Genomic DNA, 52,864 nt, shown 5'->3' on the forward strand with positions numbered 1-52,864 from the left:
GACCCTGGGGCGTGATCATGCAGAAGTTCGGCGGATGGGTGGCTGAGGTGCGCAAACCCAAGCCGTGATCATGCAGAAGTTCGGTCGGTGGGTGCTTGAACTGCGGAAACGCAGCTCGTGATCATGCAGAAGTTCGCGAAGATGCCAGGTGGCCTGGCGTGATTCAGGGCGTGATCATGCAGGGTCCGGGCACTGCATGATCACGAACGATCAAAGGCCTGGTTACGGCGCATCCCGGCGAACTTCTGCATGATCACGATTGGTGACGGTGCAGGTGGCGGGGCATGTCTCCGAACTTCTGCATGATCACGGCTTGGGTTTGCGCACCTCAGCCACCCATCCGCCGAACTTCTGCATGATCACGGCTAAATTCCCGCTCCCTGGTCTCGCTCCTCGGGGGTCAGAGTTTGTGGAAGGTCCGGGCTTCTTCGGCGGCGGCGAGCACTCCGGCCAGCGGCGCCCCCGTCCCCGCGGTCACCGCCGCCGATATGGCGCCCTCCACGAACGGCACGTCGGCGATCACCACGGAACCCGGCTCCTCGACCAGCTTGGCCGTCAGCACCGAACTGCCGAGGTCGGGGATGAGGATGACCCCCGCACCCCGGTCCACACGTTCGATCGCGGCGCTCACCTTGTCCAGGCTTGTCCCGAGGCCGCCGTCGTCGGTGCCCCCGGCCGCCGCGACGGGCACCTCGGCCCCGCCGATCTGGCGGACGAGTTCCGCCACCTCCTCGGCGAGGCCCGCACTATGCGAGACCAGGACGATTCCGACCATCGCCTCCGGCTGGGCGTCCATCACGCCTGCCCCGCGGCCTCGCGCAGTGCGGCGAAGATCAGCACCGTGGAGGCGGCTCCCGGATCCTCGTGCCCGACGCTGCGAGGCCCGAGATAGCTCGCCCGCCCCTTGCGCGCCTCCAGCGGAACGGTGGCCCGCGCACCCTCCTGGGCCGCCGCCTCGGTGGCGGCCAGCGCGTCCGTCAGCTTCGTCCCGTCCTGTACGGCTCGGCCCAGCGCCCGGACGGCGGGAGCGAGCGCGTCCACCAGGGTCTTGTCGCCCTCTGCGGCGCCGCCGAGCTTCTGGATCCCGGCGAGGGCCGCCTCGAGACCGGCGGCCAGCGCCTCAGGCGTGATCTCGGCGGCGTCGCCCAGCGACCGGCCCATCTGCCGGAAGGCCGTGCCGTACAACGGGCCGGAGGCCCCTCCGACCTTGCGGATCAGCGCCGACCCGGCCGCCGTCAGCACGGCCCCGGGCGTCTGCGGAGGCGCGTCGGTCAGGGCCTGCCGTACCGCCGCGAAGCCCCGGTCCAGGTTGGCGCCGTGGTCGGCGTCGCCGATCGCGGCGTCGAGCTGGGTGAGGTGGTCCCGCTCGGCCTGTACGGCTGTCGCGATCGCGTTGATCCATGCGAGGAAGAAGGACGTGTCCAACAAGAACTCCTCAGAACTGTGCTCGTCGTCGGTCAGCGGCCCCAGCGCAGCCCCGGCGTCTCCACCGGAGCGTCCCACAGCCGGGTGAGCTCATCGGTCAGTCGGCAGACGCTGACCGAGAAGCCCTGCATGTCGAGGCTGGTGACGTAGTTGCCCACCAGGCTGCGTACGGCTCTGGCGCCCTTCTCCTCGAGGTAGGCGGCGACCTCGGCGTACACGATGTAGAGCTCCATCAGCGGGGTGCCGCCCATGCCGTTGAGGAGCACGAGGGTGTCGCCCGAGAGGGCCACGTCGTCGTCGATGGCGTCGAGGGCCAGCCGCGCGATCTCGCGGGCCTCGCGGTGGGAGGTGCGCGTACGGCCGGGCTCGCCGTGGATGCCGATGCCGAGCTCGATCTCGGTGTCGGGCAGCTCGAACGTCGGCCTGCCGGCGGCGGGGACCGTGCCTGCGGTCAGTGCGACGCCGAACGACCGGCTGCGCTCGTTGACCTCCTTGGCGACGCGGGCGACCTCGGCGAGGGGGGCGCCGGTCTCCGCGAGGGCGCCTGCGATCTTCTCCACGAAGAGGGTGGCCCCGGTGCCACGGCGGCCGGCGGTGTACAGGGAGTCCTGCACGGCGACGTCGTCGTTGACCAGCACGCTGGCCACCTCGATGCCCTCGTCGGCGCACAGCTCGGCGGCCATCTCGAAGTTGAGCACGTCGCCGGTGTAGTTCTTGACGATGTGGAGCACGCCGGCTCCGCCGTCCACACCCTTGGACGCCTCGATCATCTGGTCGGGGACGGGGGAGGTGAAAACCTCTCCGGGGCAGGCCGCGTCGAGCATGCCGTACCCGACGAAACCGCCGTGAAGCGGCTCGTGCCCCGATCCGCCGCCGGAGACGAGCCCGACCTTGCCCTGGTGGGGGGCGTCGGCGCGGTAGATCACCTTGTTCTCGACGTCCACCCGGAGGGAGGGGTGCGCGGCGGCGATGCCGCGCAGGGTGTCGGTGACCACCGCGTCGACGCTGTTGATGAGCTTCTTCATGACCACGCCGTCCTTGTCGCTCTCATGGCCCACTCCTGCCCGGCCAGCGATACGGCGAGCCACGGGGAGGGCTCTCGGCGCCGTGCGTGCCGGACCGAGCCGGTCCACGCCGGGACGCCGGTGCTGTCATATGAGGCCAGGCCTCCCGATGCTATGCCCAATGTCTTTTTATGCCAATAAGTCCGAATTCTTAATGTGGTCTGCATGCTGATGATGTTTCTTCCTGGCATATGACTCTTAAGAGAAGTCATGACTGCGCTGAAAGACAGCCGAGTGCGGTCTGATCTGGCGTACGGCACAGGGTGTGTAGGAGGATCTTTTCACCCTGATCGGATTGGAGACGGCATGTCGGTGTTGCACGAGCTCGTACAGGGCATCCGAAGCGGTGGAATCGAGGTGCTCGACCTCACCGCGCCGCTGAGCGGGACGACGCCGATCCTGCTGCTGCCCGAGCCCTTCGGGCAGACGGTGCCTTTCACGCTCCAGGAGATCAGCCGGTACGACGACCGCGGCCCGGCCTGGTACTGGAACAACTTCACGACCGGCGAGCACGTGGGCACACACTTCGACGCGCCGAACCACTGGGCGACGGCCAGGGACGGGGAGGACGTCTCCCAGGTCGCCGCCTCCAAGCTCATCGCCCCCGCCGTCGTGCTCGACTTCGTCGCCGAGGCCCGTCAGAACCCCGACTTCCTCCTGGAGATCGACCACGTCAAGCAGTGGGAGGAAGAGCACGGGCCGCTGCCGGACGGCGGCTGGCTGCTCTACCGGACCGGCTGGGACGCCAGGGCCCACGACCAGGCCGAGTTCCTGAACGCCGACGAGACCGGTCCCCACACGCCGGGCATCTCCGTCGAATGCGCGCGCTACCTGGCCGAGGAGACCCCCATCGCCGGCCTGGGCGTCGAGACCGTCGGCACCGACGCCGGCGCCGCGCACTCGTTCGACCCGGCCTTCCCCTGCCACTCGTTCCTGCTCGGCGCGGGCAAGTACGGCCTGACCCAGCTGCGCAACCTCGACAAGCTGCCGGCGACGGGGGCCGTCGTGGTCGCGGGCCCGCTGCCGATCGTCGGCGGCTCCGGCAGCCCGACGCGTGTGCTCGCCCTGGTCGAGAGATAGCAGCAGACCGCGACCGCAGACAGATGACAGCCGACAGATGAGCGGGGGACCCATGAACGTCGCCGAGGCCGTCGGAGCGGTGCTCGCCTCCCTTGGCGTGCGCACCGCCTTCGGCGTGGTCGGAAGCGGGAACTTCCATGTGACCAACGCCCTGACCGAGCACGGCGTCCGCTACGTCGCCGCGCGCCACGAGGGCGGCGCGGCGACCATGGCCGACGCCTACGCCCGGATGAGTGGCACGGTCGCCGTGCTCACCGTGCATCAGGGACCCGGCCTGACCAACGCGCTGACCGGCATAACGGAGGCGGCCAAGAGCCGTACGCCGTTGCTGGTCCTGGCCGCAGAGGCGACCTCGCCGCGGTCGAACTTCCGCATCGACCAGGCGGCGCTGGCGGCGGCCGTCGGAGCCCACGGGACCCGCGTCGGATCGGCGGAGACCGTGGTGGACGACACCGTCATGGCCTACCTCGCCGCCCTGCTGGGCCGGCGGACGGTGCTGCTCAACCTGCCTCTCGACGTTCAGGCCGAGGAACTGCCCGACGACGTCGTGCACGCCGTACAGGAACTGCGAGCCGGAGGTGGGAGCCGGCGTCAGGAGGCGGCGGGGCTGGTGCCCCCTCCGTGGGGGCTGACCTTCCCGGGCGCGGGGGAATCCGGCTCCGACGAGGCGGAGTCCTCATCGCCGGCGGAGAGGTCCGGCGCCTCCGGAGCCATGGCGGAACTGGCGGCCCTGCTGGCCGCGGCCGAGCGCCCGGTGTTCCTGGCCGGACGCGGCGCGCGGGGCTCCCGCAAGGAGCTCGAGGCTTTGGGAGAGCGCGTCGGAGCGCTGTTCGCCACGTCGGCGGTGGCCAAGGGGCACTTCCACGGCAGCCCCTGGGACCTCGACGTGAGCGGCGGCTTCGCCTCTCCGCTGACGGCCGAGCTCGTCGGCGCGGCGGACCTCGTCGTCGGATGGGGCTGTTCCTTCACGATGTGGACGACCCGGCACGGCACGTTGATCGGCCCGGACACCAAGGTCGTCCAGGTCGACATCGACGCCGACGCCATCGGCGTCAACCGCCCCGTCGACCTGGGCGTGGTCGGAGACGTGCGGGAGACCGCCCGCGCGGTCCGCGACCTGCTGCCCGGGGAGGCTTCCGGGCCGGAACACGGGTACCGCAGCCGCGAACTCGAGGCCAGGATCGCCCGTGAGGTCCGCTGGAGGGACGTTCCGTACCAGGACCTGAGCGGAGAGGGCAGGATCGACCCCCGGACGCTCTCGATCGAGCTGGACGACCTTCTGCCCGAGGAGAGGGTCGTGTCCGTCGACTCGGGCAACTTCATGGGCTACCCGACGATGTTCTTGTCGGTTCCCGACGGGAGCGGCTTCTGCTTCACCCAGGCGTTCCAGTCGGTCGGGCTCGGCCTGGCGACCGCCGTCGGGGCCGCGCTGGCCAGGCCCGACCGGCTGCCCGTCGCCGCGCTGGGCGACGGCGGCCTGCTGATGAGCGTGGGCGAGCTCGAGACGGTCGTACGGCTCGGCCTCCCGATGGTCGCGGTGGTGTACGACGACCAGGGGTACGGGGCCGAGGTGCACCACTTCGGGCCGGACGGGTTCCCGCTCGACACGGTCAGGTTCCCTCCGGCCGACATCGCGGAGATCGCCCGGGGCTTCGGCTGCGACGCGGTGACCGTGGGGGAGAGGGCCGACCTGGGGGACGTCGCCGAATGGCTCAAGGGCCCGAGGGACAAGCCGCTGGTGATCCACGCCAAGGTGACCGCCGACAAAGCGTCCTGGTGGCTCGAAGAGGCTTTCCGCGGCCACTGACCCGTGATCATGCAGAAGTTCGCGAGGAGGCCCCGTGAGCTGCCCACCCCCGGGTCGTGATCATGCAGAACTTCGTGTTCATGCACGATGACCAGGCGCGATGAGTTTCGTGATCATGCAGAAGTTCGTCCAAGCACCGCCCTGCCTGGCGAAACGCTCTTCGTGATCATGCACAAGCCTCAGGCCGGTCCGTGATTGCGCATCGACGGGCCGGGGCATCGGTGGTGCTTCTGCATGATCACGATTGACCTTTGCCCAGGTCGTACGGCACGGCGCCGAACTTCTGCATGATCACGACATGAATCACCGCACGTCAGTGGGCATGCCGGCGAACTTCTGCATGATCACGCCAAGGGGGTGGGCCAGGTCACGGCGCACGCGCTCGAACTTCTGCATGATCACCACCAAAAAAGGCACCACCAAAAAGGCACCACCAAAGAGGGGACTGATCACCTGCTCCATGGCCGTGACGTGATCGCTCCCTGAGGGAGGGATGCGTACTTTGGGGACATGGAGACCATGACTGACGCCGAGTGGCGTGACTTCGTGATGACGGGCACGCGTACGGGAAAGCTGGCGGTCACCCGGGCCGACGGGCGGCCGCACGTGACGCCCGTCTGGTTCGTCCTCGACGGCGACGACGTGGTGTTCACCACGTCGGAGACCGGCGTCAAAGGCAGGGCGCTCGCGCGCGACCCCCGGGCCGCGATGTCCGTCGACGACGACCGCCCGCCGTACTCCTTCGTGGTGATCGAGGGGGAGGTCACGCTGTCGTCGGACCTCGACGACCTGCTTTGCTGGGCGACCGTCCTCGGCGGCCGTTACATGGGCGCCGGCCGGGCCGAGGAGTTCGGCGAGCGTAACGGCGTGCCGGGTGAGCTGCTCGTACGGCTCCACGCCGACCGCGTGATCGCCCAAAGGGGGCTCGCCGTCTGACTCGCAGGCTTCTTCGCGTGATGGACCGCTCGTCGCGCCGGGCGCAATCCGATAACCGGAGGAGCTTCCCCTTATGTGCTGAGAAGGTGTAAGCATGTAATGGGAGGTTTTAATGAAGGTTGGACTGCAGATCCCCAATTTCACGTTCCCCGGTGGGCCGGCGACCCTCGGCGCCGACCTGGCGGCGATCGCGAAGACCGCTGACGACGCCGGATTCGACGCGATCGCCGTGATGGACCACTTCTTCCAGATCCGGTCGGTCGGGCCGTCCGAGAACGACATGCTGGAGGCGTACACCACCCTCGGTTATCTGGCCGCCCACACCAGCCGGGCCAAGCTGCTGACACTCGTCACCGGCGTGACCTATCGCCGGCCTGGACTGCTCGGGAAGATCATTTCAACGCTCGACGTGCTCTCCGGCGGCCGTGCCTGGCTCGGGATCGGCGCGGCGTGGAACGACGAGGAATCGCGCGGTTTGGGCTTCCCGTTCCCGCCGGCGGGTGAACGGCTCGAACGGCTCGAAGAGGCGGTCCAGATCGTCCTGCGGATGTGGGCGGATGGGGATGAACCGTACAAGGGCAAGCACTATCAGCTGGAGCGCCCGCTCAACGCCCCGCAGCCGCTGACCCGGCCGCACCCCCCGATCCTCATCGGCGGCGGCGGTGAGAAGAAGACCCTGAAGCTGGTCGCCCGCTACGCCCAGGCGTGCAACCTGTTCCCCGGCCCCGACCTGGCCAGGAAGCTCGACGTGCTCCGGGCGCACTGCGAGGCGGAGGGCCGCGACTACGACGACATCCAGAAGACCGTCTATTACATCTACGACATCGGCGAGAAGGGGGAGAACGCCCAGAAGATCGTCGACGACCTCGGCGGGTTCGCGGAAATGGGATTCAGCCTCGCCATCGGCATGGTGAAGGACGTCCACCGGATCGAGCCCCTCGAGACCATCGGCAACGAGGTCGTCCCCGCCGTCGCCGCTCTGTGACGTACGGCGTCGCGGAGGAGCGTCATGGTCCCTCAACGGGGCCGTGACGTTCCCGGACGGCGTCGATGAACTGGGCCACCAGGGGGCCGGCGTCGTCACGTCGCCGGCTCACCGCGACGACGGTCCGGGCGGAGTCCGGCTCGATGCGCCGGCACGCCACCCCCTTGAGCCGGATACGGCGGATGCCCGCCGGGGCGAGCGACACGCCGAGCCCCGCCTCGACGAGCGCGCAGACGGTCTGCCATTCCACCGCGCGCTGGCCGATCCGGGGCTCGTAGCCCGCCTCACGGCACATGTCGACGATTCGGTCGTGCAGCCCGGGCCCCGCGGCACGCGGCAGCAGCACGAACGTCTCGCCGGCCAGCGCACCCAAGGGGACGACGCGAAGCGTGGCGAGCGGATGCGCGGCGGGCAGGATCGCGACGAACTCCTCGGACAGGATCGGCTCGGACACCGTCCCCGGCTCGTCGGGCGCCGGGTCGCGGAGAAGCCCGACATCGATCACGTGGTCCTTCAGTGCGGCCGTCTGCGCCGCCGTCGTCATTTCGGTGATCTCCATGTCCACGTTGGGATGGCGCTCACGGTAGGAGCGCAGGAGCGCCGGGAGAACGGTCAGCGCGAGCGAGGCGGAGAAGCCGACGCGGATCCGCCCGGCCTCGCCGTCTCCCGCCCGCCTGGCCGCGTCGAGGCCGTGGGCGACCTCGTCGAGGGCCCGCCGCGCGGACGGAAGGAGTTCGTGCCCGGCCGAGGTGAGCGCGACCTGTCCGGGACCTCGGGTGAACAGCGGGTGCCCGACCTTCTGCTCCAGCCTGCGGATCTGCTGGCTCAGCGGCGGCTGCGCGATGCCGAGCCGTTCGGCGGCACGTCCGAAATGCAGTTCTTCCGCGAGTACGGCGAAGGCGTGCAGTTGCTGGAGCGCGAGCTCGGGACGGTTCATACGCGTAGAGATATCATGCGATGCATTTGAGCGTATTAGACGTATAACCGCAGATCGCCTACGGTTCCACCCATGGCGAAGCGGTACTCGATCATGAGTGGTTCGACGTTCGAGGAGCAGATCGGTTACGCGCGAGCGGTGGCCGACGGCGAATGGGTGCACGTTTCCGGGACCACCGGATTCGACTACGCGACGATGACGATCTCTGACGACGTGGTCGAACAGGCCGAGCAATGCCTGCGGAACATCGAGGCGGCGCTGGCCGAGGCCGGCTGCTCGCTCGCCGACGTCGTCCGCGTGCGCTATCTCCTGCCCGAGCGCGCGGATTTCGAGCCATGCTGGCCGGTTCTGCGCGCTCGCTTCGGCGAGGTACGGCCGGCCGCGACCATGATGGTGTGCGGCCTCGCCGACCCCCGCATGAAGATCGAGATCGAGGTCGACGCCCGCCGTCGCGTGGCCTGAGAGCCGCGACCGCCGGCCTCGGGCGGCTGCGGAACAGCCCGGGAAGCGTCCCGCATGGCCGTACGGCTGAGCACGCCCGGCCGGGAGGGTCAGCGCTCGCTGTCCATCGTCTTCAGGAACACCTCCGCGTAGCGTGTGCCCGAGGCCGAGCCCGCGGGCACGGCCTGCTCGATCGCGGTGAGGTCGGCCGGCGACAGCACCAGGTCGGCGGCGGCCAGCGACTCCGCCAGGCGGTCGCGGCGGCGGGCGCCGACGAGGGGCACGATGTCCTCACCCCGCGAGGCGACCCACGCGATGGCCACCTGGGCGACGGAGGCCTTCAATCCCTCCGCCACCTGCCGTAGCGCCTCGACCAGGGCGAGGTTCGCCGCCAGGTTGTCGCCCTGGAATCGGGGACTGATGCCGCGGAAGTCGCCCGCCGTGAGCTCGCGCTCCGCGCTCCAGTGCCCGGACAGCAGCCCCCGCGATAGCACGCCGTACGCGGTGACGCCGATGCCGAGTTCGCGCGCGGTCGGCAGGATCTCGGCCTCGATGCCGCGGGACAGGAGCGAGTATTCGAACTGCAGGTCGCTGATCGGGTGCACGTCGGCCGCCCGGCGCAGCGTCTGCGCGCCGACCTCCGACAACCCGATGTGGCGGACGTGGCCGGCCTGGACCATCTCGGCGATGGCGCCCACGGTGTCCTCGATGGGCACGTTCGGGTTCAGCCGGGCCGGCCGGTAGATGTCGACGTGATCGGTTCCCAGCCGTCGCAAGGTGAAGGCCAGCCGGTCTTTCACCGCGGAGGGGTCGACGTCGGTGGGGACGGGCTGAAAGGCGCCCGACGGATCACGGCGGGATCCGAACTTCACGCTGAGGACGACCTGGTCACGGTCGCGCGACCGCAGCGCGTCCCTGATGAGCATCTCGTTGTGGCCAGAACCGTAGAAGTCGGCGGTGTCGATCAATGTGACGCCGGCGTCCAGCGCCGCGTGGACGGTCGCGATGCTCTCGGCCTCGTCGGCCGGGCCGTACAGGTCGGACATCCCCATCGCACCGAGCCCGAGCGCCGAGACGGTGGGGCCGGTGGATCCGAGTGTGCGTGCGCGCATGGCTGTGCCTCCGTCATGTTTTCGCTGATATCGGAAAATTGATATCACTGATATTTACGACGATAACACGAGGCTGGTATCGTTGATACATGGGTGTGGATGACCGATCGGCGACCAGAGAGCGCATCGTGGCGGCGGCCGCCGGTCTTCTGGCGGAGGGAGGCCGCGAGGCCGTCTCGACCCGCGGCGTCAGCAATGCGGCACATGTACAACCGCCCGCCATCTACCGGATTTTCGGCGACATGCAGGGGTTGCTCGACGCGGTCGTGTCGTACGGCTTCCAGGCCTATCTCGACAAGAAGATCAATCGCCCGCATGCGGCCGACCCGGTCGACGACCTGCGTGAAGGCTGGGACGCGCACGTGGGATTCGGGGTGGCCAACCCCGAGTTCTACAAGCTCATGTACGGCCAGCCGGTGTCGGGCACCGAATCGGAGGCGGCGAAGAAAGCCGCCGAGATCTTGATCGGCCTGGTGGAAAGGGTGGCCAAGGCCGGGCGGCTGGCGGTCGGGGTGGAACGGGCGGCGCAGATGATTCACTCGGCCGGGTGCGGAGTCACGCTCACCCTGATCGGCACGCCTCCGGAAAGCCGCGATCCGGAATTGTCGGAGCGTACGCGGGAGGCGATCCTCGCCGCGGTGATCACGGAGGGGCCGCGGGCTTCCGGAGCAGGGCGGCCGAGCGCCGTCCATGCCGTAGCGCTGAAGGCGGTGCTGTCCGAGGCCGAGGACACGTTGAGCCCCGGAGAGCGGCACCTGCTGACCGAATGGCTCGACCGCATCTCCCACTCGTGGTGATCACCCCTCCTTGTGGTGATCATGCAGAAGTTCGGCGCCGGGCGTGCTGAGCGGTGCCCGTACTCGGCCGGGCCAACGCCTCACCCCGCGCGACCCTGGGCCGCGGGGTGGGGCGCTGGCCGGCGTGGTGCGCCGGCTACCGCTTCCCGACGGTGTAGGTCAGGTGGGTCACCCGGGATGATGCGTCCGTGCGGGTCTGGTCGAGGGCGAGGCGGGCCGGGTCCACGCGGTCGAACAGGCGGATGCCGGTGCCGAACAGCACGGGCGCGAGGGTGATCGAGAACTCGTCGATCAGGCCGCTGTCCAGGTACTCCTGGATCGTCTCGGCGCCGCCGGCGATGCGGACGTCGCGGTCGCCGGCGGCCTCGCGGGCCTGGTCCAGTGCGCTGGAGATGCCGTCGTTGACGAAGTGGAAGGTCGTGCCGCCCGGCCGCTCCCACGGGTCACGCTTGGTGTGGGTGACGACGAACACCGGGGTGTGGAACGGCGCCTCCTCCGGCCATGCCGGCTCGCCGGCGTCGAACATGCGCTTGCCCATGACACTCACGCCGGTGCGCTCGTACGTCGCCCGAGCGATGTCGTTGTCGAGTCCTTCCTCGCCGCCCTCGCCGAGCTTGAGGTTCTCCCGGAACCACCGCTGCGGGAACGCCCACGCCTGCAGCTCCGACCACTTCGTCATCCAGCGCTGGACCCTCGGGTCGTTCTGACCTTCGGGCGAGAAGACGTCCTCGACGGGCACGGCCTCCGGCGCCATGAAGCCGTCGAGCGACATCGTCACGCTGAAGAACACCTTCCCGGCCATCAGCCCTCCGTTCCCTTCGGCGTGGTCTCGTTCCAGGTGAGTTCGGCGACGTAGGCCGCCAGGTTGCGCAGGGTCTGCTCGCCGCCCTCGATCGCGTGGTACTTCTCCACCGCCTCGTCGCGGAGTTCCTTGGTGGGGAACATCGTGCGCATCACGATCCGGGTCTCGGCGCCGGCCGGCTCGAAGGCCAGGACCGACTCGAAGGCGTTGGGGTCGTCGCGGGACTCGCCGTGCAGCAGGGCGATCCGTTCCGGCGGGACGATCTCCCGCCAGGTGATCCACTCCTGGTAGTCGGTCCCGTCCGGCCCGTGCATCACGAAGTCCCAGGCCCCGCCGACGCGGAACTCGAAGGACCGCGTGGTGGTGGAGAACCCCTCCGGTCCCCACCACCGCGACAGGTGCCGGACCTGCGTGAACGCTTCGAACACCAGCTCCCGTGGGGCGCCGATGACCCGGGACATCACGATCTCGCGGTCCGCGGTCGCGTGTTCGGGCTCGCCGCCGCTACTGGTCGTCGCCATCCGGTGGTTCCTCTCGCCTTGCCTGTTTCAGGTCCTGGACGTACTCGTCCAGCCGGTCGAAGCTCCCGCTCCAGAACCGCTCGAAGCCGCCCAGCCACTCGTGCAGCGGCCGCAGCCCGCGGGCGTCCAGGCCGTACAACCGCTGCTTGCCCGCTCCGCGGACCCGCACCAGCCCGACCTCCCGGAGCACCCGCAGGTGCTTGGACGCCTGCGGCTGGCTCATCCCCAGGTCCTGCGCCAGTTCGGTCACGGGCCGCTCGCCGCCCCGCAGCAGCACCAGGATCTCCCGCCGCTGCGGCTCGGCGATCGCGTTGAACGCGTCCGAGGTCGTCGCCGCTCGTGCCATGGCGCCATCATATGCCTATATCGGAATGCGTCAACGGCTGTGTGACCAACGACCGGCTCGGGCTGGCCCGGCTTGCCGACCTGACCGTGACGAAGGTGCGGCAACGCGTGGCTCGTGAGCAGCTGGGCCACCGGGGCCGCAAAGACGACCTGGCCTGGGCTCACCGGATGCTGCTCCTGCGTGCCGGCGACCGGCTGTCTGCACGCGTCCTGCGGCGGCTCGATCACGTTGACGCCCCAGGCCGCGACGACCCCACCGGGGATATCGGCGCGGCCTGGGGCGTCAAGGAACGCCTGCGGCAGCATCAAGCGCACCGGCCGCGGCTACCGCAGCCCCGACCACTACCAGGCCCGTATCCTGCTCCGCAGTGCCCGCCGATCCCGGCGGCGTTCACCCTTGAATCAGCAGGCCACCACGTTCAACTGCGGATAGCCAGGAAAGCCCGCCGGCCTGGCATGAAGGAATACGTGATCATGCACGACGGGTTCGCCGCGGGTCGGCCCGCGAGACCCAGTCGTGCATGATCATGATTTGAGTAACACCAGGTCGGCGGTGATGCCGCCGAACTTCTGCATGATCACGATATGCGTCTTGGCTGGTCGGCCTGCATGTGACCGAACTTCTGCATGATCACGCCCCGGGGTTGGGGCAGCTCAGCGCACCCGTCCCCGAACTTCTGCATGATCACGCGCAAGAGGGGTTGTGCGGTCAGTAGCCCAAAGTGTCGAGGGGCGGCTGCTGCCAGCCGGACTGCGGGATGTCACCGCGGAAGGGCGGCGTGACGACCGGAGGGACGAAGGCCTCCTTGATGGTCCGGGCGTTGACCCACCGGATCAGGTTGAAGATCGACCCGGCCTTGTCGTTGGTGCCCGAGGCCCGCGCCCCGCCGAACGGCTGCTGTCCCACCACCGCGCCCGTCGGCTTGTCGTTGACGTAGAAGTTGCCGGCGGCGAACCGCAGGCGCTCGGTGGCGTCGGCGATGGCGAACCGGTCCTCCGCGATGATCGACCCGGTCAGCGCGTACGGCGAGACGCTCTCCATCTGGTCGAGCACGCTGTCGTACGACGCGTCGTCATAGACGTGGACCGCCAGGATGGGCCCGAAGTACTCCTTGACGAAGACCTCGTCGGAGGGGTCGGAACACTCCACAATGGTCGGCTTCACGAAATATCCGGTCGAGTCGTCGTACGACCCAGTCAGCACGTCGATCGACGCGGTCGCGCGAGCCCGGTCGATGGCGTCCTTGTGCTTGGCGAACGCCCGCGCGTCGATGACGGCGCCCATGAAGGTGGACACGTCGCCCGCGACGTCACCCACCGAGAGCGACTCGGTCGCCGAGACGAGGTCGTCGCGTATCCGCGACCAGACCGACCGCGGCACGTACGCCCGGGACGCCGCCGAGCACTTCTGGCCCTGGTATTCGAACGCACCCCTGATCAGGGCGGTGGCCAGCACGTCGGGGGAGGCCGACGGGTGGGCCATCACGAAGTCCTTGCCGCCGGTCTCGCCCACGAGCCGCGGGTACGACCGGTAGCCCGCGATGCGCTCACCGACGGTGCGCCACAGGTGCTGGAAGGTCGCGGTGGAGCCGGTGAAGTGGATTCCGGCCAGGTCGGGATGCGGCAGCGCGACCTCGGAGACCGCGGCGCCGTTGCCCGTCACCATGTTGATCACGCCGGGAGGCAGGCCGGCGGCCTCGAACAGCCGCATCAGGAAGTGCGCGGAGAACTGCTGCGTCGGCGACGGCTTCCAGACGACGACATTTCCCATCAATGCCGCAGAAGTCGGCAAATTTCCGGCGATCGATGTGAAATTGAACGGCGTGATGGCCAGGACGAACCCCTCGAGCGGGCGATACTCCATCCTGTTCCACACCCCCGGCGACGACAGCGGCTGCTCGGTCAGCAGCTGCCGCGCGTAGGACACGTTGAACCGCAGAAAGTCGATCAGCTCGCACGCCGCGTCGATCTCCGCCTGGTGCGCCGACTTCGACTGGCCGAGGATCGTCGACGCGTTCAGCGTGGCCCGCCACGGCCCGCTCAGCAGGTCGGCCGCGCGCAGGAAGATCGCGGCCCGGTCCTCGAACGGCATGGCCCGCCAGGCCGGGGCCGCCTGCGCCGCGGCCTCGATCGCCGCCCTGACGTCCGCTGCGGTGGCGTCCGCCGTACGGCCGAGCAACGAGGCGTGGTTGTGCGGCTGCACCACGTCGATCGGCGCGCCGCCGGCCATGCGCCGCTCGCCGCCGATCGTCATCGTGAGGTCGAGCCGGGCTCCCGCGAGCTCCTTCACCCGGGCTTCGAGCTCGGCGCGCTCGGCCCCGCCGGGCGCGTAGCCGCGCACCGGCTCGTTGGCCGGTACCGGAACACTGGTGATCGCATCCATGGCAGACCCCTCATCTCGCCGATCCGAAACAGGATCCGTAAGCCGGACCCGGGAAACCGGGCCCGCAAACCGGACCCGAGGACTATTTGCCGCGCAGGGAGCGCAGGAAGAATCCGACGTTGGCCGGGCGCTCGGCAAGGCGGCGCATGAAGTAGCCGTACCAGTCGTCGCCGTAGGGCACGTAGACCCGGATCCGGGAGCCCGCGCCGGCGAGGGCCTCCTGCTTGTCGGTCCTGATCCCGTACAGCATCTGGTACTCGTAGCTGTCCCGGTCACGGTCGTTGCGGTCGGCGAGCAGCTCGGTGATCGCGATCAGCCGGTCGTCGTGCGTGGCGACCATGGGGTAGCCGGTGCCCTCCATGAGGATCTTCAGGCACCGCACGTACGCCATGTCGACGTGAGCCTTCTTCTGATAGGCCACGGTGGCGGGCTCACTGTAGGCGCCCTTGACCAGGCGGACCCGCGAACCGGCGAGGTCACGGCAGTCGCCCTCGCTGCGGAACAGGTAGGCCTGGATGGCGACACCGGTCTCGGGGAAGTCCTCCCGCAGCGCGCGGAGGATCTCCAGCGTCGAGTCGACCGTGGTGTGGTCTTCCATGTCGAGGGTGACCGTGGAGCCGCAGTCGCGGGCCGCCTCGCAGATGCGCCGGGCGTTGTCGAGGGCCATCGGGGCGTCGAGGGCCTGCCCGAGGGCCGACAGCTTCACCGACACCTCGGCGCGGCGGCCGAGCTCCAGCGGGCGCAGGGCGCCGAGCAGGGTCACGTACGCCTTCACCGCGTCGATCGTGGCCTGGGTGTCCCGGACCTCCTCGCCCAGATGGTCGATCGTCACGGCCAGCCCGGCGCCCGTCAGGCGGCGCGTGGCGGTGACGGCGTCATCGGGCGACTCGCCGGCGACGAAGCGCTCGACGACCTTGCGGGTGAGGGGGAATCCCGACACCGCGCGGCGCGCGAGCGGGCTCCGCGACCCGGCCAGAAGCAGGGAACCGAACATGCGCCCAGCGTAAATCCGCAGCTCATGGCGAAACCACCGACATCCGCCACAGCCTTTTCATACAGATGCACAACAATGGAGAGATGCAAGACATCGCCGACGAGATCGCCCGGATCCTCGACGCGTCGGTGACCCTGGAAGATCGTTCGTTCAACCTCCTGGCGTACGGCGCGCAAAGCGGGGACATCGACACGGTGCGTCAGGAGTCGATCCTTCGCAGGCGGGCCACCGACGAGGTGCGCGCCCATTTCGAGGCGTACGGAATCGCCACCGCGACGGGCCCCGTCCGCATCCCCGGCCTGCCCGGCATGCTCGGGCGCGTCTGCGTGCCGCTGCGGCACGCGGGAGTCACCTACGGCTACCTGTGGCTGCTCGACTCGGGCGCGCTGACCGACGAGCGGCTGGCGTCGGTCGCCCCGCTGGTGGAGCGGGCCGCCGCGCAGCTCGCCCACGAGGCACGCGGACGGCAGGCCCGCCTCAGGGACTTCTTCTCCGCAGACCCCGGCATCCGGGCCGCCGCGGGGGTCGAGGCCGAGGGCCCCGTGACGGCGATAGCCGTACGGACCACGTCCAGCCGGGCCGCGGCGCTGTGGAGCCTGCCGCGGGGCGTTCTCGCCGAACCCGCCGCCGACGAGGCGCTCCTCGCGGTGCTCGCCCCCGCGCCGCAGGCGGGGGAGGCGGCCCGCAGGCTGCATGACATGTACGGCACGGCCGCCGGGGTCGGCGGGCCGCGCGACGACCCGCAGGAGGCGTGGGAGAGCTGGCGGGAGGCCCTGGTCGCGCTGAAGGTGGCCGAGCACGTCGAACGGCACGCCCCCGTCGCGAGCTGGGCGGACCTCGGGGTCTACCGGCTGCTGGCCCGGTTGTCCCACCGCGAGCTCGCCGAGCTCGCCGCCGAGTCGGCCGCCCTGTCGGCGGGGGAGCTGGCCGAGACGGTCGAGGACTATCTCGACCACGGCGGCCACGTGCAGGAGACGGCCGAGCACCTCGGCATCCACCGCCAGACGTTGTACTACCGCCTCGGCAAGGCGGAGCGGCTGACCGGGTTCGACCTGGACGACGGCGAGAGCCGCCTGCTGCTCCATCTGTCCCTCAAGGCGGCCGCCCTGGTGGGCGGGCATCGCGGCGCCTGACGAGGTCACCCGCCCTCGGACCGGCGGATCTGCTCCGCCACGTCGGAGGGGGACAGGTTCGCGTTGAGGAAGGCCTGCGTCGTGGGCAGGCTCAGGTGCAGGTCGGCCGAGCTGCCGACCGACACCTCCCCGTGCGTCAGCTCGCAGTCGAGGAGATGGCCGCCGCGCGTGTGCTCGTCGTCGATGAAGTGCAGGTGGTAGCCGGCCACCGAGATGCTCTGCTCGTAGTCGGGTGTGCGGTAGCCGGCGAGGGTGCCGGTGACGCCGGTGAACTCGGTCACCGGCTCGCCCGCGGTCGCCTCGGTCAGCGGCGGATACGGCGGCGTCTGCGCCATCACGGTACGTGTGCGCACCCGGGAGAAGACGCCCGATATGCGGACGGCATGGATGAGGTTCGCGCTGGTGACGGCCTTGTCGATCATCCTGACCAGGTCGTCCCTGGTGGCCGGGGCGCCGATCCGCAGGGTGATGTCCGGGACGAACCGCGTGACCACGGCGAAGGGCGTGCGGTCGCCCGGCGCGGCGACACCGGCGGTGCCGTCGGCGCGCAGGTGATAGCAGACGCCGTCAAGGATGATCATCTCGCCGTCGAGGTGGTTGAACGTGCCCAGCCCGAAATCCCCGTGGGTGAGCAGGTCGGCGATCGTGACGTCGCCGTCGTAGACGCCCTCGAGCAGCGCGCTCATCGTCGAGGTCTGGTAGACGGTCCGCGCGAGCTCGGCGTCCTGGTGCACGCCGTGCTCCCCGCGGTGGTGGGAGAGCACGGTCCTGGCCCAGCGGAGGAAGCGCTCCCGAGCCGGGTCGTCGCTCACGGCCCCTCCTCACTCGAACGGGTCGCCGGGCAGCTGGGCGAACAGGTCGGTGTTTCGGGAACTCCTTTTCGAAGAACAGCCCGTGTGCGGGGGCGCCTGGTGGTTCAGGCGCAGGTCTTCTCGTAGACCCGGAGGAGCTCCATGCTGATGCGCTCGACCGAATAGCGGGAGCGTGCCCGGTCGGCCGCGGCGTAGCCGATGGCCGTGCGCAGCGTCGGGTCGCTCAGCAGCTGGCGGATCCGCCCGGCGAGCTCGGCCGGCTGGTCGGGGCGGATCAGGAAGCCGGTGACGCCGTCGACCACGGAGTCGAGGTGGGCGCCGGCCGCCGAGGCGATCACGGGGATCCCGCACGCCATGGCCTCCAGGGCCGCGGTGCCCGTCGGCACGCTGGACGGCAGCGACAGGATCAGGTCGGCGCTGCGCATGAGCTTCGGCATGGCCGTGTGGGGCACCATGCCGAGCAGTTCGACCCGCTCGGCCACCCCGCGCTCGCGGGCGTGGACGCGCAGCCGTTCGACGCTCAGGTCGTCGCCGCCCGCGATCACGAGCTCGGCCTCGGACACGGCGATGAGCGCGTCGACGGCGTTGGCCGCGCCGGCGTGGCCGACGTGGAGCAGGCGGGGCAGGTCGCCGCGCGGGAAGGCCGGGCCCTGGCGGCGGAACCGCTGCGTGTCCACTCCATGGGGGACGACCGAGATGTTGCGGCGGGGCACGCCCATCCGGATCAGTTCCGACTCCTCGTCGGCGCACGCGGCGATGACGGCGCGGGCGCGGCGGCCGATCGCGCACTCCAGCCGGCGGACCGTCGCGGGCGTGCCGCCCTCGGGATGGGCGTGGAAGGTCTGCGTCACCGGGACGCCGAGACCCTCCGATCCGGCGATCGCGGCGAGGCCGCTCGACCAGGAGTGGGCGTGGATGATGTCGGGGCGGGTCTTGCTCCACCGCCGCCGCAGGCCGTCGCTGAAGTCGGAGATGTAGGGGAGCAGGTCGCTTTCGGACAGCTCCACGTCGGGCCCGGCGGGCACGTGCTCGACACCGGCACCCTTGGCCTTGGAACGCGTGTAGACGGTGACCCGGTGTCCTCGCGCCAGCTCGCGCGCGATGGCGGGCGTGTCGGGAGTGAGCTCGTGGGCAGAGACGATCGCGATATCCATGGCACACCTCAAGGCAGAAAGGCGCTTGAAAATGTGTGCCTGCGTCTTAGGCACGATCTATTAAGCAGGTTTACCGTACCCCGACTCGCGCTAAACGCCTAATCCGGGAAAAATCACTGGCCCTCCTGCAGGCGCGGGCCCGCGACCTGCAGCCTGACCAGGCATTTCGCCCCCGCGGAGCGCATGTCGACGTGGTCGCAGAGCTGCCTGGCCACCCAGAGCCCGTCCCCGGGACGTTCGTCCGGGCCGGGCGGCAGGAAGCCGGCGAGAGGATCCATTGCGTACGGCGCGCCGGCCCGGCGCAGGTCGCAGACGAGGGCTCCGAAGCTCTCCCAGACGCTCGCCGTCAGCGGCGCGCCGAGATAACGGGCCGCCTCGTGCGCGGCGACGGCCAGCAAGGCGGCCCGCTCCTCGGAGAGGCCGCGTTGCCGGGCCTGCCCGCCCACGAACCGCCGCACGTCGCTGAGATCGGTGATGTCGCTGCCGGCCGCGCCGTACGGGACGGCGGGAAGGGGTTCGGCGTCGCACTCCCCGAGGAAGGCGAGGGGTTCGGCGTAGCCGGGGCAGGGGCGGCCGATCCTGCCGTCGGAGCCGACCAAGGGGTGGGTGCGCAGCGCGTTCCCGGCGACGCCCGCCCCGGCCGTGCGCGTGTCGTAGGGGCAGATCATCCAGATCCCGGTGCCGGCGAGCAGCAAATTGAGGGCCGACTCCATGCGCGTCCACGCCAGCACGTCACGGGTCGAGCGGCCCTGCCAGACCGGTTCGGCGAGCACGCGCACCCGCCCCCGGCCGCTGTTGCGCCGCCAGTACCGCACGAAGGCCGTGACGCGCTGGGCGGGCCTGCGCCCGAAATAGGCCGTCTCGGCGTGGTCGACCCGGCCGGCGTCGTCGCCGAGCGTCTCGCCGAGCAGCTCGAGGTTGCGCGAGGTGGTGGTCACCAGGACGGGCTCGCCGCCGGCCAGGCCGTCCAGCACGAACGGCACGGCCATGCCGAGGAACTCCTCGTCGGAGCCGTACAGGCACGCCTGATGGATCATCGGTTCCCCCCGGGGGCGTCTCCTTCGTACACGCGCAGCCCCGGGACCGCGTCCCAGCCGATCAGCCTGATCAGCTGCGCGACGTGCTCCGGCACGCGGCTGAGCACGAGCGACCTGCCGGCCTCCAGGGCCGACGCCGTGTCGACCAGTGCCCGCAGGCCGGACAGGTCGATGAAGGTGATTCTCGACATGTCCACGTGCACGTCGCCCCGCTCGCGCCGGACCGCCGACGCCAGCGCGCGGGTCAGCTCGCCGAGCCCGTGGCCGTCGATCTCCCCCTCCAGTTCGATGCCGGGCGGCTGAGCAACGCGCCGGATGCGCAGGAGCGCGCCGTCGAACTCCAGGGTCACGTCGGCCGCCCGGTGCATGCGCAGCAGCTCCGACAGCGCCGCCGGCGGGAACAGCCGCCGGTCGTACTGGCAGACGCCCATCGCCACGCCGGAGTCGAACAACGCCTGGATCTTGGTCTCGAAGTCCGTCAGGCTCTGCGTGCCCTCGCGTACGGCCCAGCTCATCTCGCCGGTGAAGCGCAGCGCCCGGTAGCCTTCGCCGACCGCCTGGCGGGCCGCCTCGGCGACGTGGGTGACGATCTCATCCGGGTCGGACGTGCCGAGCCTGACGACGTCCAGCCGCCCCGCGTGCGCCTCCGTGTCGACGCCCCACCCGCGCAGGAGCCCGGTCACCACGGCGGGATGGGTGACGTCGGTGAGGTAGAGCACCTTGTCGCGGCCGGTCAGCCCGTCCAAGACGAACGGCGCCAGCACGGGCTCGAGCTCCGCCTCGTCCGAGTACGCGACCGAGCGGTGGTCGCCTGGTTCCATGCTCACAGTGGACCACTCCACAGGCTCGGCCGCGCCGCAGGGGTCACCGGGCTTTCCGCAACACGAGCACGGTGATCTCGTCGGAGGGGTGGCCGCCGCGGAAGGAGACGAGGTCGTCCTCGATGGCCTTGACCACGGTGGCGGGAGGCTGGCCGACGCAGCGCGCGAGGACCTCGGTGAGGCGCCCCTCGCCGTAGGTCTCGCCGGCGTCGCTGAGGGAGCCGACCAGGCCGTCCGAATAGAGCACGAGGGTCTCTCCCGCGGCCAACGTCAGCGTCTCCGTCGCGGGTTCCGCACCCTCTTCGAAGCCGAGCGGAACCCCGCCGCCGGCGGAGAAGCGCACCCCTCCGCCGGTCTGCAGCAGGACCGCGGGATGGTGACCCGCCGAGGCAAGCCGCACCTTCCTGCCGCGGGCGAACCCCGCCGCCGCCATCACGAACAGCCCGGTGTTCTGCGCGACGAGCGCGTCGCTGACCTTGCGCAGCGCCTCGCCGGGGTCGTCCTCCCAGACGCTGAGCACACGCATGCCGTTGCGGACCAGTGCGGTGACGGCGGCCGCCTCCTCGCCCTTGCCCGCGGCGCTGCCGATGACGAAACCCCAGCCGTTCTTGACCGGGAACACGTCGTAGAACTCTCCGCCGATGGCACGCAGCCCCGACCCGGGGTGGTAGATCGCGGCGGTCTCGAACCCGGGCACCTCGGGCAGAGTGCGGGGGAGCACCCCCGTCTGCAGCGTGTCGGCCGCCTGCGCCCTGCGCTGGAAGCTGCGCTGGGCACGCAGGGCAAGACCGAGGTTGACGCCGATGTCCTCCACCAACCCCAGGTCGGCCAGCCCGAACGGCGGCCGGTGGCCGAGCCGTACGAGCGTGAGGACGCCCACGACCTCGTCGTCGGTGCGGATCGGCACGCTCAGCAGCGAACCCGCTCCCATGTCCCGCAGCACGCCCTCGCCCAGCAGCGTCTCGTCGGCCACCATCTCGTCCACGAGGCCGCTCTTGGTGGTGAGGATCCGGGAGACGATCGGCGCCGCGGCCGGGTCCATCTCCTCGACGGACCGCTGGAGGCGGCCGACCGGCTGGTCGGCGGGGCCGACGACGGCCGCCCGATGGGGGACGCCCTCCCTGATCACGTCGGCGATCACCCAGTCGGCCGTCTGGGCCGCGAGCAGCCGGGAGGCCCTGATGATCGCCACAGGCTCGCGCAGGCTCTCCTCTTCGAGCAGCAGCCGGGTGAGCCGCGACAGCAGTTCGTGCCTGCGCGCGGCGGCCATGATGACCGTCTCGTCCGGGTCGCCTGCCGCCTCCGGGACCTCCGGGAGCTGCACCTCGGTCGGCAGGATGACCGCGGCGACCATCTCCTGCGGCTCGCCCGGCATGCGCAGCACGCTGAGGACCAGCCGTACGGTGTGCGTCCTGCCCTGGTGGGCCAGGCGGGTGGCGAAAGCAGCGCTCTCCTCGTCGCGCAGGACCGAGGCCAGGTGCGAGCGGAATTTGGCGCGCCCGGCGACGTCGATCAGCAGCGGGAAGGCGCGCCCGGTCAGATAGCCTGCGGGGCTGCCGAGCAGGCGGGTGGTCTCGTTGTTGATCCGGCGGACCGTGCCTCCGGTGTCCATGACGATCACCGGGACGGGCAGCGAGCGGAAGATCTGGCGGAACAGCTTCTGTTCGCGCTGGTTGCCGCCGTCCCTGCGCCTGCGACTCCTGGCCAGCTCGCCGAGCGCCGCTCGGAGCAGCTCTTCGGCGCCCTCCAGCTCGCGTAGCGCGGCGCCGGGCCCGGGTTCGTCCCGGAGGACGGCGATGCGATCGGCGAGGCCGCTGAGCGAGCGCTCCAGCTCGGCGATATCGGCCAATGCTGCCCCCTCTCTTGAAATTAGACGCTACGCCAGAGACCCGATCTAATCGATGCGGCCTGGATTAACACAGAATCATTGGGAATGGTCTTTCTACCATGGAGACGACGTCCATCCTCGCGCGCGATCTCGCCACTTTGGGGCGCGTCACCGAGGGAGCTTCCTGTGAGAGCGTCCTGCGCGGCATCACCGAGGCGGTCGCCCGCGGCGTGCCCGGATGCGCGGGCTGTACGGCCGAGTTGTGGATGGAGGGGCGGGCGCTGCTCGCCGCCTCCCACAGCGAACTGATCACGCTGATCGACCGCGAGCGCGACCTGCGCGACGGGCCCTCAAGACTGGCTCTGTCGTCCGGGAGGGCCGTCTCCGTGCCCGACGTCATGAGCGAGCCCCGCTGGCCCCACTACGCGGCGACAGCCGTACGGCAGGGCGTGCGCTCGGTCCTGGTCCTGCCGATCGAGGTCGACGGCGCCGTGGTGATCATCGGCTTGTACGGCGTGCGGCCCGGCGTGCACACCGACGAGGGGGCGCTGACGGACCTGCTCAGGGAGCAGGTGACGGTGGCGCTGGCCAACATCTGGGAGTTCGACGACGTGCTCACCCAGGGCGCCCAGATGCAGGAGGCCATGGCGGGACGGTCGATCATCGACCAGGCGAAGGGCATCATCATGTCGGCCAGCGGATGCTCGGCCGAGGCGGCGTTCGACGAACTGCGGCGGGTCTCCCAGCACCACCAGGTGAAGGTGGCCGACCTGGCGCGCCTGCTCGTCACCGAGCACCAGCAGAAGCACGGGGGCGCCGCGCCGGCGCCGTGACGGCCGCAGCCCGGGCCGGCCGGCGTCAGGCGGCGAAGGCCGCGAGCGCCTCGTCGAGGGTGTCGAACAGCGGCAGCCGCTGCGACAGGCCCGTCACCCACATGACCTTGGAGGTCGGGTACTGCACGGACACGAGGGCGAAATGGCCGCCTGCCCCCGTCGAGCGCTGCCAGTGGTGCACGATCAGGCCGAGGGCGCGCGAGTCCATGAACGTGACCCCGCCCAGGTCGAGGATCATGTCAGGCCCGTGATCCTCCGCGGCGGCGTCCAGGAAATCGGAGAACTGCTCGCGCGTAGTGGCGTCGAGAATGCCATCGACGTGCACCACCACAATGGCTCCCGCCATGGTGGTTCGCAGGGACAACAAACCGTTGTTAGACACCTCGCGCCTCCTCTGCGGCAACATTACTGGTGCCGAGGGGGTGGTGAAACTCCCGAATTCTGGGCAATATAGTGCTTCAGAGGTCCAGCAGAGGGCCTCGTCTCGATACTTTAGCGAGGCGCGCCTTCTGCACGGGTGATCTCCCGGGCCGATGCCGCCCTCGCGGGACATACGAGGGGACCGCGCAGATGGCTGCCGATATCCGAGTAGCGACCATCAGCGATCAGACTGCTGAGGAACTCCTGGCCGAGCTGGCCTACGACGGACTGTCCGAAGACCGCCGTGCCCGCCTGCGGGAAGCCGTCGTCGAGATGCACCTGCCGATGGCACGCGAGATCGCCAGGAGATACGCCAACCGGGGCGAGCCGATGGAGGACCTTCTCCAGGCCGCCTACGTCGGGCTCATGAAAGCGATCAAGGGATTCGACCCCGACCTCGGGCACAGCTTCCGGGGCTACGCCATGGTCACCATGACGGGCGAGGTCAAGCGGCACTTCCGTGACCGCACCTGGGCCATCCGGGTTCCCCGCCTCTACCAGGAGCGGCGCTCCGAGCTGAACCGGCACGTCGCCGACATGACCCAGGAGCTCGGGCGCTTCCCGACCGTCGCCGAGCTCGCACAGAAGATGGGCCTCTCGGAAGAGGACATGCTGCTGACCATGGACGCCTCCGCGGCCTACAGCACGCTCTCCCTCGACGCCCCCATGGGAGCCGACGACGACGCGGCCGCGCTCGGCGACGTGCTCCCCGAGCAGAACGACACGCTGGACACCTTCGTGGACAGCGAGGCCGTCAAGCCCTTGATCGACCATCTCCCCGAGCGGGAGAAGAACATCCTCCTCCTGCGTTTCTACGGCAACCTGACCCAGGCCGAGATCGCCGCGGAGTTCGACATCTCCCAGATGCACGTTTCGAGAATCCTCAGAAAGACCCTTGACCAGCTCCGTTCCGGGCTCGTCGCGGGATGAGGGCGGTCGGTGATGTCCGGGATATCGCCGCCGACATGGCGATATCCCGGGGTATCTTCGTCCGTAACCCATGGCTCACCAGGTCGTACGGCTGAGCTCGGTCCGGTGGGAGGCGTTGCCGGGTGAATGAAGACGGCGTCCGTCCGGCCGCGGAGGTGACGGCCAAGGAGATCACGTTCTCCTTGGCCGACCTGCCCGAGGTCCGGGAGTTCGCCGCTGTCCAGGCCCGCGAGCGCGGCATGAGCGAAGAGGCCGTCGGCGACTTCCTCGTGGCGCTCAACGAGGTCGCGACCAACGCGGTGACCCACGGCTCGGCCAAGGCGCGGCTGCGGGTCCGGGCCGACGGCTCGGCCCTCGTGGTCGACGTGCACGACGACGGCCGCCACTGGCGCCCGGACGGCGAGCCCGGGCAGACCCCGCCCCCGGAGAACGCCACCAGCGGGATGGGCCTGTGGGTGGCTCGCCTGCTCAGCACCGACATAAAGGTTCGGACCGGGGCTGACGGGACGATCGTCTCGATGCGTTTCCCGATTTAGACCGGGTACGGGACCTCCATGACTGTCCCGCGAATTCTGATCGTCGGCGGCGGTTACGTCGGCATGTACGCCGCCCTGCGCCTCCAGCGCAGGCTCCGCCGCGAGCTCGCCCGGGGCCAGGTACGGATCACCGTGGCCGACTACGACTCCTACATGACCTATCAGCCGTTCCTGCCGGAGGCCGCCGCCGGCAACATCGAGCCGCGGCACGTGGTCGTCCCGCTCAGGAGGGTGCTCCGCCCCTGCGAGATCCTCAGCGGGCGCGTGCGCTCCGTCAGCCTCGCCGACCGCACCGCGGAGTTCCGCCCGCATGAGGGGCCCGACTACACGATCCACTATGACTACCTGGTCTTCGCGCCGGGCTCGGTGTCGCGCCTCCTGCCCATACCCGGGCTCACCGAGCACGGCATCGGCTTCAAGACGGTCGAAGAGGCCATCCACCTGCGCAACCACGTGCTCCTCAAGCTCGACGTCGCCGCCTCGACCACGGACGAGCGGGTGCGCCGCCGCGCGCTGACGTTCGTCTTCGTCGGCGGAGGATACGCGGGAGTCGAGGTGCTGGGTGAGCTCGAGGACATGGCCGCCGACGCCTGCCGGTCCTTCGAAGGGATCAGCAGAGGAGACATGCGGTGGGTCCTCGTCGAGGCCAGCGACCGCATCCTCCCCGAAGTCGGCCCGGACATGGCCAGGTGGACGGCCGACGAACTGCGCCGGCGCGGCATCGAGGTCCGCACCCGCACCCTGCTCCGATCGGCCGAGAACGGGCACATCGTGCTGAGTGACGGGCAGGAGTTCGACGCCGAGACCCTCGTGTGGACCGCCGGCGTCAAACCCCACCCGCTCTCCTGCTCGGGAGACCTGCCCCTCGACGAGAAAGGCCGGGTGAAGGTCACCGCCACGATGAGGATCCAGGGGACCGGCTTCGCCTTCAGCGCCGGCGACGTCGCCGCCGTCCCCGACCTCACCAGGCCGGGCGAGTTCTGCGCGCCCAGCGCCCAGCACGCCGTACGGCAGGCCGGCCGGCTGGCCGACAACGTCGTGGCGACCATGAAGGGCCGGCCGTGCGAGCCGTACGCGCACAGGAACGCGGGCTCGGTCGCCAGCCTGGGGCTCTACAAGGGAGTGGCGGAGGTCTACGGCTACCAGGTGCGCGGATTCCCCGCGTGGTTCATGCATCGCACCTACCACCTGATGCGCATGCCCACCTTCAACAAGAAGTCGCGCATTTTGATGGACTGGACGCTCGGGCTGCTGTTCCCGAGGGAGATCGTCTCGCTCGGCGCGTTCCAGCGGCCGCGGGCCGAGTTCGAGGCCGCCGCACGTACCTCCGCGCCGACGCGGCCGTAAGAGAGCAGGCTGCGATTCTGGTCAGCGGCGGGCACGCCGGTATCCGCGCCAGGAGCCCACGCCGGCCGTGCCTATGCCCGCCTGATGGAGCGCGAGCAGGCACAGGCCGAGCGCGATCAGCGCGGTCAGCCCGATTCCGATACTGGCGTTGAGAAGGTCGAGGAGAAAGGCGATTCCGAAGACGATCGCCGCGGCGATGGCGAGCATTGCAGTCTCACTTTCCGGTCAGTCGGGCGAGGAGGGTGTGATATTCGCGGAGGGCCAGCCGGAGGGTCTCGGTGTCGCCTCCGTCGCTGTTCTTCCACCGGTCCGCCAGGGATCGGCGGCGTGAGGCGAAGGCCGTCACGGCCTCTTCGACGAGAGCTTCGGCCTGCTCGACCGAACTGCGCGGATCGTCGACGAACTGCGCCTTGATCTCGTGCCAGCGCCGCTCGACGTCGGCGTCCAGCCGCGTTTCGCCGCCGGACGGCGTGGCGGTTTCCACGGCTCCGCCGGCGACCTTTTCGTCCGTGGGATAGAGGGAACGTTCCCCGGCTCGGCTCCCGTTCTCGTTCCGGCCTGCGGGGGCGCCGAGGGCACGCCCGGCGTCGGAGTCGTCCGCTTCGGCTTCGGCCGGCGTGGCCGTACGCGGGGAGCCGGTCGGATCGGGCGCCAGAACGTCGGCGCCGCTCTGCGAGGCCCCGTGTGCCTGTGTTTCCGGTGGGCCCGCGTTGTCGGCGCCGTGCCGGTCGACGTTCCCGGCGCCCATCACGTAGACGGGCCTGGGCTCCCGCCCGTCGTCCGCGGAGATGCGAGGATCCGTTCCCGTGGGGTCGGGCGTCTCGGAGATCGGGGCCTCAGCGGGGGAGTAGATCGGGCCGGGGCCGTCGTGTTCGTCACGCCGGTCCTTGAAGGGCTCCGCGGTCTCCGGAGCCGGTCGACCGGCTGAGCCGTACCGGTTCTCGTAGGGGTTGTGCATCACAGGTCAGCCTCCTCGGCAGCGGTGCGGCCGGCGTGACGGCCGTTTCCGGCGTCGACCAGCAGTTCCTGGAAGAGAGCGCGGTAGTGGACCATCGCCCGCCGGAGCTCCTCGGTCGAAGCCTCCTGGCGGGCGGCACGGCCGCTGATGTCGTGCGCCGCGCGATAGTGGTCCAAGGTCGCGGCATGGGCGACCGACAGGTCGCTCAGCCGCTGCTCGAAGTCGTCGGTCGGGTAGCCGCGCTCGGCCATGACGGACGTGACCAGGGCGTCGGCCTCCGTCACGGCGAAGCCGGGCGCGTCGACGAACCGTTCCTGAACCTCGGTCCACTTCTTGTCGTAGGCGTTCCGGGTCTCCGGATCGAGCGGCCTGATGTCGAGAGTGGCGTGACGCTCCTCGCGGGAGCGCAACTCCTGCTCGGCCTCTTTACGGCTGTCGCTCTCCTCGATCACCCGGTCATATTCCGGCCCGAACCGATCCCGCAGGTGACGGCGGCGATTCTGGGTCGGCACGAGATAGCCGACCGCCAGGAGCACCACCAGGACGGCTACGACGACGGCCACCCACGTAATGGCGGACATATGTGCCTCCAGGGTGATTGTTCGTTGTGCGAGTCCGACTGCCCTGGAAAGCGGCCTTCACGCATTGCGTAACGCGCGATTTGAGGGGTAGGGGCGGTCATCACCGTCTGAGGAGGTAATCATGGGCTTCGGAGCCAGCCTCGCTTTCCTGGCGATCGGCGCAGTGCTCGCCTTCGCCGTTAAATGGGACATCCCTGGCATCGACCTGCAGATGATCGGCTGGATCCTCATGGCCGTCGGCGCCGTCGGGGCACTGCTGACCGGCCTCTACACGCGCCGGCCGCACGCGGAGGACACGGTTGAGACCGTGGAGCCTGACGTGCTGTACACCGTGGACCCGCCCGCCTCGACCCAGGTGCACGTGCACGAGACCGAGGTACGGCCGAGCGGGCGGCAGGCGCACGTCCAGGACGAGACGACCCCCATCAAGCGCCTCGACTGACCTCGACCAGGGCTGGGTCTGGATCGCTTGGGGACCGATGACCTGCCCGGTGGATCGCATGTGCACGCGGGGCCGTACAAGGTCGTGGCCGGCCCGGGATGGTCGGCGCGGCTTCGGTGATCGGCTGCCTACTGATCGGCCTGATGTGGCAAGAGGGCCCGCTGCGCTTCCGCCAGAACCATGGCGATGTGGGAGGGCTCGCGGGCCGGAACCTCCTGGAAACCGTTCTCCTGGTCGTAGGTGATGTCGAGATCGCCGTCCACCAGCCGGCTCGCCCACCGGACGGCCGTGTTGATCTTTTCTTTCGGGACCGTACGGCCCTGCGCGACGGCCGACAGGTTACGAAGATTCGTGGCGGGGCCGCTCTGGGCGTGCTCCCGGCTCAGCCTCCAGGGGAGGGCCCGGCTGTGGTCGGTCATCGGCTTGGACAGCCCCGCCGCCCGTTTGGCCTGGAGGATTCCGGAATCGGTCACCCCGAAGTGCGCGGCGAGACGGGCGTTCGACCAGCCTTCCGCAGCCAGGCGGCGGAGCTCTTCTTGATCGATACGAGGCTTCCTACCCATGATCCAAAGCCTAGGCGTGCGGGCGTAAGCGTGTACGCACCTGCCTTCAAACTGCGCTAAGGTTGGTGACGCCCGGACGGGCAGCGGGACGTAGCGCAGCTTGGTAGCGCACTTGACTGGGGGTCAAGGGGTCGCAGGTTCAAATCCTGTCGTCCCGACTCTGTTTCGGCAGGTCGGAAGCCTGATCATCTTTGGGATGGTCAGGCTTTTTGCTTGTCTGACCGTCATCTGACCGTGAGCTGGAGCCTGCCGGACCGTTCTGACCGCTACCTATCAATGCTGGACGCGACCAGGCGATTCGCGCTCTGCGGTGCCCTCGAAGAGCACATGTTCAAATGAGCTTTCCGGGTCAGGCATCCCATATGCGAATCTACAGCGTAAAGGGCGACGCCGATCGCGCCGGGTGGAGAGCCGCCCGCGTCCGATCAGGCTGGATGGTTGAGGATCTTGCGGAGGATGCTGAGGTTGTAGGCCCGGAGAGTTTGTGCCGGTGCCTTGGGCGTGTAGTTGGTGTAGTCGAGGGCGAGTACGACTGGCCCTGGAGGATCAGTGTTGTGCTGACGGAGGTGCGTTCGCCGTTGACGTTCATGAGTTGCTCGATCTGGTGGCCGTGCCAGCCGAAGGCATCAGATTCATAGGTCTGAGGGGTGGAGATGCCGCCGATCCGCCTTGTCGCGTCCACGGGGTCGCTTGTGGATCCGTTGTAGCGGCATTGGGGGAGTTTGCGGTTGACCTGCCGCATGAGCGCGGAAGCGGTCGCTGAATCGGGCAGCACCCAGCCTTGCTGCGTCAGGCGTCCCTTGTAGGGGACGGTGATTTCGCGCCTAGCGGTGGCGTACTGCTTGTCGACGGGGGAGTGTTGATCGGGTTGAGCGGCACGCAGAGGTTCACCCTCGAGAGGGTGCCAGGGACGGTACGGGTCTCGCCGCCGGCGAGTTCAGCTTCGGCGGGATCGAGGAAGAGCGTAGTGACGTCGTCGCCGGTTTCGGATTGCGCCGAGTAGGCGACTGGGCTGGGCGTGGTGACTGAGGGAGTGTCGACACGGGCAGTCCCCTCGGTGCTAGCTCCGCACCCGGCTGCCATGAGACCGAACAGCCGCGAGATGACCCAGCGACTCATTCCAGCACTCCGCTCTCTGCGCACCGGAGCGACTCTGAGGCAAGGGGCTGAATGTTGCAGCTGAGACTCTGCAACATTGGATCTCTCTCGAGCGTTTCTTGCCAGACCTAGGACTTGCCACCTCGAGAGGGAGTCCCAGGCATGGTCTTACGCGCCCCTAGACCAGCGCGTCCAACTTGACCTCATCGTCGAAGCGGCCGGCGTGTTCCGCGAGGAAGCAGCCATCGACGAAGCCGAGGACGATGTGTGTGAACGGTGCCGCCGGCGGCGACGTCGACTACCTATTGCGTTGCTCGCGTTCAACATCGACGACCCGAGTTCACCCGCGGCTTCGACGCTGAGCAGATCTGGGAGCGGCTCGAACGCGACCGCTACGTGCACTAGCCTGCCGCCCACGCCAGCAACGCAGAGATGTTCATCCGCATGGCCGAGACGTTCCTCCTGCCGTTCCGCGCCAAGCACCTCGCCGACGACTGGATCTCCATCACGATCGGCATCCCTGCCGCTGGCACCTGACTCCGGCCGGCGGGCGATGTTCCGCGAACACCCCTCGTTGAAGGCCGACGTATCGGCGAGGTCATGAAGAACCGGCCCGACAAGACGTCGCTGATGCCGGCGGGAGTCGGCCGTCGAGTAGGTGCGCTGGCGTCGCGACCTGTACGCGGGTCCCTGTGGACCATTGACCGGAACACCTTGGAGACCCGATGAACCCTGACACCCAGTACAACGACAACACGCGGTGCCAAGCTCGGGCTGCGGCTGTTAGTCGGCCAGTGGAGTCCCGGCCGCCCTTCTTGACCCCTGCCAGACCGGCCGTAGATCATGGTTTATGAGCCTCATACCCCCGGTGTTGAGCCGCCTGGTAAGGCGATGGAGTACCGGCCGGTTCATCTTCTTCGTGGTCGGCGCCGGCCTTGCCTGCGTGGCCGTAGCTGCGGGCTCCTCCACCTACGCCGACGCGTACGACTTCGCAGACGCCTCGCGATGCGACACCCTGCCAGCCGACCGGCGGATGGACTGCATCACCACAGTGGCGGTGACCGTCGTCTCGCGCTCGATCTCCACGACCCCGGACCATCAGCCTCCGGTGAACCCGCTCCCGAACCCGCCTCCCCTCCCGCCGCCCCAGCCGCCCATCTTCAGGATGGCCGCAGTGGGCGTCGCCGCCGCTGCGGACGTCGATTACGAGGTGGTCGTCGAGGTCGTCGGGACGTCCCACCGCCGGTACACGGTCCCGGTGGACAAGCAGCTGTACGACGAGGCCTGGCCCGGCGCGCACGGGATGGCCGACATGTGGCGCGGTCACGTGCTGAGGCTGTCCATCGGCGGTTCCCGCAGCGTCGGAGCATGGATCCCGATGGGTTTCGCCTTCGCTTGCGCCGTCGGGTGGGTCGGGGCGGTGCTGATGGGCGGCTCGCTGCTGGTGTCCACGCGCCTTCCCTGGTCCGCGTTCGACCGCCTGGGCCTGATCGGGTTCCCCCTCATAGCGGCCGGATTCTTCGTCCCCTTCCTCCTTGCCGTCCCGTGGCGACCGGCGTGGCGGGTGGTGCCCGTCGTCATGGCGTGCCTCGCGGCAATTTTGATCGTCGCGGCCCTCTGGGCCAACCAGGCGGGCCTACGCCGCGGGCCGCGGAGGTAGCGCCGCCGACAGCGGACTTCGGGAGGCCCGGCGTATCCCGGGCGAGGGACCCAGAAGTAGGGGAACCGCCGCAAGCTACCACGCCGCACAGCAGACGATCGCGCTCGACGGCGACGTGGTGCTGTCGGCTGGTGGCGTGGACGACACCAGGTACGCGGCCCTCGGCCGGATCGGGCCGATCCCGGGCAGCGTGACGTTCACCGCCACCGGCGGCGTGATCACCTACTCGGCGGACCACACTTTGGATGTGGAGGTCCAGTTCTGGCTGGGCAAGGTAGCTGCGCTGACCGGGCTTCAGGCACCGCGCTACGACAACGGCGCCTCGGTGGTCGATGCCGGCTGCGCCAAGGGGGCAGGCGGCTGTGCGGACGGTGGTCCGTTCTGCACCACCGACCACGGCTGCTTCGGTCTGACCGGCATCATCAACGTCTCAGGCCTGCCGACCCAGCTGACCATAGACCCGACGAAGAGCAGCTACTCCTTCGCCGGGTACCAGCCCCGCGCCAACGCGCTCACCCTGTACGTTGACGATTCGGTCTTCGTACAGTCCCCGCCGAGCCGAATCAAGGCCGAGGCGACTCTGGCTGATCTACCTTCAGGAATCACCTTCACCCTTGGCCCGATCAAGCTGACCGGGACGCTGGACATCGCCTACCACTCGGACGTGCTGTCGGCCGGGAAGCTGGACGTGCACGCGCAGGCCGACCAGGTGCCGATCTTCGGCTCGACCAGCGCACTGGCTCACCTGGATCCGATCCCGGGCAGGCTCGCGATCAGCGGAACGGTCGGCTCGCCCACGTCCGTGACGGTCAAGGACTCTGCGGTGATCAACTCGCTGTCGCTCCGGGCCACCGGAACCTTCAACGGGGCCCCGGCGACCGGCCTGGTGGCCTTGCGCGACGTACCCACCGACATGACCGTCGAGGCGAACGGCTTCGGCACCACCCAGGGTGACAACATCCCGACGTTGCACTACGTCGCGAACGACGGCCTGGACACCTTGGATGCCGACGTCCAGGTCGAAGCGAACATGGTGAAGAACCTCAATCCGGGGATCATCGGCGCCGACGACCTCGAACTGCACATCACCAACCTCGGCCACCTGACCGAGGTCGGGTTCAACCCCACGACCCAGATCGCTGCGATCACCTCCACGCCGAAGACCGACGAGCTGAAGATGATCGGCAACCTGCACCTACGGGTGCCGAGGATTCAGCCCGACCCCGACATCACCTTCTTCAACTGGCTGGGCCGCGTGAAGGGGCGGTTCTACGGACATGCGGAGGTGAAGGACAGCTGGATCAGTAACATCACCTTCGACCTGACGGACGTGCGGACCGCGAACCTGCAACCCGGCAACATTCGAACCGACTCGCTGTTCGGCAGTCTGCCGCGCGAACTCGGTTACCTGTTCCTGGGCTTTGACGGATCGTTCGGCACCGCCGGCATCTCGATGGCCGGGGTCCACCTCGACCTGGATATCGATCTGTACCTCAGGATCGACAAGATCGTCGGGCCCGACTTCTTCCAGGAGCACTTGAACCTGACCCGCCTTTACGACAGCGTGTACTTCCATCGCTACGACGACCAGCACCAGAGCGTGGACAAGTTCACCTTGACGGACTGGGGCATCCCGATCGCCGACATCACGGTCACCGCCGTGCCCGGACTGGCGGAGGAGGTGCCAAACGTGGTCACTGTGCCCGGCGCCCGGCCCAGCTTGATCGCCATGCTGGACCCGGGCGGCGAGGTGGACGACTTCGTCTTCAACATTCTGGCGTACGCCGCCTGGCCGTACTCCGGCGATCACTCGCCGAAGCTCGACACCGGCAGTTCCGGAGGAGGAATCTGTTGACAGTCTCATCCGGCGGCCCGCCGGTGTTACGCCACCCGGGGGGCGCCGGCTTGATCGCCCTGCTGCTGGCTGTCGGGGGCAGCACAGTCAGCGGTTGCGGCACCAGGTGTACCGGGACCACGCTGCAGGTTCAGGCGGTCGAGGTCGGTGACACCCGTGCCCCGCTGACCGTCAGCGCTCGCTTGACCCGCGACGGGCGGCCCCTGGCAGGCGTCCAGGTGAAGCTGGCGGTGAACCTGGTCGGCGACGACAACGCGCATACCGACGCCCTGTTCTACGCCGACACCGATGCCGACGGGCGCGCGAGCGTCACCCGGCGGGAGGGAGTCGCCGGACTCTCCTTCCCCAGCCATCGGGTCACCGGGTACGCCGCGTACTTCCAACCTCTGAGCCCTCTAAACGGGGTCGCCTACTGCTGGTCCAGCGCGGGCGCGCCGATCACCTGCCGCACGGGGGACGCCGTCGGGACGTGCCCGCGCGATTGACCCGTCCCCGATGCCGGCCGCCTCCGATGAGGAGATGAACCACTTTCTGGGATGCGATTAGCCGAGGGCTTGGGCGATGTACATACCGCCGAGGACGACAGCCAGAGCTCCCAGCGTGAGTCGAAGAGTGGTCTCGGGGAGTCGGGGTTGTAGTCGGGCTCCGAGGTATCCACCGATGAGGCCGCCCAATCCGCAGAGCAGACCCAGTGGCCAATTGGGGCCGATGTCGTCGCCTGTGCCGAGTGCGAGCAGAGCGTAGGTGCCCGCGCCCACGATGGATGTGAAGAACGTTGAGGCCAGAGCGGCGGGTGCCACCTTGCTTACCGGAAGTCCTCGCCCAACCAGGATGGGACCAAGGATCGAGCCGCCGCCGATGCCGTAGACCCCGCCCACCACGCCTACGGCCAGGGCGAGGAGGGTGATGGAACGGCGAGACGGCTCCCGGGCGAGATGCTGACTTGGTGGACGCAGTGTTCGGACGAAAAGCCAGGAGCCCAAGGGGAGCAGGAGCAGCCCCACGATGAAGCGGAAGACTCCCGGTCCCGGGACAGCGAAGACTCGAATGACTGCCCCTATGACGACGCCGGGAAGGGTGCCCATCACCAGTTGCCGAGTCAGCGGGCCGGCTGCGTTTCCGTTTCGCCGGTAACGCAGCAGCGCACCGGGTCCGGCCACGACGTTGTACAGCAAGTTTGTGGGCGTAACCGCTGGGCTCGGCACACCAAGCACGCTGAACTGCACTGGCAGCAGGAATACCGCGCCCGACACCCCAACCGGGGCGGTCACCAAGGCAATCAGTAGGCCAGTCAGGCCACCCACCAAACCTGTCACCCAAGTCACCCAGCACAGTGTGTCGTGTCTGGGAGGTGCGCGTAGCGCCGGCAGTGCAGTGTCGAATTGCTGCATGACCAGCTGTTCCCGCCCTTGGCCGTACTCACGATGTGCGGTCAGGTCGGATCAACGTGATCAGCACTAGAAGGTTGGTCGACGTGGGTGCCGAGGGCAAGGGCAGCGGCCAACCCTGACATCGCGGCGAGCAGGATGAACAGGTTCGCGTAGCCACCCAAGGGGACGGCCAGGGCGGCACCGGCGAAGGGGGCGAGGGCGGAAGCACTGAGGGTGGGTGCGGCCAGCAGGCCGGACAGGCGCCCGTAGTGGGTGGCGCCCCAGCGGTCGGGTACGGCGGTGGCCTGAAGCAGGGTGAGGTTGCCGCGGACCATGCCCGCGATGATGGAGATCACCGTCAACAACGTGACGGGGCCGGGGATGACCGCCAGCGCCAATGTAGTGAGACCCCCGGCGGCGATGAGCACGACCGTCCGGGCAGTCACTCCGGTCCGTCGGGTAAGAACGACGTACAGGGACCGCCCGAGAGTTTGTCCTGCACCGCCCAAGCCGAGTGCCCAGGCTGCTGCAGTCGTGGAGACGCCACGTTCGGCGAACAGGGGAACCAAGGCGATTACGACGGCGTATTCCGCGAAACTCGACACGGTGAGGGCTGCGGCGAGCAGAACGAACGGTCCGGTGCGGGCGACCGATTCCTTGGTTGAGCCCCTCGATGCATGGGCGGCGGCGGGTGTCGGTGGGGCTGGAGGCCAGGGCGCCCGGAGCGCGAGCGCATGGGCTGGGATGGTGCTGGCGGCCAGGACTATGGCGAGCACCACGTAGGTGGTGCGCCATGACAGGTGCTCGTTCAGGGTCGCGGTGAACGGGGCGAAGACGGTGGAGGCGAGTCCGCCGGCGAGGGTGATGATCGTTATTGCGCGGACGCGGTCGTCTCCCCACCAGCGGGCGACGGCGGCGAATGCCGGTTGGTAGAGGGTGGCGGCCATCGATACCCCGGCGAGCAGCCATGCTGCGGTGAATGCGGCGAGGTTGGGCGCGCAGGCGGCGGCCAGCATGCTGGCGACCCCGAGGATGGAACCGGTGGTCATCACTGTGCGTGGGCCGCGGGCGTCGAGGATGCGCCCGATCGGGATTCCGGCGAACGCGGAAACCAGAAGGGCAGCCGAATAGGCCGCGGTGGTAGCGGTTGTAGGCCATCCGGTGTCGGCGGTGATGGCCGGGTTGAGGACGGGGAAGGCGTAGTAGATCACGCCCCAGCCGACGATCTGCGTGATGCACAGAGCGGGCAGGGCGGCGCGCGGCCGTGGCAGGACGTAGGGTCCCGTCGCGGCCGCGCGGTCGTCGAGGTTGGTCACAGGTCAGCAGCCGCCGGCGGAGACGGGAGCGCGGAGACCGATCTGCAGCGTGGCTGGGACGGCGCAGCAGCCCCCGACCGCAGCCTGGTCGCTGTCGGCCTGGTCGAACAGGCCAGCTCCGCCGCACACCCCGGTGTCGGGGAGAACGAGTTCTACGCGTTCGGCGGCTTCGTGGTCGCCCGCGATGGCGGCGGCGATGGACCGGGTCTGCTCGTATCCGGTCATGGCCAGGAACGTGGGCGCCCGGCCGTAGGCCTTCATGCCGACCAGATAGATGCCCCGCTCGGGGTGGGACAGTTCCTTGACGCCGTGCGGGTAGACGGTGCCGCAGGAGTGCACGTTCGGGTCGATCAGCGGGGCGAGCGCAACCGGTGCCTGCAAACGCTCGTCCAGGCCGAGACGGACCTCGGACAGGAAGGACAGGTCAGGTCGGAAACCGGTCAGCACGATCACCTCGTCGACAGGCTCGGTGCGGCGGCCGTCGTCGGCGACGAGCACCAGGCGCTCACCGTCCCGCTCGACCGCAGCGGTGCGGAAGCCGGTGACCGCGCTGGCGTGGCCGGCGTCGACGGCAGCCTTGGCGGCAAGTCCGAGAGCGCCACGGGCTGGAAGCTGGTCGGCCTCGCCACCGCCGTAGGTGTTGGCGCCGATTCCGCGCCGCAAGATCCATACCGCGTGGGTGCCGGGCTCCTGCTTGGCCAAGTCGGCGAGGGTCGCCAGTGCGGTGAAGGCGGAGGCGCCGGAGCCGACCACGGCGGTGCGCCGTCCGGCGTAGCGGGCACGCACGGACGGCTCGCGCAGGTCAGGGACCCGGTAGGAGATCCGGTCGGCCGCGGACTTCTCGCCGAGTGCTGGCAGGCCGTCTCCGCCGAGCGGGCTGGGAGTGGTCCAGGTGCCGGACGCGTCGATGACGGCGCGGGCGGTGATCCGTTCCTCGCCTCCCTCGGGGGTGGAGATGTGCACGGTGAAGGGCTGGTCGTCTCGGCCGGAATCGACCAGGCGGTCCCGCCCCGCCTTGGCTACGCCGGTGACGGTGGCGTTGTACCGGACCTTGTCGCCAAGGACGTCGGCAAGCGGCTGCAGGTACTGCGCGGCCCATTCACCGCCGGATGGGTACGACGCCGGATCGGGATGCACCCACCCAGTCGGGGCGAGCAACTTCTCAGCGGCAGGATCGACGACCTCGCTCCAGGTAGAGAACAGCCGCACATGTGACCACTCGCGTACGGCGGAGCCGGCTGCGGGGCCGGCCTCCAGCACGAGCGGGTCGAGGCCACGTTCGACCAGGTGGGCGGCGGCGGCCAGCCCGACAGGGCCGGCTCCGATCACGACCATGGGTAGCTCATCGGTGGCAGGCACGGTCACGACGGCTCCTTGTCATCACTGTCTGTGGGGTTGCGCGGCCAGCATGGCATCTGTTTCGATAAACGTCAATATAGACGTTTCTCGAAACAGGGAAGGGTTTGGTCATGGAGCATGCCGACGTCGTGGTGATTGGAGGCGGCCAGTCAGGGCTCGCCACGGCACATGCACTGCTGCGCCAAGGGCTCAAGCCAGTGATCCTGGAGGCATCCGGACGGGCGGCCGGATCGTGGCCGCGGTACTACGACAGCCTCACGCTGTTCTCGCCCGCCCGCTACAGCTCGCTGCCCGGCATGCCGTTCGGCGGGGATCCGGACCGCCACCCGCACCGTGACGAGGTCACCGACTACCTCACGACCTATGCCGCACGCTTGAACACCGAGATCCGCACCAACGCTCGCGTCGAGGAGGTACGCGGCGACGAGGGCGGCTTCAAGATCTTCGTGCAGGCCGGCAGCGAGTTGACGGCGCGAGTTGTGGTCGCGGCGAGCGGGACATTCGGCAACCCCTACTGGCCTGCTCTGCCAGGTCTGGACGGCTTCACCGGCACCGTGCTGCACGCGGCCGAGTACGCCAGCCCCGAACCGTTCTCCGGACAACGCATCGTCGTGGTGGGAGCGGGCAACTCAGCCGTGCAGATCGCCGCCGAACTTGCCGACATAGCCCAGGTGACGCTGGCCACCCGCACGCCGGTGCGTTTCGCCCGCCAGCACATCCTTGGCCGAGACCTGCACTTCTGGCTAAGGCGCACCGGCCTGGACACCGCCCCCCTTGGTCGCGTCCTACGTACGCCCCCGACCCAGCCGGTCCTGGATGACGGCCGCTACCGCGCGGCCCTGAACAGCGACAAGCCAGACCAGCAGACCCTCTTCACCGAGATCAGCGACAACAAGATCACCTGGCCAGACGGCACAACGGAGCAGGTCGACACGATCATCCTGGCCACCGGATACCGCCCCGACCTGCCCTATCTCGACGGCCTCGGCGCCCTCGACCAGCACGGACATCCTCTGCACCGTGACGGCGCATCCTTGACCCGTCCTGGTCTGGCGTATGTGGGATTGGAATGGCTGCGCAGCCTGTCGTCCAATTCCCTGCGGGGCGTGGGTCGTGATGCTGAGCGTGTCGCGCGCCGCATGGCAAACCACCTTGCCCGGTCATGACGGCGTCGCCAACCCTCACACGGTGGTTCGATATGTGTCAACATAGACGTATGTCGAACGCTCTCTCGTTGCCGGTGTTGGAGCCCGACGTCGTGGAGCCGTGCTGCCCGCCACTGACGGAACGCCCGCTCACCGCCGAGGAGTCCGAGCGGACAGCGGTCATGTTCAAGGCGCTCAGCGACCCCGTGCGCCTGCGTCTGTTCTCCTTGGTCGCCTCCCACCCCGGCGGTGAGGCATGCGTCTGCGACATCTCCGACGTCGGAGTGTCCGGGCCGACCGTCTCCTTCCACCTGAAGAAGCTCAAGCAGGCCGGTCTGCTTGCATCAGAGCGGCGCGGGACCTGGGTCTACTACCGTGTCGAGCCCAGCGTGCTGGCAGCGATGGGCGCCCTGCTGACGAGCCCCGTCCGGGCGTAACGTGCACTAAAGGGTCGTTGGCGTCAGCGGCGGCTCCTTAGGCTCGCCGTGCCATTCCCTCCCGTGCTGAGGCTGTGAATCTCTTGCGCCACGCAAGTGAGACGTAGACCAAGCCCACGAGCACTGGGACCTCGATCAGCGGGCCGACGACGCCGGACAGGGCTTGGCCGGAGGTCACGCCGAAAGTAGCGATGGCCACCGCGATCGCGAGTTCGAAGTTATTGCCGGCCGCAGTGAAGGCCAGTGTGGCGGTGCGGTCGTATGCCAGGCCGATCGCCTTGCCGAGTGCGAAGGTCCCGAACCACATCAGGCCGAAGTAGGCCAACAGCGGCAACGCGATCCGTGCCACGTCACCCGGCTCAGAGGTGATCATCTTTCCTTGCAGGGCAAAGAGAATCACGATCGTGAACAGCAGGCCGTACAACGCCCAAGGGGCGATCTTCGGCAAAAAGGCGCTCTCGTACCGCTGACGGCCAAGCCTGCGTTCGCCGAGCCGGCGGGTGAGGAATCCGGCCAGCAACGGGATGCCAAGGAAGATGACGACGTTGAGGGCGATCTTCCCGGCGGAGATGTCGAGGTGCTGGCCGTCGCCGAGGCCGAGCCATCCGGGCAGCAGGTCCAGGTAGAACCAACCAAGCAGACCGAAGGCCAGCACCTGAAAGACAGAGTTCAGCGCTACGAGGACGGCGGCGGCTTCACGGTCGCCGCAGGCGAGGTCGTTCCAGATGATCACCATGGCTATGCAGCGGGCAAGACCGACGATGATCAGTCCAGTGCGGTACTCCGGCAGATCCGGCAGGAAAATCCACGCGAGGGCGAACATCACGGCAGGGCCGATGAGCCAGTTGATCACTAGTGAGGAGCTCATCAACCTGCGATCACCAGTAACGGCGTCGAGCTTGTCGTAGCGCACTTTTGCCAGCACGGGGTACATCATGATCAGCAGGCCGAGGGCGATGGGCAGCGAGATGTCGCTGAGAGTAGGCGCCGCTGATTCAGTACCCTCCGGCCTCAGCGATCGCGCAACCACGCATGCGCCGCGAGTTGCGTCGCGTCATAGGGGCTGCCGAGCGGTGGGGTGTATGCCAGATCAAGGTCACCTATGTCCGCCACGCCGGCGCCGTAGTGGATCGCGGTGGCGTAGGTGTCGACGCGTTTGGCGATCTCAGCCTCGAGCCGTCCCACGAGTTGTGCGCCGAGGAGCCGACCGGTCGTGCGATCACCGGTGATGTTGATGTGCACCGGTGTCGCGCCCGGGTAGTACGCCTTGTGATCGTCATAGCTGCCGGTGACCGTGAGCGGCGCGTAACCGGCATCACGGGCTGCTCCGTCTTGCAGACCTGTCGCCGCGATAACGGTGTCGAACACCTTGACGACCTGGGTGGAGCAGACACCGGAGAAGGTCGCGTCACCGCCGACAGCGTTCTCTCCGGCAACACGCCCCTGCTTGTGCGCGGTCGTACCCAGCGGAAGGTAGGCCGGGGAGGGGAGCAGTCGGTGATGAGTGTGAACACAGTCGCCTGCGGCGTACACATCCGGAATGCTCGTCCGCATGCGGGGATCGACGACGATGGCCCCGCGGATGCCGAGTTGAGCGCCGGCGGCAGCCGCTAGCGAGGCCTCGGGACGAACGCCCGTCACCACGAGCACCACATCCGCACGCCGCGTGGAACCGTCAGAGCACGACAGGAGCACACCGGCGGGGCCGTCGTCATCGCGGGCGATCGAGCTGACCGTCATGCCGGTCAGCACTTCGACTCCGTGTCCGGCCAGCTCAGCTTCGACCCGCTTGGCCAGCTCAGGGTCCAGCGTGTTCGGCAGGACCTGAGGGAACTGCTCAAACACGGTGACGTGGATGCCCCTTGCGGATAAGGCTTCGGCCATCTCCACGCCGATGTAGCCCGCTCCGATGATCGCCGCAGCGGCTGGATGGCGCTTGTCCAGGTCATCGGTGAGGGAGAAGGTGTCGTCCATGGAGTGCAGAACATGCACACCATCAGTGGCACCCAACTGGTCGAGGCCCCGGATAGGTGGCCGGGCAGGGACGGCGCCGGTGGCGATGATCAGCTTGTCGTAGCCGATTTGCCGGAGGTCGCCGTCGCTTCCGTGCGTTTGAACGATGTGGGCGGTCGAGTCGATGGAGACGGCAGTCTCGCTCAGCCGCAACCGCATACCCGTGGCCTCAATGTCCGCCCGCGTTCGATGTGCGAGGGACCGCCAATCGGGAACGTCTCCGGAGATGTGGTACGGAATGCCGCAGATGGAATAGTTCGGGTATTCGTCGGCCACGACCACCGTGACGTCCACGTCAGGAGCCAATTCCCGCGCGCGAAGGGCGGCCGTGATGCCGGCGTCACTTCCCCCGATGATCACCAGATCCATTGCGGTCAGTTCCCAGCCAGTTCCGCGATCAGCTTCTGCACGCGGTCCTGGATCTCGTCGCGGATGGGCCGCACTGCGTCGATGCCCTGGCCGGCCGGGTCGTCAAGAGCCCAGTCCTCGTAGCGCTTGCCCGGAAAGACCGGGCAGGCGTCGCCACAGCCCATGGTGATCACGACATCGGATGCCTCGACGGCCTCAGTTGTGAGGATCTTCGGGCTCTCCGCGGTGATGTCGATCCCGACCTCTTTCATCGCCTCGACGGCGACCGGGTTTACGGTCTCGGCTGGGGCCGAGCCCGCGGATCGGACTTCGATGCGGTCGCCGGCCAGATGTGAAAGCCATCCGGCGGCCATTTGAGAACGTCCCGCGTTGTGAACACAGACGAACAGGACGCTGGGCTTGTCGGTCATGGAAGTCCTTCCAGTGGTGCGTATGTTCAGTGCGCGGTGGAGAGGGTGAGCTCGTACAGCAGTCCACGCACATGGGTGTCGACCTGGTCGCGGATCGCACGGACCTCGTCGAGCGCCTGGCCGTGCGGGTCAGGCAGGGTCCAGTCCAGGTAACGCTTGCCGGGATGGATGGGGCAGGCGTCGCCGCAGCCCATCGTGACGATGACATCGGCAGCACGGATGACGTCGTCCGTCAGCGGCTTGGGGAACTCCGCGGAGGCGTCCAAGCCGATTTCGGCCAGCGCCTCCACCACGGTCGGTTCGATGTCTGAGGCAGGCTCCGAGCCGGCCGTCCGGATGTGGACCCTCCCCCGAGCGTGGTAGTTCAGCAGGGCGGCGGCCATCTGGGAGCGTCCCGCATTGTGGGTGCAGACGAAAAGCACCTCGGGCACGGCCTTGGGAATGTAGCCCTGGGCTTGCGCCAGAGCGGTCAGCCGGTCAGTGGCGAATCTTTCGGCCAGTACATGGAGGTGCGACTTCACTCGCGCCGTGCGGTACAGGGCCACGTAGGACTCGCGCAGATACCGCTTGATCGTCTCCGTCGAGAAGTGGCCGATGAAGCGAACGGCCAGCCGTTCGGCCACACGTTCAAGCACCTTGTCAGTTTCAGGCGAATAGACGTCTTCGAACTCGTCGTCCATGGGGGATTCCTCTCAGGTGAGGCTGGGATCTGTGATCTGACCATTCGCCGGGGCCGCCGGCGACGAGCTTTGTACGGCGTGCGCGGGCGCTTCGGCGGGCGTCCGCCCTATGAGCCCGGCGACCAGCAGGAGGCCGAGGACGCCTCCGACGAGTTGTGCGACGAGGAAAGCAGGCGCTGAGGCGGGGGCGATGCCCGCGAAGGAGTCGGAGAAGATCCGTCCGATCGTGACTGCTGGGTTGGCGAAGCTGGTGGAAGAGGTGAACCAGTAGGCTGCGCCAATGTACGAGGCCACCACGACCGGCGCATACGCGGCGCGGCCGGCCCGGACCAGACAGAAGATGACCACGATGAGGCCCGTCGTGGCGACCACTTCGCCAATCCAGAGATGCGGCGCGGAACGATCGGTGGTCGACCAGGAGACCACGGGCTTGGCGAACATGGCGTTGGCGAGGATCGATCCGCCGACACCGCCGACGATCTGCGCGGCGATGTAGATCACAGCACTCTTCAATGACAGACCAGACGCGTCGCGTCTGCCGTGCCACCAGTCGGCCAGTGACACCACCGGATTGAAATGGGCCCCGGAGATGGGGCCGAGTACGGCGATCAGCACGCCCAGTCCGAACACGGTCGCCGTCGAGTTCTCCAGCAGTTGCAGACCGATGTTCCCGGGGGACAGGGATTGGGCCATGATGCCTGACCCGACGACGATGGCCACCAGAAGTGCTGTGCCAAGGAACTCGGCGAGCGCGCGGCGCTGAAGGTTCATCGGCCCACCTGACAAGTCGCAAGCGCCCGACGAACGCTCGCCACGTCCGGAACACTCACGGTGGGGTCTTGGCCTACCAACAGACCTTTGAAGCTGCGGGCCCAGTGCACGGTTTACTCCTTCGGAAGATGGATCGCCGGAGCGAGCCGGTCGATCCGGTCGGCGATGTCGGCGAAGGCGCGCTCGAACGCCTCGTCTGTTCCGTCCCGCACCGGATCGGGAATCGACCAGTGCAAGCGGTCGCCGCTTCCCAGGTCCTCATGGGCGGAGTCGCAGACAGCGACGATCAGATCGTCTGGTCGGACGACTGCGTCGACGTGAGCGGTATGTGCTTCGTCCAAAGCCAGACCGTGATCACGGGCGACCCCGACGGCTCGCGGGTGCACCCGTTCCGCGGGCTGGGTACCGGCCGACGCGACAGGAACCGCACTCTTCTGCACCCAGAGCGCCGCGGCCAGCTGCGAACGGGCCGAGTTGTGGGTGCAGACGAACACCACTCGCGGCGCCTGCCGGAACGCCGAGGGCAGCAGTTCCGCAAGGGTCCTCGGCACGAGCCGAAGGTAGGTGCGCCGCCGGTCGCCCTCAGATCGCTGGCGCTCCACAACGCCCGCCTCCTGAAGGATCTTCAAGTGGTGCGCGAGCAGATTGGTCGGCAAGCCCAGGAGTTGTCCGATCTCGCCCGGAGAAGCGTCCCCTAGCGCAAGCCGGTCCACGATCGACAACCGACTTGGATCGCCCAGCGCCGCATGTATGCGCGCCCTGGCATCCAGAGTGCGCATCGAGTCAGTATCCATTGACTCAATACTCATTGAGGTACGTGCTTGCGTCAATGGCTAGAAGGTGGCCAATGAGTGAAGGGCTTGCATGTGAGCGCGCGGTCGGCGGGTGCTAGCCATGGCAAGCATCATGCGTGCCGGCTAATCCTCGACGCCTTCGACGAACCAATCGCCGTTGCGCTGTACCAGCTCGACCACGGCGGAGCACTGTGGACCGTTGGCCCGAACACGGAAGTGTCGGATGGTGAGCTCCTCGACCGTCTTGTCGGCGTGCTCGTTTTGCCACCATGGCAGCAACTCTTCCCAGTACGATCCGGCTTGCTCGGCCACGGCATACGTGCGACCCCATGCGGTGAACTTCGTGGGCTCACCGTTCTCGTCGAGCACAACCTCGGCTGGCTGGTGATACCGACGCACGCGCCAAGTATCGAACATATGTACGGTTGATCGCCATGTGCTGGGACGTGTTGCCGGATTGCTCAGTCGTCAGGCTGTCGCAAGTGCTGTCAGTGCTGAATCGCGCGGCTCGGAGATTCGAGCCCAAGCAACGTCGAGGGACCCGCCAGCGGCCAGGCTTTGCAGGTTCCAGCCCACGACGTGCTCCTGCTCGCCCAGCGCAGCTGCCCCTCGGTGACGGCCTGGGTTTCCTCGCGGGTTTCCACGGTGACGGAGAGGTCCGCCGAGGCGGGCGCGGCCTTGGGCAGCGCCGGTGCGGTGACGCGGCGCAGGCGGTTGGCGTTGCCGAAGACCGACAGCGAGTACAGGGCCATCGCAGCGGCGGCGATGATCCCACTCCCCAAATCGCGATCTTCAAGGCGAGTACACCGAGGACACCGTGCAATGAGTCGCCTCCGAGAACACCACCCTGAGGCAACACGTCCGCGAACTCACCGACGCGGGGTGAGCAGGTCGGCGAGCTGCGCTTCGAGATCAGCGATGCGCTTGTCGAGGAACCGGTTGTTGGACCGGGCGGCTTGGAGTTTCTCGCCGAGGCTGCGGTTGTTCCAAGCCCGGCCGACACCGATGGGGAGATGATGGTGGTGTGCTGATGCGCATCGATGCGTTGGAGCTGCCCGGCCGTGAGTGCGGCCAGGCTCCAGGGTTCCCCGGCTACCGCAACATCCATGTCGGAGTCCAGCGACGCGACCGCCGTGACGAGCTCCTCGACCTGCACCCCGGCGACGCCCCGTCAGCGAGGTGGGAGCTGGAGGTTACCGCCACCCCGTCCGGGGCGGGCTGGGACCTTCGCGGCCCCTACGTTCAGGGCCGTCCGGGCGGCAGATTCGTCTACCTGTCGTGGGGGACCGTGGACGACGCCGGAGTGTTCACGATGTTCCGGCGGGCGAAGCTATGGTTCGACGGGATCGGCCCGGAAGTCCTGGCGGCTGCGGTGGAGAGCGGGCTGCTGGTGGCCTGTCTGGGCCTGACCGATGCGCACGACCATCCGTTGTGCGCGTCCGTCCGGCCGCCGCTGGTCCAGTGGTCGGCTCCCGGATCCTAAACGCCGTCAGCGCCCTGGGCTACCACGGTGAGGATGCTGCACACCTGGTCCTCGGAGCAGTCGGCCGGGTCCGTGGTGCGGGCGCGGCGTTTCAGGTCGTGCAGGGCGTCGCGGGCTTGGGTGAGTTCGGCGAGGCGTTGCTCGACCAGGGTCAGGTGCTGGTCGAGCAGGTCGGTGACGTGCTGGCAGGGGGCTTGGCCGCTGTCTCGGATGACCAGAATGCTCCGGATGTCCGCGAGGGTGAGTCCGGCGGCTTGGGCGTCGCGGACGAACGCCAGGCGGGTGACGGCCTCGGCCGGGTAGTCCCGGTAGCCGGCCGAGGTGCGGGGAGGTTCGGGTAGCAGCCCGGCGTCCTCGTAGAACCGGATGGTTTTCGTGGTGTGACCCGTCTGAGCGGCCAGGACGCCGATGCGCATCCTCCCAGCCTACGGTTGACCTTCCAGTGCACTGGAACCTCTATGGTCGGGGGTGAGCCATCAAGACCGGTCCGAGGGAGAGGCGACCATGCTGGAGTTGACGGTGCTGACCGTGCCGGACTGCCCGAACGACCCCGTCATGCTGGAACGCCTCGCCGAGGTCCTGGCTGATCATCCGGGTGTTCAGGTGGTGCGCCAGGTGGTCCGTGACGAGGGGGACGCCGCCCGGTTCGGGATGCATGGCTCACCGACCCTGCTGGTCAACGGCGTCGACCCGTTCGCCGCACCGGGCACCCCGGCCAGCATGTCCTGCCGGATCTACCGCGACGAGACTGGGCAGACCGGGGGAGCTCCGTCGGTGGCGGCGCTACGGCGCGCGCTGGAGGAGGCCTCCACCCCATGATTCCGAAGCTGGCACACACCTTAGGCCGGGCCCGCCTTCGGGGTTGTCTACGCGGCGTGAGTCCCTAACGGTCACCGAATAGCGTGTGGTACGCGTGCTGCTGACGGAGGGGCGCCGAGTTTGTGGCCGCCTTCCGGATGAACAGTGCCGAACCGGACGACGGTTACCAGCGATCGAAGCCAACTCCGACAGATCGAGATGAACTCAGCTCTGCAGCAGCTCCACGATGCCGCGGGTACCGTCGACGGTGACGATCTGCCCCTCGCGTAGCCGTAGGGTGGCATCGCCCGTGGCGACCACGGCGGGGATGCCGTACTCGCGGGCGATCAGGGAGGCATGGGCCGCGAGCGTGCCACCATCAGTCACGACGGCGGCGACCCTCGCGAACAGCGGCGTCCACGCGGGGGCGGTGGCGCGAGCCACCAGCACGTCGCCAGGTGTCACATTCTCGAAGTCGCCGGGGCCCTGCACGAGGCGCACTGGTCCCGTGGCTCGGCCGGCGCTGGCGGGCTGTCCACTGAGAACCGACTCGGTACGGCTTGCGCGGCTGAGGCCCAATGCGCGCTCGAGGTGGCGGCCGATGAGCGGCGGCGGTGTACCGATGGCCAGAGGTGCGGCCAGTCGGCGCTGCATGTCCCATTCGGTATGGCGCTGCCGTGCCAGTGAACCTCGCTCCTCGGACTGTTCGACCTCCGCCCGGGTCAGGAAGAACACTTCGGCAGGGTCGTCGATCACACCGGAGGCTGCCAACGCCTCGCCGATTCGGTGTATGCACAGGCGTAGAAGCGGCCATCCCAAGGTCAGCTCGCGAGCCTGTTCCTCGCGGATCACCGCATACCGCTGGGTGGTCTCCAGCATCGCGGTGAACGCGGAGTGTAGACGGGGCTGGTCGGCCAGCAGATCGTGGCAGGTACGCTCCGCCGCCAGGCGCTCGCCGAGCAGCTCGTCCTGCCGGGTCGAACCGGTGTCCAGCGGCATGGTCTCGCCCGCGATGGGGTGGTACCAGTCGAGGCTATGCACCGCGTGGGCGGGCACTCTGCGATGGCCCCGGGTCAGGCCGCGCAGCAGAATCTGCGAGTTGACCGGTCCGAGCTGATGGCGCTCCATGAAGCGGGTGAGGCAGGCTTCCATCTTCCATGCCGCCCCACCGACCACGGCTAAGTACCACAGATGCCTCCCCGCCATGCGGCCGACCTTGTCGACAAGCGCAGCCAGGTCAGCCAGCGAGGCCTCGCTCGCGGGCTGCTGGTCTGCCATGTGGCGGTAGGCGGGCAGCAACTCCTGTTGCCAGTGGCGATACAGCCGGTCCAGCAGCGCGTGGTCTGCGGCGGCGGGGTTGCGTCCCGGGCGGATGAGCGCGTTGACCATGAAGGGCAGCAACCGGCCGTGTGATTTGATCAGCGCGCCGGGCAGCGCAGAGAATGACGGGGTGGGCCGGGTGTAGTACCAGCCGTTGACCACCGCGTAGGTGAAGGGAACGGCCGCTCCGGCGGTGTCGTGGATCGCGGTGGTGAAGCCCTCGTCGATGCGCTTGAGTAGCCAGTCGGCGAACAACGGGGTCACCGGATCGGGCAGCCATTCACCGACTCGGAAGTTGCGCAGCCACAGCCCGGATCCGGGGGGATCCCAGGTCACCGCTGCCGGAAGAGCGGTCATCGGCCGGGCCTGCAGCAGGTACAACCGGCCTGCTTCGATTGCCCACTCGATGTCCTGTGGTCCGCCGAGGCGCTCCTGCACCCGCTGGGCGAGCTCAGCGACCTCCACTACTTGGTCGGGGTTCAGGATGCCGTCGGTCTTTGTGGTGAGCTCGGCTCGGCCTTGCCTCACGGTCCATTCCGCGCCGACGGCCGCACCGGACACGAGTGCCTCGCCGAGGCCTTGGACAGCCGTGATCACCGTCTCGTCGTGGGCTCCGGTCAGAGGGTTGGCGGTGAAGGCCACTCCAGCAGCATCGGCGTCGATCATCCGTTGCACCAGCACTGCCACGCTCTTGTCTGCTTGTTGGTGGCGATAGGCGGTGACGCGTTCGGCATGCGCGGACGCGCGGCAGCGGCGTACGGCATCGGCGACATTTGCGGGAGCTACATTCAGGAAGGTCTCGTACAGGCCCGCGTAGGAGGCAGCGGCCAAGTCCTCGGCCGCCGCTGACGAGCGGACCGCGAATCTGCCTCCACCGAGCCGCTCGGCTGCGTGACACAGTTCTTCCTGAGAAGGATCCGTCTCCGCGGTGACGATGAATGCTTCGGGTACGGGGAAGTCGCTGGCCAAGGTGGCCAGGTTGGCGGCCTTTCCTCCGATGAGTGCCCGGTCCAGCCCGCCGGCTTTCGCCAATCCGATGATCACGACGTGACCTTCCTGTCAGGTGCCCTACGCTTGATCGCCCGGCCGATTAGCGGGAGGCCGATGAGGGTGGGCAGGGCCCAGTAGCTCCATGTGGGGAGCCGGTTCCACAAGGGCAGATGAGGTCCGTTGTCCACGTAGAAGCCGGTCACCAGCGCCACGAACGAGAGGCCCATTCCCGCGATGTGGATGTTCGGCGCGCCGCCGGTTCAGGTAGTCGGCCAGAGCTGTGGAGAACGCCACGACGCCGATGACGAACAGGTGGGCGTTCTCGCGCCAGCGGATCACCGAAAGGGCGGTCAACGTGACGAACACGATGAGCAGGCCCCAGAGATAGACGCGGCCGAATCGCCTGTGCCAGACGCCTCCCTTCCTGGTCAGGATCGCAAGCACGCCGCTGCCCACGCAGGGCAGCCCGGCGGCGACGTGCACCGTGAGGAAGGCGGGGAAGACCGGCCCCGCGTCGGGGACGTGGATGCCGAGAACGTCGATCTCCACCATGTCCCTCCTATATGTAGCGTTACTACCTATAGCGACGCTACTCCTGGTCTTGGCCGACGGGAAGGTCCGATATAGCGTTGCTACCTATGAGGGCAGAAGCGCTCAAGGGCCACCTGGACGGGCTGCTGCCTCGCCACGCTCGAAGCCGGGCCACGGCACGGCTACGCGGTCAAGGAAGCCCTGCGCGATGCGACGGAAGGCAGGCTCGATCTGCCGACGGGCACCGTCTACCCGGCGCTGCACCGGCTGGAGCAGGCGGGACTGATCAGCGGGACGTGGTCGACGGTGGGTGGCCGGCGGCGCCGCACCTATGAGCTGACCGAGCAGGGACGGCTCTCCCTGAACGGGGCACGCGACCACTGGCAGGAGTTCGCCGCGGCCGTCTCCGCGGCGCTGCGGAGCGCGCCATGGCCGACCACGAACTGATCGAACGCCACCTCAGGGCGCTCGGCGACCGGCTGCCTGGTCATGTGGTCGAGGAACTCACCGACGGCCTTGCCGCGTCCTATGAAGATCAGCTGGAGCGGCTCAGGGACGCAGAGGCGGCCGCGCACGCCGCGATCGCGGACTTCGGCGACGCGGATACAGTTGCGGCTGCCTTCGTTCGGGCCTCTCCGGCAGAGGGATCGCCATGCGACTGCTTCTCGCCGGCCCGATCGTCGGTCTGAGCTGGGCAGCCGCTCTAATCGCAGGCCACTGGTGGACCTGGCCGATATCATTGCCAGTGCGTCTGGCAGTCGGCATTGTGCTCGGTCTTGCCGTACTCATGCCGATCGTCGCCGTCCGGGAACGACACCACTACCGCACCGTAAGACGGGCGGCTCTGGCTGGTGCGATCAGCGTGGCCGTGCTCGACACAGTCCTGCTGGCGGCGGTGGCCATACATCCAGCAGGACCTTCCGTATTCTTGTGCCGGCGCTAACGGCCAGCGTCGCGAGAATCCTGCTGGTGGTGCGAGCCGTGCCGACGATGATCAGCCACCAGTGACAGTGCTGCGGCGTTCCAGGAAGGTCACATCGCGCCAGACACCGTGATGGCAGCCGATGCGCTCCCGCGTGCCGACGATCCGGAATCCGGCTGTCTGGTGCAGGCGCAGACTGCTGGCATTCTCGGGGAAGACGCCAGTCTGGATCGTCCAGATACCGATGTCTTCGGCCGCGGCGACGAAAGTGGCCAGCAAGGCCCGTCCGATGCCACGCCCTTGGCAGCGGCGGTCAACGTAGATGCTGTGCTCAATCACGCCGACGTAGACAGGCCGGTTGGACACGGCAGAGGCCGCAACCCAGGCAACGACGCGCTCGCTCGTGGTGTCCACGGCGACATAGCGCAGTCGATGGAGCTTGTTCTGATCGAAGCTCTCCCAGGTGGGTGCAACGGTCTCGAAGCTGGCGTCGCCGGTATCGAGACCGGCTTGGTAGATGGCCAACACTTGCTCGGCATCGACGTCGTGCATCGGGCGGATGACGATGCCCGGAGGTGCTGAGGGCTTGGCCGCCTGGATGATGGCCGAGTGCACGCCGCTGCCGTGGTCGGCGGTGAGGGTCACGGAAGTGGTGATGAAGCCGGCCTCGTGCAGAAGTTCTCGATACTCGCTGATCGTGAGTGTGCCGGCCGCGCATCCGACCTGCTGCTCGACGACGGTTCGCCGTGCCGGGTTTGCGTCGTCCTCGGACACCACGTCGCTGATCCCCAGGCGTGCTCCCGGTTTTAGGACTCGGAAGGCTTCGGTGAACACGGCTGCCTTGTCGTTGGACAGGTTGACGACGCAGTTGGAGATGATCACGTCGATCGACGTGTCCGGCAGCGGGATGCGTTCGATGGTGCCGTGCAGGAACTCGACGTTCGCCATGCCTTCCTGCTCGGCGTTGCGTCGAGCCAGTTCCAGCATGTCGGGGCTGGCGTCGAGGCCGTAGGCCTTGCCGTTCGGCCCGACCCGCTTGGCCGAAAGAAGCACATCGATGCCGCCGCCCGATCCGAGATCCAACACGGTCTGACCGGCTTGGAGGTCGGCGACCGCCACCGGGTTGCCGCAGCCCAAGCTGGCCCTTGCTGCCCCTTCAGGCAGGTCTTGGACGTTCTCGTAGCCGGCGGCGCCGAAGGACTCCTGCTCGAAGGTCTGCGGCTCACAGTCGGCGATGGCTTCCCCGGCCAGCCCGGCGCGGGCCAGACCGGAGTAGCGCTCGATGATCTCGTCATGTGCCATTGGAGATACTCCTCACCCGCATGTCGGAGCGGTCGGAACGGGATTGCCCATCACGACGTCAGCTGCGGTGGGGAAGCAGCTGACGCACTCTTCGTTGATTCGGTAGAGGCTGGACGTTCCCCGGTGCTCGACAAGCACGAACCGCACCTCTGAAAGGATCTTGAGATGGTGCGACACAGTTGACTGGCCGATGCCGGAGGCTGAGACGATCTCGCTCACGTTCATCGGTTTTCGATGCCTGGCCAGTAGGGACACGATCTGGATGCGGGTGGCATCTGCCAGAGCCTTGAACCAACCCGCGTATTCCTCAGCCTCGGCCCGATCGAGAGGCTTTGCTGCGACGTTCATCGTTAATCGACGATAATCGATGAAGCTCCCTAGTGGGAAGAGGAGGTCCGCTTTGTTCATCTGCATGAGCGGAATGCTCCGCGGGAGGGATCCACTCTTCCGACCAGCAGGCGGGCCGGACTGGAATGTTCGGCAGACGGGCTGATGTCAGTCCATTCTGGATGTATGACACAGCCCTCCTCTCCCTCCGCTCATGGCCTTCAACCGAAGATCACATGGGTGACTCGACGCGACATCTTCGACTACCTACGTGTCATGGACGGCGAGTGGTGGGGGCGCCTCAATGAGATCGTCTTCCTGGACGGTCTCTACGACCTGGACGCGTTGCCATCGAGTGATTCTCGATACGCGACAGCTCGCCGCGACATCATCCAGCATCGGATGAACAATCTTGACTGGGAAGACGACTGGATCTTCGAAGATTCCCGGTTCCAGCTTCTCGACGCCCCTGACGAGATCCTCCTGGCGTTCCTGACACGGGTAGTTCATCCCGAGGTGCAGCCCAATGTCGACCGAGCCGCCCGGCAGGTCGATGAACTGAACCGGCTCCTCGAACCAGATGGCTGGGTTCTGCGGGCTCATGAGTTCTTGTCGGGTCGGCCGATCTACGCTCCAGTCGCGACAGCCAATGCTGCAGGCCCAGTAATCCCCTTGCCGCTCCGGGATGATGACACCAGCAAACTCGATCTCGTCCTCGGTCTGGTGCATCACCTTCTCGACGCAGACGGCCAAGGACTGGCCCGCGACCTTCTCCACGGTGCGACTCTCAGCCTGCGCCGTGACGGCGGATTCTTCCACCCGACGCCTGGCGACAACTGGAGGTCCGACAGTTACGAGGCTGTCCTTACCGTGGACCCCACTCTCGTCCC

The 52,864-nt window shown here is 68.2% G+C and carries 61 protein-coding genes and 1 tRNA gene (1 of these 62 cut by a window edge); 24 read left to right on the forward strand and 38 right to left on the reverse strand.

What is annotated here, in order from left to right; genetic code table 11:
- Nucleotides 1-400 precede the first annotated feature (400 nt).
- Genes dhaM through dhaK form a run of 3 tightly spaced genes read right to left on the reverse strand, consistent with a single transcriptional unit; the run spans nucleotide 401 to nucleotide 2,450 of the window.
- Nucleotides 401-796 carry a dihydroxyacetone kinase phosphoryl donor subunit DhaM gene (dhaM, locus tag Pth03_RS12305; RefSeq protein ID WP_239118973.1) on the reverse strand — a complete coding sequence of 132 codons (396 nt, stop codon included), beginning with the start codon at nucleotides 794-796 and terminating at the stop codon, nucleotides 401-403.
- Complete coding sequence (gene dhaL / locus Pth03_RS12310) at nucleotides 796-1,425, reverse strand: dihydroxyacetone kinase subunit DhaL (protein WP_239118974.1); 630 nt, start codon at nucleotides 1,423-1,425, stop codon at nucleotides 796-798. The genes dhaM and dhaL overlap by 1 nt, the downstream gene beginning before the upstream one ends.
- A 32-nt stretch (nucleotides 1,426-1,457) precedes the next feature.
- Nucleotides 1,458-2,450, reverse strand: a complete 993-nt coding sequence (dhaK, locus tag Pth03_RS12315) for a dihydroxyacetone kinase subunit DhaK (RefSeq protein WP_203944349.1) — start codon at nucleotides 2,448-2,450, stop codon at nucleotides 1,458-1,460.
- A 345-nt stretch (nucleotides 2,451-2,795) separates the two neighbouring features.
- On the opposite strand from dhaK, the gene Pth03_RS12320 reads away from it, so the two are divergent.
- Nucleotides 2,796-3,569 carry a cyclase family protein gene (locus tag Pth03_RS12320; RefSeq protein ID WP_203944350.1) on the forward strand — a complete coding sequence of 258 codons (774 nt, stop codon included), beginning with the start codon at nucleotides 2,796-2,798 and terminating at the stop codon, nucleotides 3,567-3,569.
- Nucleotides 3,570-3,606: 37 nt separating this feature from the next.
- Complete coding sequence (locus Pth03_RS12325) at nucleotides 3,607-5,376, forward strand: thiamine pyrophosphate-binding protein (RefSeq protein WP_239118975.1); 1,770 nt, start codon at nucleotides 3,607-3,609, stop codon at nucleotides 5,374-5,376.
- Between the two features lie 303 nt (nucleotides 5,377-5,679).
- Here the strand turns inward: Pth03_RS12325 and Pth03_RS12330 are convergent, their stop codons facing one another.
- A complete protein-coding gene (locus tag Pth03_RS12330) occupies nucleotides 5,680-5,838 on the reverse strand; it encodes a hypothetical protein (protein ID WP_203944351.1) in 159 nt (52 codons plus the stop codon).
- A gap of 48 nt (nucleotides 5,839-5,886) precedes the next feature.
- Between Pth03_RS12330 and Pth03_RS12335 the strand changes: the two genes are divergently transcribed.
- Both Pth03_RS12335 and Pth03_RS12340 read left to right on the forward strand, forming a co-directional pair.
- Entirely contained in the window at nucleotides 5,887-6,312 is a 426-nt protein-coding gene (locus Pth03_RS12335) for a PPOX class F420-dependent oxidoreductase (RefSeq protein WP_203944352.1), read from the forward strand.
- Nucleotides 6,313-6,424: 112 nt separating this feature from the next.
- Nucleotides 6,425-7,297, forward strand: a complete 873-nt coding sequence (locus Pth03_RS12340; RefSeq protein ID WP_203944353.1) for an LLM class F420-dependent oxidoreductase — start codon at nucleotides 6,425-6,427, stop codon at nucleotides 7,295-7,297.
- A 22-nt stretch (nucleotides 7,298-7,319) separates the two neighbouring features.
- Here Pth03_RS12340 and Pth03_RS12345 read toward each other — a convergent pair whose 3' ends face one another.
- Complete coding sequence (locus Pth03_RS12345) at nucleotides 7,320-8,234, reverse strand: LysR family transcriptional regulator (RefSeq protein WP_203944354.1); 915 nt, start codon at nucleotides 8,232-8,234, stop codon at nucleotides 7,320-7,322.
- A 72-nt stretch (nucleotides 8,235-8,306) separates the two neighbouring features.
- Between Pth03_RS12345 and Pth03_RS12350 the strand changes: the two genes are divergently transcribed.
- Nucleotides 8,307-8,696 carry a RidA family protein gene (locus Pth03_RS12350; protein ID WP_203944355.1) on the forward strand — a complete coding sequence of 130 codons (390 nt, stop codon included), beginning with the start codon at nucleotides 8,307-8,309 and terminating at the stop codon, nucleotides 8,694-8,696.
- 89 nt (nucleotides 8,697-8,785) lie between these two features.
- On the opposite strand, the gene Pth03_RS12355 is transcribed toward Pth03_RS12350, so the two are convergent.
- On the reverse strand, nucleotides 8,786-9,787 hold the full coding sequence (locus Pth03_RS12355) for an aldo/keto reductase (protein ID WP_203944356.1): 1,002 nt from the start codon (nucleotides 9,785-9,787) through the stop codon (nucleotides 8,786-8,788).
- An 89-nt stretch (nucleotides 9,788-9,876) separates the two neighbouring features.
- Between Pth03_RS12355 and Pth03_RS12360 the strand changes: the two genes are divergently transcribed.
- Entirely contained in the window at nucleotides 9,877-10,584 is a 708-nt protein-coding gene (locus Pth03_RS12360; RefSeq protein ID WP_308442345.1) for a TetR/AcrR family transcriptional regulator, read from the forward strand.
- A 136-nt stretch (nucleotides 10,585-10,720) separates the two neighbouring features.
- Here Pth03_RS12360 and Pth03_RS12365 read toward each other — a convergent pair whose 3' ends face one another.
- Genes Pth03_RS12365 through Pth03_RS12375 form a run of 3 tightly spaced genes read right to left on the reverse strand, consistent with a single transcriptional unit; the run spans nucleotide 10,721 to nucleotide 12,253 of the window.
- Nucleotides 10,721-11,386: a dihydrofolate reductase family protein gene (locus tag Pth03_RS12365; RefSeq protein ID WP_203944357.1), complete on the reverse strand. Its 666-nt coding sequence runs from the start codon at nucleotides 11,384-11,386 to the stop codon at nucleotides 10,721-10,723.
- Nucleotides 11,386-11,907: an SRPBCC family protein gene (locus Pth03_RS12370; protein WP_203944358.1), complete on the reverse strand. Its 522-nt coding sequence runs from the start codon at nucleotides 11,905-11,907 to the stop codon at nucleotides 11,386-11,388. The genes Pth03_RS12365 and Pth03_RS12370 overlap by 1 nt, the downstream gene beginning before the upstream one ends.
- On the reverse strand, nucleotides 11,891-12,253 hold the full coding sequence (locus Pth03_RS12375) for an ArsR/SmtB family transcription factor (RefSeq protein ID WP_203944359.1): 363 nt from the start codon (nucleotides 12,251-12,253) through the stop codon (nucleotides 11,891-11,893). Before Pth03_RS12375 ends, Pth03_RS12370 begins: the two co-directional genes overlap by 17 nt.
- A gap of 41 nt (nucleotides 12,254-12,294) precedes the next feature.
- On the opposite strand from Pth03_RS12375, the gene Pth03_RS12380 reads away from it, so the two are divergent.
- Nucleotides 12,295-12,777, forward strand: a complete 483-nt coding sequence (locus tag Pth03_RS12380; RefSeq protein WP_203944360.1) for a hypothetical protein — start codon at nucleotides 12,295-12,297, stop codon at nucleotides 12,775-12,777.
- A gap of 184 nt (nucleotides 12,778-12,961) precedes the next feature.
- On the opposite strand, the gene pruA is transcribed toward Pth03_RS12380, so the two are convergent.
- Nucleotides 12,962-14,635 (reverse strand): L-glutamate gamma-semialdehyde dehydrogenase, encoded by a 1,674-nt coding sequence (pruA, locus tag Pth03_RS12385; protein WP_203944361.1) that lies wholly within the window; start codon nucleotides 14,633-14,635, stop codon nucleotides 12,962-12,964.
- A gap of 82 nt (nucleotides 14,636-14,717) precedes the next feature.
- Complete coding sequence (locus Pth03_RS12390) at nucleotides 14,718-15,629, reverse strand: proline dehydrogenase family protein (RefSeq protein WP_203944362.1); 912 nt, start codon at nucleotides 15,627-15,629, stop codon at nucleotides 14,718-14,720.
- 83 nt (nucleotides 15,630-15,712) lie between these two features.
- Between Pth03_RS12390 and Pth03_RS12395 the strand changes: the two genes are divergently transcribed.
- Nucleotides 15,713-16,762, forward strand: a complete 1,050-nt coding sequence (locus Pth03_RS12395; RefSeq protein WP_239118976.1) for a PucR family transcriptional regulator — start codon at nucleotides 15,713-15,715, stop codon at nucleotides 16,760-16,762.
- A 5-nt stretch (nucleotides 16,763-16,767) separates the two neighbouring features.
- Here the strand turns inward: Pth03_RS12395 and budA are convergent, their stop codons facing one another.
- The 5 genes from budA to Pth03_RS12420 all read right to left on the reverse strand — a co-directional run bounded on the left by budA (nucleotide 16,768) and on the right by Pth03_RS12420 (nucleotide 22,435).
- Nucleotides 16,768-17,574 carry an acetolactate decarboxylase gene (gene budA / locus Pth03_RS12400; RefSeq protein ID WP_203944364.1) on the reverse strand — a complete coding sequence of 269 codons (807 nt, stop codon included), beginning with the start codon at nucleotides 17,572-17,574 and terminating at the stop codon, nucleotides 16,768-16,770.
- 104 nt (nucleotides 17,575-17,678) lie between these two features.
- Complete coding sequence (locus Pth03_RS12405; protein WP_203944365.1) at nucleotides 17,679-18,728, reverse strand: glycosyltransferase; 1,050 nt, start codon at nucleotides 18,726-18,728, stop codon at nucleotides 17,679-17,681.
- A 113-nt stretch (nucleotides 18,729-18,841) separates the two neighbouring features.
- The gene (locus Pth03_RS12410) at nucleotides 18,842-19,765 is read right to left on the reverse strand and encodes an anti-sigma factor RsbA family regulatory protein (RefSeq protein ID WP_203944366.1); all 924 of its coding nucleotides are present in this window, start codon (nucleotides 19,763-19,765) and stop codon (nucleotides 18,842-18,844) included.
- The gene (locus Pth03_RS12415) at nucleotides 19,762-20,586 is read right to left on the reverse strand and encodes an MEDS domain-containing protein (RefSeq protein WP_239118986.1); all 825 of its coding nucleotides are present in this window, start codon (nucleotides 20,584-20,586) and stop codon (nucleotides 19,762-19,764) included. Before Pth03_RS12415 ends, Pth03_RS12410 begins: the two co-directional genes overlap by 4 nt.
- 43 nt (nucleotides 20,587-20,629) lie before the next feature.
- Nucleotides 20,630-22,435 carry a SpoIIE family protein phosphatase gene (locus Pth03_RS12420; protein ID WP_239118977.1) on the reverse strand — a complete coding sequence of 602 codons (1,806 nt, stop codon included), beginning with the start codon at nucleotides 22,433-22,435 and terminating at the stop codon, nucleotides 20,630-20,632.
- 98 nt (nucleotides 22,436-22,533) lie between these two features.
- On the opposite strand from Pth03_RS12420, the gene Pth03_RS12425 reads away from it, so the two are divergent.
- A complete protein-coding gene (locus Pth03_RS12425) occupies nucleotides 22,534-23,247 on the forward strand; it encodes an ANTAR domain-containing response regulator (protein WP_203944368.1) in 714 nt (237 codons plus the stop codon).
- Between the two features lie 25 nt (nucleotides 23,248-23,272).
- On the opposite strand, the gene Pth03_RS12430 is transcribed toward Pth03_RS12425, so the two are convergent.
- Nucleotides 23,273-23,629: an STAS domain-containing protein gene (locus Pth03_RS12430; protein ID WP_239118978.1), complete on the reverse strand. Its 357-nt coding sequence runs from the start codon at nucleotides 23,627-23,629 to the stop codon at nucleotides 23,273-23,275.
- A gap of 188 nt (nucleotides 23,630-23,817) precedes the next feature.
- On the opposite strand from Pth03_RS12430, the gene Pth03_RS12435 reads away from it, so the two are divergent.
- The 3 genes from Pth03_RS12435 to Pth03_RS12445 all read left to right on the forward strand — a co-directional run bounded on the left by Pth03_RS12435 (nucleotide 23,818) and on the right by Pth03_RS12445 (nucleotide 26,480).
- Nucleotides 23,818-24,597, forward strand: a complete 780-nt coding sequence (locus tag Pth03_RS12435; protein ID WP_203944370.1) for a SigB/SigF/SigG family RNA polymerase sigma factor — start codon at nucleotides 23,818-23,820, stop codon at nucleotides 24,595-24,597.
- Between the two features lie 122 nt (nucleotides 24,598-24,719).
- Complete coding sequence (locus Pth03_RS12440) at nucleotides 24,720-25,133, forward strand: ATP-binding protein (protein ID WP_203944371.1); 414 nt, start codon at nucleotides 24,720-24,722, stop codon at nucleotides 25,131-25,133.
- 18 nt (nucleotides 25,134-25,151) lie between these two features.
- Nucleotides 25,152-26,480, forward strand: a complete 1,329-nt coding sequence (locus Pth03_RS12445) for an NAD(P)/FAD-dependent oxidoreductase (protein ID WP_203944372.1) — start codon at nucleotides 25,152-25,154, stop codon at nucleotides 26,478-26,480.
- Between the two features lie 21 nt (nucleotides 26,481-26,501).
- On the opposite strand, the gene Pth03_RS12450 is transcribed toward Pth03_RS12445, so the two are convergent.
- Genes Pth03_RS12450 through Pth03_RS12460 form a run of 3 tightly spaced genes read right to left on the reverse strand, consistent with a single transcriptional unit; the run spans nucleotide 26,502 to nucleotide 28,019 of the window.
- Nucleotides 26,502-26,687, reverse strand: a complete 186-nt coding sequence (locus Pth03_RS12450; RefSeq protein ID WP_203944373.1) for a hypothetical protein — start codon at nucleotides 26,685-26,687, stop codon at nucleotides 26,502-26,504.
- Between the two features lie 7 nt (nucleotides 26,688-26,694).
- A complete protein-coding gene (locus Pth03_RS12455; protein WP_203944374.1) occupies nucleotides 26,695-27,438 on the reverse strand; it encodes a hypothetical protein in 744 nt (247 codons plus the stop codon).
- Nucleotides 27,438-28,019: a hypothetical protein gene (locus Pth03_RS12460; RefSeq protein ID WP_203944375.1), complete on the reverse strand. Its 582-nt coding sequence runs from the start codon at nucleotides 28,017-28,019 to the stop codon at nucleotides 27,438-27,440. The genes Pth03_RS12455 and Pth03_RS12460 overlap by 1 nt, the downstream gene beginning before the upstream one ends.
- A 121-nt stretch (nucleotides 28,020-28,140) precedes the next feature.
- Between Pth03_RS12460 and Pth03_RS12465 the strand changes: the two genes are divergently transcribed.
- Nucleotides 28,141-28,461 (forward strand): DUF6458 family protein, encoded by a 321-nt coding sequence (locus tag Pth03_RS12465; protein WP_203944376.1) that lies wholly within the window; start codon nucleotides 28,141-28,143, stop codon nucleotides 28,459-28,461.
- A 128-nt stretch (nucleotides 28,462-28,589) separates the two neighbouring features.
- On the opposite strand, the gene Pth03_RS12470 is transcribed toward Pth03_RS12465, so the two are convergent.
- Complete coding sequence (locus Pth03_RS12470; RefSeq protein ID WP_203944377.1) at nucleotides 28,590-29,024, reverse strand: hypothetical protein; 435 nt, start codon at nucleotides 29,022-29,024, stop codon at nucleotides 28,590-28,592.
- Between the two features lie 84 nt (nucleotides 29,025-29,108).
- Between Pth03_RS12470 and Pth03_RS12475 the strand changes: the two genes are divergently transcribed.
- The 4 genes from Pth03_RS12475 to Pth03_RS12490 all read left to right on the forward strand — a co-directional run bounded on the left by Pth03_RS12475 (nucleotide 29,109) and on the right by Pth03_RS12490 (nucleotide 34,122).
- A tRNA-Pro gene (locus Pth03_RS12475) sits at nucleotides 29,109-29,182 on the forward strand.
- A 1,790-nt stretch (nucleotides 29,183-30,972) separates the two neighbouring features.
- A complete protein-coding gene (locus Pth03_RS12480; RefSeq protein WP_203944378.1) occupies nucleotides 30,973-31,782 on the forward strand; it encodes a hypothetical protein in 810 nt (269 codons plus the stop codon).
- Nucleotides 31,783-31,918: 136 nt separating this feature from the next.
- Nucleotides 31,919-33,637, forward strand: a complete 1,719-nt coding sequence (locus tag Pth03_RS12485; protein ID WP_203944379.1) for a hypothetical protein — start codon at nucleotides 31,919-31,921, stop codon at nucleotides 33,635-33,637.
- Nucleotides 33,634-34,122: a hypothetical protein gene (locus tag Pth03_RS12490; protein WP_203944380.1), complete on the forward strand. Its 489-nt coding sequence runs from the start codon at nucleotides 33,634-33,636 to the stop codon at nucleotides 34,120-34,122. Before Pth03_RS12485 ends, Pth03_RS12490 begins: the two co-directional genes overlap by 4 nt.
- Before the next feature lie 57 nt (nucleotides 34,123-34,179).
- On the opposite strand, the gene Pth03_RS12495 is transcribed toward Pth03_RS12490, so the two are convergent.
- The 3 genes from Pth03_RS12495 to Pth03_RS12505 all read right to left on the reverse strand — a co-directional run bounded on the left by Pth03_RS12495 (nucleotide 34,180) and on the right by Pth03_RS12505 (nucleotide 37,658).
- Nucleotides 34,180-34,962, reverse strand: coding sequence for a TSUP family transporter (locus Pth03_RS12495; RefSeq protein WP_373318532.1), 783 nt, complete (start codon nucleotides 34,960-34,962; stop codon nucleotides 34,180-34,182).
- 107 nt (nucleotides 34,963-35,069) lie between these two features.
- The gene (locus Pth03_RS12500) at nucleotides 35,070-36,323 is read right to left on the reverse strand and encodes an MFS transporter (protein WP_203944382.1); all 1,254 of its coding nucleotides are present in this window, start codon (nucleotides 36,321-36,323) and stop codon (nucleotides 35,070-35,072) included.
- Between the two features lie 3 nt (nucleotides 36,324-36,326).
- Nucleotides 36,327-37,658 (reverse strand): NAD(P)-binding domain-containing protein, encoded by a 1,332-nt coding sequence (locus Pth03_RS12505; RefSeq protein WP_203944413.1) that lies wholly within the window; start codon nucleotides 37,656-37,658, stop codon nucleotides 36,327-36,329.
- Nucleotides 37,659-37,792: 134 nt separating this feature from the next.
- Between Pth03_RS12505 and Pth03_RS12510 the strand changes: the two genes are divergently transcribed.
- Nucleotides 37,793-38,848, forward strand: coding sequence for a flavin-containing monooxygenase (locus tag Pth03_RS12510; RefSeq protein ID WP_203944383.1), 1,056 nt, complete (start codon nucleotides 37,793-37,795; stop codon nucleotides 38,846-38,848).
- 50 nt (nucleotides 38,849-38,898) lie between these two features.
- Nucleotides 38,899-39,264: an ArsR/SmtB family transcription factor gene (locus Pth03_RS12515; protein WP_203944384.1), complete on the forward strand. Its 366-nt coding sequence runs from the start codon at nucleotides 38,899-38,901 to the stop codon at nucleotides 39,262-39,264.
- 37 nt (nucleotides 39,265-39,301) lie between these two features.
- Here the strand turns inward: Pth03_RS12515 and arsB are convergent, their stop codons facing one another.
- The 8 genes from arsB to Pth03_RS12555 form a co-directional block, all read right to left on the reverse strand.
- Entirely contained in the window at nucleotides 39,302-40,279 is a 978-nt protein-coding gene (gene arsB, locus Pth03_RS12520; protein ID WP_373318533.1) for an ACR3 family arsenite efflux transporter, read from the reverse strand.
- A complete protein-coding gene (locus tag Pth03_RS12525) occupies nucleotides 40,276-41,646 on the reverse strand; it encodes an FAD-dependent oxidoreductase (protein ID WP_203944386.1) in 1,371 nt (456 codons plus the stop codon). Before Pth03_RS12525 ends, arsB begins: the two co-directional genes overlap by 4 nt.
- Before the next feature lie 5 nt (nucleotides 41,647-41,651).
- Complete coding sequence (locus tag Pth03_RS12530) at nucleotides 41,652-42,056, reverse strand: arsenate reductase ArsC (protein WP_203944387.1); 405 nt, start codon at nucleotides 42,054-42,056, stop codon at nucleotides 41,652-41,654.
- Between the two features lie 26 nt (nucleotides 42,057-42,082).
- A complete protein-coding gene (locus tag Pth03_RS12535; RefSeq protein WP_203944388.1) occupies nucleotides 42,083-42,736 on the reverse strand; it encodes an arsenate reductase ArsC in 654 nt (217 codons plus the stop codon).
- Nucleotides 42,737-42,748: 12 nt separating this feature from the next.
- Nucleotides 42,749-43,507, reverse strand: coding sequence for an aquaporin (locus Pth03_RS12540; RefSeq protein ID WP_203944389.1), 759 nt, complete (start codon nucleotides 43,505-43,507; stop codon nucleotides 42,749-42,751).
- 113 nt (nucleotides 43,508-43,620) lie between these two features.
- A complete protein-coding gene (locus tag Pth03_RS12545) occupies nucleotides 43,621-44,286 on the reverse strand; it encodes an arsenate reductase/protein-tyrosine-phosphatase family protein (RefSeq protein ID WP_239118980.1) in 666 nt (221 codons plus the stop codon).
- Between the two features lie 138 nt (nucleotides 44,287-44,424).
- A complete protein-coding gene (locus Pth03_RS12550; RefSeq protein WP_203944391.1) occupies nucleotides 44,425-44,700 on the reverse strand; it encodes a hypothetical protein in 276 nt (91 codons plus the stop codon).
- An 89-nt stretch (nucleotides 44,701-44,789) separates the two neighbouring features.
- Nucleotides 44,790-45,083: a hypothetical protein gene (locus Pth03_RS12555; RefSeq protein ID WP_203944392.1), complete on the reverse strand. Its 294-nt coding sequence runs from the start codon at nucleotides 45,081-45,083 to the stop codon at nucleotides 44,790-44,792.
- A gap of 248 nt (nucleotides 45,084-45,331) precedes the next feature.
- Between Pth03_RS12555 and Pth03_RS12560 the strand changes: the two genes are divergently transcribed.
- A complete protein-coding gene (locus Pth03_RS12560; protein WP_203944393.1) occupies nucleotides 45,332-45,784 on the forward strand; it encodes a DUF5990 family protein in 453 nt (150 codons plus the stop codon).
- Here the strand turns inward: Pth03_RS12560 and Pth03_RS12565 are convergent.
- On the reverse strand, nucleotides 45,781-46,200 hold the full coding sequence (locus Pth03_RS12565) for a heavy metal-responsive transcriptional regulator (protein ID WP_203944394.1): 420 nt from the start codon (nucleotides 46,198-46,200) through the stop codon (nucleotides 45,781-45,783). The two genes, Pth03_RS12560 and Pth03_RS12565, sit on opposite strands and share 4 nt — an antisense overlap.
- 88 nt (nucleotides 46,201-46,288) lie before the next feature.
- Here Pth03_RS12565 and Pth03_RS12570 point away from each other — a divergent pair, with 88 nt between their 5' ends.
- On the forward strand, nucleotides 46,289-46,603 hold the full coding sequence (locus Pth03_RS12570) for a thioredoxin family protein (protein WP_203944395.1): 315 nt from the start codon (nucleotides 46,289-46,291) through the stop codon (nucleotides 46,601-46,603).
- A 204-nt stretch (nucleotides 46,604-46,807) separates the two neighbouring features.
- Here Pth03_RS12570 and Pth03_RS12575 read toward each other — a convergent pair whose 3' ends face one another.
- Nucleotides 46,808-48,946 (reverse strand): PEP/pyruvate-binding domain-containing protein, encoded by a 2,139-nt coding sequence (locus Pth03_RS12575; protein WP_203944396.1) that lies wholly within the window; start codon nucleotides 48,944-48,946, stop codon nucleotides 46,808-46,810.
- 24 nt (nucleotides 48,947-48,970) lie between these two features.
- The gene (locus Pth03_RS12580; protein ID WP_203944397.1) at nucleotides 48,971-49,444 is read right to left on the reverse strand and encodes a DUF2306 domain-containing protein; all 474 of its coding nucleotides are present in this window, start codon (nucleotides 49,442-49,444) and stop codon (nucleotides 48,971-48,973) included.
- Nucleotides 49,445-49,624: 180 nt separating this feature from the next.
- On the opposite strand from Pth03_RS12580, the gene Pth03_RS42805 reads away from it, so the two are divergent.
- Both Pth03_RS42805 and Pth03_RS12590 read left to right on the forward strand, forming a co-directional pair.
- Nucleotides 49,625-49,870: a PadR family transcriptional regulator gene (locus tag Pth03_RS42805; protein WP_505872819.1), complete on the forward strand. Its 246-nt coding sequence runs from the start codon at nucleotides 49,625-49,627 to the stop codon at nucleotides 49,868-49,870.
- Nucleotides 49,852-50,112: a hypothetical protein gene (locus tag Pth03_RS12590; RefSeq protein ID WP_203944398.1), complete on the forward strand. Its 261-nt coding sequence runs from the start codon at nucleotides 49,852-49,854 to the stop codon at nucleotides 50,110-50,112. Before Pth03_RS42805 ends, Pth03_RS12590 begins: the two co-directional genes overlap by 19 nt.
- 47 nt (nucleotides 50,113-50,159) lie before the next feature.
- Here Pth03_RS12590 and Pth03_RS12595 read toward each other — a convergent pair whose 3' ends face one another.
- From Pth03_RS12595 to Pth03_RS12605, 3 genes are all read right to left on the reverse strand, one after another.
- Nucleotides 50,160-50,330, reverse strand: coding sequence for a hypothetical protein (locus tag Pth03_RS12595; RefSeq protein WP_203944399.1), 171 nt, complete (start codon nucleotides 50,328-50,330; stop codon nucleotides 50,160-50,162).
- A gap of 87 nt (nucleotides 50,331-50,417) precedes the next feature.
- Complete coding sequence (locus Pth03_RS12600; protein WP_203944400.1) at nucleotides 50,418-51,647, reverse strand: GNAT family N-acetyltransferase; 1,230 nt, start codon at nucleotides 51,645-51,647, stop codon at nucleotides 50,418-50,420.
- A 12-nt stretch (nucleotides 51,648-51,659) separates the two neighbouring features.
- On the reverse strand, nucleotides 51,660-52,061 hold the full coding sequence (locus tag Pth03_RS12605) for an ArsR/SmtB family transcription factor (protein WP_239118982.1): 402 nt from the start codon (nucleotides 52,059-52,061) through the stop codon (nucleotides 51,660-51,662).
- A 189-nt stretch (nucleotides 52,062-52,250) separates the two neighbouring features.
- Here Pth03_RS12605 and Pth03_RS42480 point away from each other — a divergent pair, with 189 nt between their 5' ends.
- On the forward strand, nucleotides 52,251-52,864 hold the 5' portion of the coding sequence (locus Pth03_RS42480; protein ID WP_373318534.1) for an AbiJ-related protein. Its footprint extends 160 nt past the window's final position; the window shows 614 of its 774 coding nt (coding positions 1-614); the start codon lies at nucleotides 52,251-52,253; the stop codon falls past the right edge of the window.

The organism is Planotetraspora thailandica, assembly GCF_016863335.1.
Classification (GTDB): domain Bacteria; phylum Actinomycetota; class Actinomycetes; order Streptosporangiales; family Streptosporangiaceae; genus Planotetraspora; species Planotetraspora thailandica.

What these genes read in the sequence shown, in the direction of transcription:
- dhaM (WP_239118973.1), bottom strand. Translation starts at nt 796, where the DNA reads ATGGACGCCCAGCCGGAGGCGATGGTCGGAATCGTCCTGGTCTCGCAT.
- dhaK (WP_203944349.1), bottom strand. Translation starts at nt 2,450, where the DNA reads ATGAAGAAGCTCATCAACAGCGTCGACGCGGTGGTCACCGACACCCTG.
- Pth03_RS12320 (WP_203944350.1), top strand. Translation starts at nt 2,796, where the DNA reads ATGTCGGTGTTGCACGAGCTCGTACAGGGCATCCGAAGCGGTGGAATC.
- Pth03_RS12325 (WP_239118975.1), top strand. Translation starts at nt 3,607, where the DNA reads ATGAGCGGGGGACCCATGAACGTCGCCGAGGCCGTCGGAGCGGTGCTC.
- Pth03_RS12330 (WP_203944351.1), bottom strand. Translation starts at nt 5,838, where the DNA reads ATGGAGCAGGTGATCAGTCCCCTCTTTGGTGGTGCCTTTTTGGTGGTG.
- Pth03_RS12335 (WP_203944352.1), top strand. Translation starts at nt 5,887, where the DNA reads ATGGAGACCATGACTGACGCCGAGTGGCGTGACTTCGTGATGACGGGC.
- Pth03_RS12340 (WP_203944353.1), top strand. Translation starts at nt 6,425, where the DNA reads ATGAAGGTTGGACTGCAGATCCCCAATTTCACGTTCCCCGGTGGGCCG.
- Pth03_RS12345 (WP_203944354.1), bottom strand. Translation starts at nt 8,234, where the DNA reads ATGAACCGTCCCGAGCTCGCGCTCCAGCAACTGCACGCCTTCGCCGTA.
- Pth03_RS12350 (WP_203944355.1), top strand. Translation starts at nt 8,307, where the DNA reads ATGGCGAAGCGGTACTCGATCATGAGTGGTTCGACGTTCGAGGAGCAG.
- Pth03_RS12355 (WP_203944356.1), bottom strand. Translation starts at nt 9,787, where the DNA reads ATGCGCGCACGCACACTCGGATCCACCGGCCCCACCGTCTCGGCGCTC.
- Pth03_RS12360 (WP_308442345.1), top strand. Translation starts at nt 9,877, where the DNA reads ATGGGTGTGGATGACCGATCGGCGACCAGAGAGCGCATCGTGGCGGCG.
- Pth03_RS12365 (WP_203944357.1), bottom strand. Translation starts at nt 11,386, where the DNA reads ATGGCCGGGAAGGTGTTCTTCAGCGTGACGATGTCGCTCGACGGCTTC.
- Pth03_RS12370 (WP_203944358.1), bottom strand. Translation starts at nt 11,907, where the DNA reads ATGGCGACGACCAGTAGCGGCGGCGAGCCCGAACACGCGACCGCGGAC.
- Pth03_RS12375 (WP_203944359.1), bottom strand. Translation starts at nt 12,253, where the DNA reads ATGGCACGAGCGGCGACGACCTCGGACGCGTTCAACGCGATCGCCGAG.
- pruA (WP_203944361.1), bottom strand. Translation starts at nt 14,635, where the DNA reads ATGGATGCGATCACCAGTGTTCCGGTACCGGCCAACGAGCCGGTGCGC.
- Pth03_RS12390 (WP_203944362.1), bottom strand. Translation starts at nt 15,629, where the DNA reads ATGTTCGGTTCCCTGCTTCTGGCCGGGTCGCGGAGCCCGCTCGCGCGC.
- Pth03_RS12395 (WP_239118976.1), top strand. Translation starts at nt 15,713, where the DNA reads ATGCAAGACATCGCCGACGAGATCGCCCGGATCCTCGACGCGTCGGTG.
- Pth03_RS12405 (WP_203944365.1), bottom strand. Translation starts at nt 18,728, where the DNA reads ATGGATATCGCGATCGTCTCTGCCCACGAGCTCACTCCCGACACGCCC.
- Pth03_RS12410 (WP_203944366.1), bottom strand. Translation starts at nt 19,765, where the DNA reads ATGATCCATCAGGCGTGCCTGTACGGCTCCGACGAGGAGTTCCTCGGC.
- Pth03_RS12415 (WP_239118986.1), bottom strand. Translation starts at nt 20,586, where the DNA reads ATGGAACCAGGCGACCACCGCTCGGTCGCGTACTCGGACGAGGCGGAG.
- Pth03_RS12425 (WP_203944368.1), top strand. Translation starts at nt 22,534, where the DNA reads ATGGAGACGACGTCCATCCTCGCGCGCGATCTCGCCACTTTGGGGCGC.
- Pth03_RS12435 (WP_203944370.1), top strand. Translation starts at nt 23,818, where the DNA reads ATGGCTGCCGATATCCGAGTAGCGACCATCAGCGATCAGACTGCTGAG.
- Pth03_RS12445 (WP_203944372.1), top strand. Translation starts at nt 25,152, where the DNA reads ATGACTGTCCCGCGAATTCTGATCGTCGGCGGCGGTTACGTCGGCATG.
- Pth03_RS12450 (WP_203944373.1), bottom strand. Translation starts at nt 26,687, where the DNA reads ATGCTCGCCATCGCCGCGGCGATCGTCTTCGGAATCGCCTTTCTCCTC.
- Pth03_RS12455 (WP_203944374.1), bottom strand. Translation starts at nt 27,438, where the DNA reads ATGCACAACCCCTACGAGAACCGGTACGGCTCAGCCGGTCGACCGGCT.
- Pth03_RS12460 (WP_203944375.1), bottom strand. Translation starts at nt 28,019, where the DNA reads ATGTCCGCCATTACGTGGGTGGCCGTCGTCGTAGCCGTCCTGGTGGTG.
- Pth03_RS12465 (WP_203944376.1), top strand. Translation starts at nt 28,141, where the DNA reads ATGGGCTTCGGAGCCAGCCTCGCTTTCCTGGCGATCGGCGCAGTGCTC.
- Pth03_RS12470 (WP_203944377.1), bottom strand. Translation starts at nt 29,024, where the DNA reads ATGGGTAGGAAGCCTCGTATCGATCAAGAAGAGCTCCGCCGCCTGGCT.
- Pth03_RS12480 (WP_203944378.1), top strand. Translation starts at nt 30,973, where the DNA reads ATGAGCCTCATACCCCCGGTGTTGAGCCGCCTGGTAAGGCGATGGAGT.
- Pth03_RS12505 (WP_203944413.1), bottom strand. Translation starts at nt 37,658, where the DNA reads ATGGTCGTGATCGGAGCCGGCCCTGTCGGGCTGGCCGCCGCCGCCCAC.
- Pth03_RS12510 (WP_203944383.1), top strand. Translation starts at nt 37,793, where the DNA reads ATGGAGCATGCCGACGTCGTGGTGATTGGAGGCGGCCAGTCAGGGCTC.
- Pth03_RS12515 (WP_203944384.1), top strand. Translation starts at nt 38,899, where the DNA reads ATGTCGAACGCTCTCTCGTTGCCGGTGTTGGAGCCCGACGTCGTGGAG.
- Pth03_RS12525 (WP_203944386.1), bottom strand. Translation starts at nt 41,646, where the DNA reads ATGGATCTGGTGATCATCGGGGGAAGTGACGCCGGCATCACGGCCGCC.
- Pth03_RS12530 (WP_203944387.1), bottom strand. Translation starts at nt 42,056, where the DNA reads ATGACCGACAAGCCCAGCGTCCTGTTCGTCTGTGTTCACAACGCGGGA.
- Pth03_RS12535 (WP_203944388.1), bottom strand. Translation starts at nt 42,736, where the DNA reads ATGGACGACGAGTTCGAAGACGTCTATTCGCCTGAAACTGACAAGGTG.
- Pth03_RS12540 (WP_203944389.1), bottom strand. Translation starts at nt 43,507, where the DNA reads ATGAACCTTCAGCGCCGCGCGCTCGCCGAGTTCCTTGGCACAGCACTT.
- Pth03_RS12545 (WP_239118980.1), bottom strand. Translation starts at nt 44,286, where the DNA reads ATGCGCACTCTGGATGCCAGGGCGCGCATACATGCGGCGCTGGGCGAT.
- Pth03_RS12560 (WP_203944393.1), top strand. Translation starts at nt 45,332, where the DNA reads ATGCGCATCGATGCGTTGGAGCTGCCCGGCCGTGAGTGCGGCCAGGCT.
- Pth03_RS12565 (WP_203944394.1), bottom strand. Translation starts at nt 46,200, where the DNA reads ATGCGCATCGGCGTCCTGGCCGCTCAGACGGGTCACACCACGAAAACC.
- Pth03_RS12570 (WP_203944395.1), top strand. Translation starts at nt 46,289, where the DNA reads ATGCTGGAGTTGACGGTGCTGACCGTGCCGGACTGCCCGAACGACCCC.
- Pth03_RS12580 (WP_203944397.1), bottom strand. Translation starts at nt 49,444, where the DNA reads ATGGTGGAGATCGACGTTCTCGGCATCCACGTCCCCGACGCGGGGCCG.
- Pth03_RS12590 (WP_203944398.1), top strand. Translation starts at nt 49,852, where the DNA reads ATGGCCGACCACGAACTGATCGAACGCCACCTCAGGGCGCTCGGCGAC.
- Pth03_RS12595 (WP_203944399.1), bottom strand. Translation starts at nt 50,330, where the DNA reads ATGTATGGCCACCGCCGCCAGCAGGACTGTGTCGAGCACGGCCACGCT.
- Pth03_RS12600 (WP_203944400.1), bottom strand. Translation starts at nt 51,647, where the DNA reads ATGGCACATGACGAGATCATCGAGCGCTACTCCGGTCTGGCCCGCGCC.
- Pth03_RS12605 (WP_239118982.1), bottom strand. Translation starts at nt 52,061, where the DNA reads ATGCAGATGAACAAAGCGGACCTCCTCTTCCCACTAGGGAGCTTCATC.